General features: G+C 70.9%; 57 protein-coding genes, 2 tRNA genes and 1 other RNA gene (1 of these 60 running past the window's edge). 35 read left to right on the forward strand and 25 right to left on the reverse strand.

Annotation, left to right across the window (positions count from 1 at the left end; all coding sequences use genetic code 11):
- Positions 1-46 precede the first annotated feature (46 nt).
- Positions 47-805, reverse strand: coding sequence for a deoxyribonuclease IV (locus ABD841_RS00005; protein WP_344966388.1), 759 nt, complete (start codon positions 803-805; stop codon positions 47-49).
- Between the two features lie 116 nt (positions 806-921).
- On the opposite strand from ABD841_RS00005, the gene ABD841_RS00010 reads away from it, so the two are divergent.
- Positions 922-1,101 (forward strand): hypothetical protein, encoded by a 180-nt coding sequence (locus ABD841_RS00010; protein WP_344966390.1) that lies wholly within the window; start codon positions 922-924, stop codon positions 1,099-1,101.
- Positions 1,102-1,140: 39 nt separating this feature from the next.
- On the opposite strand, the gene ABD841_RS00015 is transcribed toward ABD841_RS00010, so the two are convergent.
- Positions 1,141-1,452 carry a hypothetical protein gene (locus ABD841_RS00015; protein ID WP_344967025.1) on the reverse strand — a complete coding sequence of 104 codons (312 nt, stop codon included), beginning with the start codon at positions 1,450-1,452 and terminating at the stop codon, positions 1,141-1,143.
- A 224-nt stretch (positions 1,453-1,676) separates the two neighbouring features.
- On the opposite strand from ABD841_RS00015, the gene rpsF reads away from it, so the two are divergent.
- From rpsF to ABD841_RS00050, 7 genes are all read left to right on the forward strand, one after another.
- Positions 1,677-1,967, forward strand: a complete 291-nt coding sequence (gene rpsF, locus ABD841_RS00020) for a 30S ribosomal protein S6 (RefSeq protein WP_344966392.1) — start codon at positions 1,677-1,679, stop codon at positions 1,965-1,967.
- Between the two features lie 77 nt (positions 1,968-2,044).
- Complete coding sequence (locus ABD841_RS00025) at positions 2,045-2,587, forward strand: single-stranded DNA-binding protein (RefSeq protein ID WP_344966394.1); 543 nt, start codon at positions 2,045-2,047, stop codon at positions 2,585-2,587.
- A 100-nt stretch (positions 2,588-2,687) separates the two neighbouring features.
- Positions 2,688-2,924, forward strand: coding sequence for a 30S ribosomal protein S18 (rpsR, locus tag ABD841_RS00030; RefSeq protein WP_012895699.1), 237 nt, complete (start codon positions 2,688-2,690; stop codon positions 2,922-2,924).
- A 14-nt stretch (positions 2,925-2,938) separates the two neighbouring features.
- Positions 2,939-3,385 (forward strand): 50S ribosomal protein L9, encoded by a 447-nt coding sequence (gene rplI, locus ABD841_RS00035; RefSeq protein WP_344966396.1) that lies wholly within the window; start codon positions 2,939-2,941, stop codon positions 3,383-3,385.
- A 254-nt stretch (positions 3,386-3,639) separates the two neighbouring features.
- Positions 3,640-4,524 carry an ABC transporter substrate-binding protein gene (locus ABD841_RS00040; RefSeq protein WP_344966398.1) on the forward strand — a complete coding sequence of 295 codons (885 nt, stop codon included), beginning with the start codon at positions 3,640-3,642 and terminating at the stop codon, positions 4,522-4,524.
- 91 nt (positions 4,525-4,615) lie between these two features.
- Complete coding sequence (locus ABD841_RS00045; RefSeq protein ID WP_344966400.1) at positions 4,616-5,482, forward strand: amino acid ABC transporter permease; 867 nt, start codon at positions 4,616-4,618, stop codon at positions 5,480-5,482.
- Positions 5,479-6,222, forward strand: a complete 744-nt coding sequence (locus ABD841_RS00050; protein ID WP_344966402.1) for an amino acid ABC transporter ATP-binding protein — start codon at positions 5,479-5,481, stop codon at positions 6,220-6,222. The genes ABD841_RS00045 and ABD841_RS00050 overlap by 4 nt, the downstream gene beginning before the upstream one ends.
- A 62-nt stretch (positions 6,223-6,284) precedes the next feature.
- On the opposite strand, the gene ABD841_RS00055 is transcribed toward ABD841_RS00050, so the two are convergent.
- Both ABD841_RS00055 and ABD841_RS00060 read right to left on the reverse strand, forming a co-directional pair.
- On the reverse strand, positions 6,285-8,021 hold the full coding sequence (locus ABD841_RS00055) for an APC family permease (RefSeq protein ID WP_344966404.1): 1,737 nt from the start codon (positions 8,019-8,021) through the stop codon (positions 6,285-6,287).
- A gap of 341 nt (positions 8,022-8,362) precedes the next feature.
- Positions 8,363-9,673, reverse strand: coding sequence for an MATE family efflux transporter (locus tag ABD841_RS00060; RefSeq protein WP_344966406.1), 1,311 nt, complete (start codon positions 9,671-9,673; stop codon positions 8,363-8,365).
- A gap of 339 nt (positions 9,674-10,012) precedes the next feature.
- On the opposite strand from ABD841_RS00060, the gene ABD841_RS00065 reads away from it, so the two are divergent.
- Together ABD841_RS00065 and ABD841_RS00070 are read left to right on the forward strand one after the other, a co-directional pair.
- A complete protein-coding gene (locus ABD841_RS00065) occupies positions 10,013-12,646 on the forward strand; it encodes a replicative DNA helicase (RefSeq protein ID WP_344966409.1) in 2,634 nt (877 codons plus the stop codon).
- Between the two features lie 272 nt (positions 12,647-12,918).
- Positions 12,919-13,713 carry an HAD family hydrolase gene (locus ABD841_RS00070; protein WP_344966411.1) on the forward strand — a complete coding sequence of 265 codons (795 nt, stop codon included), beginning with the start codon at positions 12,919-12,921 and terminating at the stop codon, positions 13,711-13,713.
- Positions 13,714-13,878: 165 nt separating this feature from the next.
- Here the strand turns inward: ABD841_RS00070 and ABD841_RS00075 are convergent, their stop codons facing one another.
- The 3 genes from ABD841_RS00075 to ABD841_RS00085 all read right to left on the reverse strand — a co-directional run bounded on the left by ABD841_RS00075 (position 13,879) and on the right by ABD841_RS00085 (position 16,552).
- Positions 13,879-14,601, reverse strand: a complete 723-nt coding sequence (locus ABD841_RS00075) for a metallophosphoesterase (protein ID WP_344966414.1) — start codon at positions 14,599-14,601, stop codon at positions 13,879-13,881.
- A 267-nt stretch (positions 14,602-14,868) separates the two neighbouring features.
- Positions 14,869-15,603: an ABC transporter permease gene (locus ABD841_RS00080; RefSeq protein ID WP_344966416.1), complete on the reverse strand. Its 735-nt coding sequence runs from the start codon at positions 15,601-15,603 to the stop codon at positions 14,869-14,871.
- 49 nt (positions 15,604-15,652) lie between these two features.
- Complete coding sequence (locus ABD841_RS00085) at positions 15,653-16,552, reverse strand: ABC transporter ATP-binding protein (protein ID WP_344966418.1); 900 nt, start codon at positions 16,550-16,552, stop codon at positions 15,653-15,655.
- Positions 16,553-16,708: 156 nt separating this feature from the next.
- Between ABD841_RS00085 and ABD841_RS00090 the strand changes: the two genes are divergently transcribed.
- The 3 genes from ABD841_RS00090 to dnaN all read left to right on the forward strand — a co-directional run bounded on the left by ABD841_RS00090 (position 16,709) and on the right by dnaN (position 20,245).
- Positions 16,709-18,211, forward strand: coding sequence for a sensor histidine kinase (locus ABD841_RS00090; protein ID WP_344966420.1), 1,503 nt, complete (start codon positions 16,709-16,711; stop codon positions 18,209-18,211).
- 2 nt (positions 18,212-18,213) lie between these two features.
- The gene (locus ABD841_RS00095) at positions 18,214-18,867 is read left to right on the forward strand and encodes a response regulator (RefSeq protein WP_344967027.1); all 654 of its coding nucleotides are present in this window, start codon (positions 18,214-18,216) and stop codon (positions 18,865-18,867) included.
- 280 nt (positions 18,868-19,147) lie between these two features.
- The gene (gene dnaN / locus ABD841_RS00100) at positions 19,148-20,245 is read left to right on the forward strand and encodes a DNA polymerase III subunit beta (RefSeq protein WP_344966423.1); all 1,098 of its coding nucleotides are present in this window, start codon (positions 19,148-19,150) and stop codon (positions 20,243-20,245) included.
- Between the two features lie 127 nt (positions 20,246-20,372).
- Here the strand turns inward: dnaN and ABD841_RS00105 are convergent, their stop codons facing one another.
- The 6 genes from ABD841_RS00105 to upp all read right to left on the reverse strand — a co-directional run bounded on the left by ABD841_RS00105 (position 20,373) and on the right by upp (position 24,635).
- On the reverse strand, positions 20,373-21,074 hold the full coding sequence (locus ABD841_RS00105) for a FadR/GntR family transcriptional regulator (RefSeq protein ID WP_344966425.1): 702 nt from the start codon (positions 21,072-21,074) through the stop codon (positions 20,373-20,375).
- A 109-nt stretch (positions 21,075-21,183) separates the two neighbouring features.
- Positions 21,184-22,542: a helix-turn-helix domain-containing protein gene (locus tag ABD841_RS00110; protein ID WP_344966427.1), complete on the reverse strand. Its 1,359-nt coding sequence runs from the start codon at positions 22,540-22,542 to the stop codon at positions 21,184-21,186.
- A gap of 133 nt (positions 22,543-22,675) precedes the next feature.
- Positions 22,676-23,200, reverse strand: a complete 525-nt coding sequence (locus tag ABD841_RS00115; RefSeq protein WP_344966429.1) for a PH domain-containing protein — start codon at positions 23,198-23,200, stop codon at positions 22,676-22,678.
- Positions 23,197-23,355, reverse strand: coding sequence for a hypothetical protein (locus ABD841_RS00120; RefSeq protein ID WP_344966431.1), 159 nt, complete (start codon positions 23,353-23,355; stop codon positions 23,197-23,199). The genes ABD841_RS00115 and ABD841_RS00120 overlap by 4 nt, the downstream gene beginning before the upstream one ends.
- Positions 23,356-23,525: 170 nt before the next feature.
- Positions 23,526-23,756 (reverse strand): hypothetical protein, encoded by a 231-nt coding sequence (locus ABD841_RS00125; RefSeq protein WP_344966433.1) that lies wholly within the window; start codon positions 23,754-23,756, stop codon positions 23,526-23,528.
- Positions 23,757-23,996: 240 nt separating this feature from the next.
- On the reverse strand, positions 23,997-24,635 hold the full coding sequence (gene upp, locus ABD841_RS00130; protein ID WP_344966435.1) for a uracil phosphoribosyltransferase: 639 nt from the start codon (positions 24,633-24,635) through the stop codon (positions 23,997-23,999).
- Between the two features lie 167 nt (positions 24,636-24,802).
- Between upp and ABD841_RS00135 the strand changes: the two genes are divergently transcribed.
- The 4 genes from ABD841_RS00135 (at position 24,803) to ABD841_RS00150 (ending at position 26,395) form a co-directional block, all read left to right on the forward strand.
- Positions 24,803-25,312: a tRNA adenosine deaminase-associated protein gene (locus ABD841_RS00135; RefSeq protein ID WP_344966437.1), complete on the forward strand. Its 510-nt coding sequence runs from the start codon at positions 24,803-24,805 to the stop codon at positions 25,310-25,312.
- Positions 25,313-25,355: 43 nt separating this feature from the next.
- Positions 25,356-25,820 carry a tRNA adenosine deaminase-associated protein gene (locus tag ABD841_RS00140; RefSeq protein WP_344966439.1) on the forward strand — a complete coding sequence of 155 codons (465 nt, stop codon included), beginning with the start codon at positions 25,356-25,358 and terminating at the stop codon, positions 25,818-25,820.
- 17 nt (positions 25,821-25,837) lie between these two features.
- On the forward strand, positions 25,838-26,281 hold the full coding sequence (tadA, locus tag ABD841_RS00145) for a tRNA adenosine(34) deaminase TadA (RefSeq protein ID WP_344967029.1): 444 nt from the start codon (positions 25,838-25,840) through the stop codon (positions 26,279-26,281).
- A 24-nt stretch (positions 26,282-26,305) separates the two neighbouring features.
- Positions 26,306-26,395, forward strand: a tRNA-Ser gene (locus ABD841_RS00150).
- Positions 26,396-26,670: 275 nt separating this feature from the next.
- On the opposite strand, the gene ABD841_RS00155 is transcribed toward ABD841_RS00150, so the two are convergent.
- On the reverse strand, positions 26,671-26,973 hold the full coding sequence (locus ABD841_RS00155) for a type II toxin-antitoxin system VapB family antitoxin (RefSeq protein WP_344966441.1): 303 nt from the start codon (positions 26,971-26,973) through the stop codon (positions 26,671-26,673).
- Between the two features lie 70 nt (positions 26,974-27,043).
- Positions 27,044-27,898 carry a KPN_02809 family neutral zinc metallopeptidase gene (gene ypfJ, locus ABD841_RS00160; RefSeq protein WP_344966443.1) on the reverse strand — a complete coding sequence of 285 codons (855 nt, stop codon included), beginning with the start codon at positions 27,896-27,898 and terminating at the stop codon, positions 27,044-27,046.
- Between the two features lie 238 nt (positions 27,899-28,136).
- Here ypfJ and ABD841_RS00165 point away from each other — a divergent pair, with 238 nt between their 5' ends.
- On the forward strand, positions 28,137-28,436 hold the full coding sequence (locus tag ABD841_RS00165) for a hypothetical protein (RefSeq protein WP_344966445.1): 300 nt from the start codon (positions 28,137-28,139) through the stop codon (positions 28,434-28,436).
- A 133-nt stretch (positions 28,437-28,569) separates the two neighbouring features.
- Here ABD841_RS00165 and ABD841_RS00170 read toward each other — a convergent pair.
- Positions 28,570-28,655 (reverse strand) — tRNA-Ser (locus ABD841_RS00170).
- Positions 28,656-28,738: 83 nt separating this feature from the next.
- On the opposite strand from ABD841_RS00170, the gene ffs reads away from it, so the two are divergent.
- Together ffs and ABD841_RS00180 are read left to right on the forward strand one after the other, a co-directional pair.
- Positions 28,739-28,834, forward strand: an RNA gene (gene ffs / locus ABD841_RS00175) — signal recognition particle sRNA small type.
- 31 nt (positions 28,835-28,865) lie between these two features.
- Positions 28,866-31,085 carry a DNA polymerase III subunit gamma and tau gene (locus tag ABD841_RS00180; RefSeq protein ID WP_344966447.1) on the forward strand — a complete coding sequence of 740 codons (2,220 nt, stop codon included), beginning with the start codon at positions 28,866-28,868 and terminating at the stop codon, positions 31,083-31,085.
- A 39-nt stretch (positions 31,086-31,124) separates the two neighbouring features.
- Here ABD841_RS00180 and ABD841_RS00185 read toward each other — a convergent pair whose 3' ends face one another.
- Positions 31,125-32,624 carry a helix-turn-helix domain-containing protein gene (locus ABD841_RS00185; protein ID WP_344966449.1) on the reverse strand — a complete coding sequence of 500 codons (1,500 nt, stop codon included), beginning with the start codon at positions 32,622-32,624 and terminating at the stop codon, positions 31,125-31,127.
- Between the two features lie 326 nt (positions 32,625-32,950).
- Here ABD841_RS00185 and ABD841_RS00190 point away from each other — a divergent pair, with 326 nt between their 5' ends.
- The 5 genes from ABD841_RS00190 (at position 32,951) to ABD841_RS00210 (ending at position 36,863) form a co-directional block, all read left to right on the forward strand.
- Entirely contained in the window at positions 32,951-33,304 is a 354-nt protein-coding gene (locus ABD841_RS00190; RefSeq protein WP_344966451.1) for a YbaB/EbfC family nucleoid-associated protein, read from the forward strand.
- Between the two features lie 3 nt (positions 33,305-33,307).
- The gene (gene recR, locus ABD841_RS00195; protein WP_344966453.1) at positions 33,308-33,907 is read left to right on the forward strand and encodes a recombination mediator RecR; all 600 of its coding nucleotides are present in this window, start codon (positions 33,308-33,310) and stop codon (positions 33,905-33,907) included.
- Positions 33,900-34,433, forward strand: a complete 534-nt coding sequence (locus ABD841_RS00200) for a DUF5063 domain-containing protein (RefSeq protein ID WP_344966456.1) — start codon at positions 33,900-33,902, stop codon at positions 34,431-34,433. Before recR ends, ABD841_RS00200 begins: the two co-directional genes overlap by 8 nt.
- A 91-nt stretch (positions 34,434-34,524) precedes the next feature.
- Positions 34,525-35,799, forward strand: coding sequence for an aspartate kinase (locus ABD841_RS00205; protein WP_344966458.1), 1,275 nt, complete (start codon positions 34,525-34,527; stop codon positions 35,797-35,799).
- Positions 35,796-36,863 (forward strand): aspartate-semialdehyde dehydrogenase, encoded by a 1,068-nt coding sequence (locus tag ABD841_RS00210; protein ID WP_344966461.1) that lies wholly within the window; start codon positions 35,796-35,798, stop codon positions 36,861-36,863. The genes ABD841_RS00205 and ABD841_RS00210 overlap by 4 nt, the downstream gene beginning before the upstream one ends.
- Positions 36,864-36,968: 105 nt before the next feature.
- Here the strand turns inward: ABD841_RS00210 and ABD841_RS00215 are convergent, their stop codons facing one another.
- On the reverse strand, positions 36,969-38,285 hold the full coding sequence (locus ABD841_RS00215; protein ID WP_344966463.1) for a hypothetical protein: 1,317 nt from the start codon (positions 38,283-38,285) through the stop codon (positions 36,969-36,971).
- A 155-nt stretch (positions 38,286-38,440) separates the two neighbouring features.
- Here ABD841_RS00215 and ABD841_RS00220 point away from each other — a divergent pair, with 155 nt between their 5' ends.
- Positions 38,441-39,115: a TetR family transcriptional regulator gene (locus tag ABD841_RS00220; RefSeq protein WP_344966465.1), complete on the forward strand. Its 675-nt coding sequence runs from the start codon at positions 38,441-38,443 to the stop codon at positions 39,113-39,115.
- A gap of 81 nt (positions 39,116-39,196) precedes the next feature.
- Positions 39,197-39,964 carry a bestrophin-like domain gene (locus tag ABD841_RS00225; protein WP_344966467.1) on the forward strand — a complete coding sequence of 256 codons (768 nt, stop codon included), beginning with the start codon at positions 39,197-39,199 and terminating at the stop codon, positions 39,962-39,964.
- 66 nt (positions 39,965-40,030) lie between these two features.
- On the opposite strand, the gene ABD841_RS00230 is transcribed toward ABD841_RS00225, so the two are convergent.
- Entirely contained in the window at positions 40,031-40,312 is a 282-nt protein-coding gene (locus ABD841_RS00230) for a hypothetical protein (RefSeq protein ID WP_344966469.1), read from the reverse strand.
- A gap of 832 nt (positions 40,313-41,144) precedes the next feature.
- Between ABD841_RS00230 and ABD841_RS00235 the strand changes: the two genes are divergently transcribed.
- From ABD841_RS00235 to ABD841_RS00245, 3 genes are all read left to right on the forward strand, one after another.
- A complete protein-coding gene (locus ABD841_RS00235) occupies positions 41,145-42,113 on the forward strand; it encodes an LLM class F420-dependent oxidoreductase (protein WP_344966471.1) in 969 nt (322 codons plus the stop codon).
- A 6-nt stretch (positions 42,114-42,119) separates the two neighbouring features.
- On the forward strand, positions 42,120-43,544 hold the full coding sequence (locus tag ABD841_RS00240) for an amidase (RefSeq protein WP_344966473.1): 1,425 nt from the start codon (positions 42,120-42,122) through the stop codon (positions 43,542-43,544).
- Between the two features lie 219 nt (positions 43,545-43,763).
- Entirely contained in the window at positions 43,764-44,102 is a 339-nt protein-coding gene (locus ABD841_RS00245) for a YkvA family protein (RefSeq protein ID WP_344966475.1), read from the forward strand.
- Here the strand turns inward: ABD841_RS00245 and ABD841_RS00250 are convergent.
- Positions 44,083-45,279, reverse strand: a complete 1,197-nt coding sequence (locus ABD841_RS00250; RefSeq protein WP_344966477.1) for an amidohydrolase family protein — start codon at positions 45,277-45,279, stop codon at positions 44,083-44,085. The genes ABD841_RS00245 and ABD841_RS00250 overlap by 20 nt on opposite strands.
- Before the next feature lie 188 nt (positions 45,280-45,467).
- Positions 45,468-46,208 (reverse strand): tyrosine-protein phosphatase, encoded by a 741-nt coding sequence (locus ABD841_RS00255; protein ID WP_344966479.1) that lies wholly within the window; start codon positions 46,206-46,208, stop codon positions 45,468-45,470.
- 95 nt (positions 46,209-46,303) lie between these two features.
- Between ABD841_RS00255 and ABD841_RS00260 the strand changes: the two genes are divergently transcribed.
- Complete coding sequence (locus ABD841_RS00260; protein ID WP_344966481.1) at positions 46,304-46,939, forward strand: hypothetical protein; 636 nt, start codon at positions 46,304-46,306, stop codon at positions 46,937-46,939.
- A 32-nt stretch (positions 46,940-46,971) separates the two neighbouring features.
- Here the strand turns inward: ABD841_RS00260 and ABD841_RS00265 are convergent, their stop codons facing one another.
- Entirely contained in the window at positions 46,972-47,826 is an 855-nt protein-coding gene (locus tag ABD841_RS00265; protein ID WP_344966483.1) for an SURF1 family cytochrome oxidase biogenesis protein, read from the reverse strand.
- A 189-nt stretch (positions 47,827-48,015) separates the two neighbouring features.
- On the opposite strand from ABD841_RS00265, the gene ABD841_RS00270 reads away from it, so the two are divergent.
- Positions 48,016-48,666: a VC0807 family protein gene (locus ABD841_RS00270; RefSeq protein ID WP_344966485.1), complete on the forward strand. Its 651-nt coding sequence runs from the start codon at positions 48,016-48,018 to the stop codon at positions 48,664-48,666.
- Here the strand turns inward: ABD841_RS00270 and ABD841_RS00275 are convergent.
- Entirely contained in the window at positions 48,617-49,138 is a 522-nt protein-coding gene (locus tag ABD841_RS00275; RefSeq protein WP_344966487.1) for a winged helix-turn-helix transcriptional regulator, read from the reverse strand. The genes ABD841_RS00270 and ABD841_RS00275 overlap by 50 nt on opposite strands.
- 86 nt (positions 49,139-49,224) lie before the next feature.
- Between ABD841_RS00275 and ABD841_RS00280 the strand changes: the two genes are divergently transcribed.
- Positions 49,225-49,764, forward strand: a complete 540-nt coding sequence (locus ABD841_RS00280) for a GNAT family N-acetyltransferase (RefSeq protein WP_344966489.1) — start codon at positions 49,225-49,227, stop codon at positions 49,762-49,764.
- A 252-nt stretch (positions 49,765-50,016) separates the two neighbouring features.
- On the forward strand, positions 50,017-50,613 hold the full coding sequence (locus tag ABD841_RS00285; RefSeq protein ID WP_344966491.1) for a TetR/AcrR family transcriptional regulator: 597 nt from the start codon (positions 50,017-50,019) through the stop codon (positions 50,611-50,613).
- A 293-nt stretch (positions 50,614-50,906) separates the two neighbouring features.
- On the opposite strand, the gene ABD841_RS00290 is transcribed toward ABD841_RS00285, so the two are convergent.
- Entirely contained in the window at positions 50,907-51,224 is a 318-nt protein-coding gene (locus ABD841_RS00290; RefSeq protein WP_344966493.1) for a hypothetical protein, read from the reverse strand.
- Between the two features lie 139 nt (positions 51,225-51,363).
- On the opposite strand from ABD841_RS00290, the gene ABD841_RS00295 reads away from it, so the two are divergent.
- Positions 51,364-52,815 carry a DUF7059 domain-containing protein gene (locus ABD841_RS00295; RefSeq protein WP_344966496.1) on the forward strand — a complete coding sequence of 484 codons (1,452 nt, stop codon included), beginning with the start codon at positions 51,364-51,366 and terminating at the stop codon, positions 52,813-52,815.
- A gap of 330 nt (positions 52,816-53,145) precedes the next feature.
- Here the strand turns inward: ABD841_RS00295 and ABD841_RS00300 are convergent, their stop codons facing one another.
- Positions 53,146-55,370, reverse strand: the 3' portion of a protein-coding gene (locus tag ABD841_RS00300) for an AfsR/SARP family transcriptional regulator (RefSeq protein WP_344966498.1). The gene runs 880 nt beyond the window's last position; 2,225 of the gene's 3,105 nt are visible here — the last part of the coding sequence; the start codon falls outside the window, past its right edge; its stop codon occupies positions 53,146-53,148.

Here is a 55,370-nt window from a genome sequence, read left to right on the forward strand (position 1 = left end):
CGCCGAGAGCCTCGGCGGGCGGCCCCGCGGTCCTCGGAGCCGCTTCCTAGAGCTGCTTCCTCAGGAAGGCGATGTCGTCGGCCTGCCCGTCGAGCGGGGTCTCGACCACGATCGGCGCGTTCGCGCTCCGGCACACGCCGAGGATCAGCTCGGGGTCGATCCGGCCCGCCCCGAGGTTCGCGTGCCGGTCGGCACCGGAGTCGAAGGCGTCACGTGAGTCGTTGCAGTGGATCAGATCGATCCTGCCGGTGACGGCCATGACCCGCTCGACCACGTCGGCCAGGTCCTCGCCGCCCGCGTGGGCGTGGCAGGTGTCGAGGCAGAAGCCCACGTCGAAGCCGTCGAGCGCCTCCCAGAGCCGGGCGATGCGCTCAAGCCTGCGCGCCATCGCGTTGCCGCCGCCCGCGGTGTTCTCGATGAGCACGGGGACCTCGTGCTCCTCCAGGCGCTCGAACACCTTGCGCCAGTTGTCGAAGCCCTTCTGCGGGTCGTCGCCGGCGTTGACGTGCCCGCCGTGCACGACCAGTCCTTTGGCGCCCAGCTCGGCCGCCGCAGCCAGGTGCGCGCTCAGCAGCTTGCGGCTGGGGATGCGGATCCGGTTGTTGGCGGTCGCCACGTTGATCACGTAAGGGGCGTGGATGTAGACCTCCACGTCCGAATCCTTGATCTCACGGGCCTTCTCGCCGATGACCGGCCCCTTCCAGCCCTGCGGATCGCCGAGGAAGAACTGGACGACCTCGGCGCCGCGTGCCCTGGCGTGGGCCAGCGGGTCGTCCTGGTCGACGTGAGCTCCGATAAGCGGCATGCCTTCGAGGGTAGCCCTTCCTGCCGTCCGCGGCCGTTTCGACGGCGGGGGCCGGGGCAGTCGCAGGGCGCGCCCCGACGCCCGCCCCCCGCGGGCCGAACCCCCAAGGAGTCGCCGTGGCCTACTACCGCAGAGGGATCAGTCTCATCGGCCTCATCTACATTCTGGTCGGCCTCTATGTCGCCTGGGTCCACGACTACATCACCCCCGGGCTCCTGAAGGATGTCGCCGAAGCACTGCTGGCGGTCTTCCTGTGGTTCCTCGTCCTGCTGGGCGTGGATCTCCACCTGGGCTGACCGCTCTCCCACGGCGCGGCCTCCGGCCGGTTCGGGGCTCTACGGGAGGAAACCTCCGTGGAAGATGCCGAGGGCCGCGCCGACGAACGACCCCACGATGCCCACGATGTTGAGCGAGCGTTCCGGCGTCGTCGCGGAGAGGTACTGCGAGAGAAGGCCTCCGACGAAGCCCACCGCTCCCGCCCACGACGCGACCACGTGCGAGTCCGGGACGAGCCCCGTGACGAAGGCGACCAGTCCGCAGACGAGCGTGCCGACGCTCATGACGTTCTGCATGGGGTGGGCCTGTCCGTCGCTGTTCAGTGTGAACCGGAACGGCCGGTTCTCGACGGGCCCCAGCGCATGCGGCATCTTCACCGCCCCCTCTTTCCACTCCCTTTGTGGTGAGGTTCCCCCCGGTCCGGCGGCCCAACCCTGGACGTGCTGGTAGGCTGGCACGGCTGCGTTGTATGGGTGTGTCATCGCCCGCCCCGCCTCGGGTGCCGAAATGGGCGCCCACGGTGAAGAACGTCAGCGTCCTCCTGTCACGGCACGGTGTCGTGACCGCAACAGTCCAGAGGAGGTTGGAAATCAGCATGCGCCGTTACGAAGTGATGGTCATCCTCGACCCTTCGCTCGATGAGCGTACGGTTGCTCCTTCCCTCGACCAGTTCCTCACGGTCGTCCGCAACGACGGCGGCACCGTGGAGAAGGTCGACGTGTGGGGCCGTCGCAGGCTCGCCTACGACATCGCCAAGAAGCCCGAGGGCATCTACGCCGTCATCGACCTGAGCGCCGAGCCCGCCACGGTCAAGGAGCTCGACCGGCAGCTGAACCTCAACGAGGGCATTCTGCGCACCAAGGTCCTGCGTCCGGACGTGCACTAACTCCCCGCATTTTGTCGGGCGTCAGCCGTACTCTGAGCCGATAACCAGCGAAGGCCGCAGGAAGGGCAACGCTAGCCATGGCAGCAGGCGACACCACGATCACCATCGTCGGCAACCTCGTCGACGATCCCGAGCTGCGCTTCACCCCGACGGGGCAAGCGGTGGCCCGGTTCCGCATCGCATCCACTCCGAGGTTCCTCGACAAGACGACCAACGAGTGGAAGGACGGCGAAGGCCTGTTCCTGACCTGCAACGTGTGGCGCCAGGCGGCGGAGAACGTCGCCGAGAGCCTCCAGCGCGGCATGCGGGTCATCGTTCAGGGACGTCTCCGCCAGCGGTCTTACGAGACCAAGGAAGGCGAGAAGCGCACCGTCTACGAGGTCGAGGTCGACGAGGTCGGCCCCTCCCTGAGGAATGCGACCGCCAAGGTCAACAAGACCTCCCGCCAGGGTGGCGGCGGCGGCTTCGGCGGCCCCGCCAACGACCCGTGGGCCTCTGCCACGCCCGCTCCGCCCCAGGGCGGCGGCGGTTACGGCGGCGGCGGTGGCGGTTACGGCGGCGGTAACCAGGGTGGCGGCGGCTTCGGCGGCGGCGACTTCAGCGACGAGCCTCCCTTCTAGGGAGGCCGCCGGGGACGGACGCGACCGCATCCCCGAAACCCAGTCCATATCCGCAGCGACCATTCCCGCCTGACGGCGGGGCTCTGAAAGGAGCACCACGATGGCCAAGCCGGCACTGCGCAAGCCTAAGAAGAAGGTTTGCCTGTTCTGCCACGACAAGATCTCTTACGTCGACTACAAGGACACGGCGCTGCTTCGGAAGTTCATCTCCGACCGCGGCAAGATCCGTGCCCGCCGGGTGACGGGCAACTGCACCCAGCACCAGCGTGACGTGGCGACCGCTATCAAGAACGCTCGTGAGATGGCGCTCCTGCCCTACATGAGCACCGCGCGCTAAGGAGGTCCGGACAAATGAAGCTCATTCTCACCAGTGAGGTCACCGGCCTCGGCGCCCCCGGCGACATCGTCGAGGTCAAGGACGGCTACGGCCGCAACTACCTGCTTCCCCGCGGCTTCGCGATCCAGTGGACGCGCGGCGGCGAGAAGCAGATCGCCTCGATCAAGAAGGCCCGCGACGCGCGCGAGATCCGCGACCTCGGCACCGCCAAGGCCGTCGCCGAGCAGCTCCGGGCCCTGAAGGTGGTCCTGAAGACGAAGGCCGGCGAGTCCGGCCGCCTCTTCGGCTCCATCACCACGGGTGACGTCGCCGAGGCCGTCAAGGCCGCCGGCGGCCCCGTCCTCGACCGCCGCCGCATCGAGATCGCCTCCGCGATCAAGAGCGTCGGCTCCCACCGGGTCAGCGTCAAGCTGCACCCGGAGGTCTCCGCGGCCCTCGACATCGAGGTCGTCGCGGCCTGACAGGCCCCGTGAGACAAGGGCTCCTCCCCGTCCGGGGAGGAGCCCTTGTCCGTTCCCGGGCCGCAGGCCGCTCCCCGTGGGACGATGTCCGGTACCGTCGCCGGGCGTCGGACACGCGGGTCATGGGGGTCGAAGCCGAACCGGCCGGTGGGGTCGTACCGGGGGAGATCACCTCAAGGGGAGGGCCTCATGACTCTGGGTCACCCCATATCCGTACAATTCGGTGGTCATCGCTTTACCCTGGAGGTCTCCTCATGGTCCGTTCTTCGACGCTGCTCGCGCTTGGCGCCCTCACGGCCGCCGCGGTGGCCTGCGCACCGGCTTCGGAGACGGTGACCCAGGCGAGCCCCGCCGCCTCGGGCACCTCCGGTGCCTCGGCCGCCGACGCCTGCGCCAAGGACAAGCTCGCGCTGAAGACGCCGGGCAAGCTGACCATCGGCACCGACAAGCCCGCCTACGAGCCGTGGTTCAAGGACGACGACCCGGCCAACGGCAAGGGCTTCGAGAGCGCGGTGGCCTACGCCGTCGCCGGCCGGCTCGGTTTCGCCCCCGCCGACGTCACCTGGGCCACGGTGAAGTTCGACTCCGCGTTCGCCCCCGGTGCCAAGCAGTTCGACTTCGACCTCAACCAGGTCTCGGTCACCCCCGACCGGGCGAAGGTCGTCGACTTCAGCAAGGGCTACTACACCGTCAAGCAGGCCGTGGTGGCGCTGGACGGCTCGAAGGTCGCCTCCGCGACCGACCTGGCGACCCTGAAGGACGCCAAGATCGGTGTGCAGGTCGGCACCACCTCGCTCCAGGCGGTCAAGGACGTCATCAAGCCCACCGCCGAGCCGAACGTCTACAACGAGCAGATCGACGCGATCAACGCGCTGAAGAACAAGCAGGTCGACGCCATCGTGGTCGACCTGCCCACCGCGTTCTACGTGACCGCCGCCCAGGTGGAGAACTCCAAGATCGTCGGCCAGTTCGGCACCGCCTCCGGTGAGCCCGAGGTCTTCGGCGCGGTCTTCGAGAAGGGCAGCCCGCTGGTCGGCTGCGTGAACAAGGCGATCGACGAGCTGACCGCCTCCGGTGAACTGGCGAAGATCGAGACCGAGTGGCTCGGCTCCGCGGCGGGCGCGCCGGAGCTGAAGTGACCGCACGTCCCGTGCCGCGTGCCCGCCCCCGGGCGCGCGGCGCCTCTCCCTTCCCCACGGGAACCTCCCGCCTCCGCCACGGCGGCGGCCGATGAGGAGCGACGCGAGCCCGCAGGCCGCCCCGGAATGGGTGAAGAGCAGCCGCCAGATCGAGCGTGAACGATTCCGCAGGAGGTCGGCGGTCCGCTCCGGGTCGATCGCGACGGCCTCGACGATCCTGGTGGTCGTCCTGCTCGCGTGGGTGTTCACCAACTCCCCGGGCTGGCCGCGGGTCCGGGAGACGTTCTTCAACCCCGAGTATTTCGTCGAGGCGATACCGGACGTGCTGAGCGGGTTCCTGCTCAACATCAAGATCTTCCTGATCGCCGAGCCGCTGATCCTGGTCGTCGGCCTGCTCGTCGCGCTGGCCCGTACCCTCACCGCTCCGGTCTTCTTCCCGCTGCGGGCCCTGGCGGTGGCCTACACCGACATCTTCCGCGGCGTGCCGACGATTATGGTGATCTACCTCGTCGGGTTCGGCCTGCCCGCGCTCGGCCTGCAGGGCACCCCGACGGACCTGGCGACGCTGGGGATCATCGCGCTCACGCTCTCCTACGGGGCGTACGTGGCGGAGGTCTTCCGGGCGGGCATCGACTCGATCCACCCCAGCCAGCGGGCCGCCGCCCGATCCCTCGGCCTGAGCCACGGCCAGACCATGCGGTACGTGGTGGTGCCCCAGGCCGTGCGCCGGGTGGTGCCGCCGCTGCTCAACGACTTCGTCTCGCTGCAGAAGGACACCGCTCTCGTCGCCACGATCGGCCCGCTGGAGGCGCTCCGGCAGGCGCAGATCCACGTCGCCGGCACCTTCAACTACACCCCCTACCTGGTGGCGGGGCTGCTGTTCATCCTGCTCACCATCCCCATGGCCCGCTTCACCGACTACCTGGCGGCCCGGTCGCAGAGGCGGCGAGGCCAGTGAGCCTGCTCACCATCGAAGGGCTGTGGAAGAACTACCACGGCCACAGCGTGCTGCGCGGCATCGACCTCGCGGTCGAGCCGCATGAGGTGGTCTGCCTGATCGGTGCCTCCGGATCGGGCAAGTCCACGCTGCTGCGTTGCGTGAACCTGTTGGAGACCGTCGACGACGGCACGATCCGTCTGGACGGCGAGGAGATCACCGACGTACGGACGGATCCCGACACCGTGCGCAAGCGCATGGGCATCGTGTTCCAGTCGTTCAACCTCTTCCCGCACATGAACGTGCTCGACAACATCACGCTGGCCCCGCGCAAGGTGCACGGGGTCGGCCGGCGCCAGGCCGAACAGCAGGCGCGTGACCTGCTGGCCAGGTTCGGCCTGGCGGACAAGGCGGCGGCCTACCCCGACCAGCTCTCCGGCGGCCAGCAGCAGCGCGCCGCCATCATCCGTGCCCTGGCCACCCAGCCCCGCCTGATGCTGCTGGACGAGGTCACCTCGGCACTCGACCCGGCGCTGGTCAAGGAGGTGCTGGAGATCATCAGGGAGCTCAAGGAGGGCGGGATGACCATGATCCTGACCACCCACGAGATGGGCTTCTGCCGTGAGATCGCCGACACGGTCTGCTTCCTCGACGGCGGCGTGCTGCTGGAGCGCGGCACCCCCGAGCAGATCTTCACCGATCCCCGTGAGCCCCGTACCAGGGAGTTCCTGCAGAGCGTGATCGACGCCCGGCGCCTGTGAGATGCGCGGCCCCGGCCGGGCCCGCCGGTGGGTCGGGGCCGGCCCGCACGGGTCTCCGTACCTCAGCGCCGGTGCCGGCCGCGCGGGCCCGGGCCGCCGGCGTCACCCGGGCCGGGAGGGCCGTAGCCGGGCCCCGCGGGGCCCGGTCCGTACCCGGGAGCCGCGTCCGGCCCAGGCCCGTACCCGGGATCACCCCCCGGCCCGGGCCCGTACCCGGGATACGGTCCCGGGCTCCGGCCGTACCCGGGAGCGGGCTCCCGGCCGTGGCCGGGCTGCCGGCCCGGACCGTAGCCGGGGGCGGGCCCATCGGCGGGGCTCCAGGCGGGGTACGGGGAGGGCTCCGGCAGCGGCCGCAGCATGTCGGCGAGCACGCTGTTGCGCCTGCCGTACGCCAGGTAGACCAGCACGCCCACGGCCATCCAGGCGATGAAGTACAGCCAGGTCACCAGCTGCAGGTTCACCATGAGCCACAGGGAGGCGACGATCGAGGCGATCGGCACGCCCGGGAAGAGCGGGACGCGGAAGCCCCGCGGCAGGTCGGGCATCGTCCGGCGCATCCTGATCACCCCGCAGGCCACCGCGACGAACACGAACAGGGTGCCGATCACGACCAGCGGTTCGAGGGTCAGCACCGGGACGAACTCGGCCAGCACGATCGCCAGGCCGCCGATCAGCAGAGTGGCCCGCGTCGGGCTGTGATAGCTACGGTTGATCTTGGAGAGCGGGCGGGGGATCAACCCGTCGCGGGCCATGGAGAACACCACCCGGGTCAGGCCCACCATCAGCACCAGGACGACCGTGGTGAGGCCGAGCACCGCCCCGATGTTGATGACGTGCACCATGAAACCCTCGCCGGCCTGCCGGAAGGCGTTGGCGAGCGGCGCGTCGACGTCGATCTTGTCATATGGCGTCATGCCGACCATCACCACGCCGACCGCGATGTAGACGACCGTGGTGATCACCAGGCCGCGGATGATGCCCTTCGGGATCGACCGCGGGGCGTCCTTCGCCTCCTCGGCGGCGGTGGCGACGACGTCGAAGCCGATGTAGGCGAACGTGATGGCCGCCGAGGCGGCGAAGATGCCGAACCAGCCGAAGGCGCCCGTCTGGCCGAAGACGATGCCCAGCAACGGGGAGTGCAGGGTGTCCTCGGCCTTGCCGGCGGGCACCGCGGGCACCGGGATGGCGGCCAGGTTGCGCTGGTCGAAGTGGAGGGCACCGACCACGATGACCGCACCGATGGCCACCAGCTTGGCCACCACGATGATCCACAGGGCGCGCAGGCCGACCCGGGCGCCCAGCGCCACCACGCCCGTCAGAAGCAGCAGGATGAACAGCGTGAAGAGGTCGAAGCCCGTGTCCTGGCCGACCACGCCGGAGACCGGCTCGGGGATGAGCACACCGAGGTCGCTGAGCATCTGGGCGGCGTAGAGCGACCAGGCGCGCGCCACCACCGCCGTGGCCAGCAGGAGCTCCATCACCAGCGCCCAGCCGACGATCCAGGCCCAGACCTCGCCGAAGATGACGTAAGTGAAGGTGTAGGCGCTTCCCGATGTCGGCATGGCGGACGACAGCTCCGCGAAGCAGAAGGCCACGAGCAGGCTGGTGATGCCCGCGATCATGAAGGAGAGGATCACGCCCGGTCCGGCCATGGTCGCCGCCTGGCGGCCGGCGATGCTGAAGATACCCGCACCGATCATCACACCGAGGCCGAGCACGATGAGAGCCGCCGGGCTGTAGGCGGTGGGCAGACCGTGCCGCGCACCGGTCCACCGGTCGGTGGCATGACTCGGCGGCATACGGCGCACGATCGACGAGGGGGGACCTTCGGGCACGGCGCGACCAATCGTGGTGGATGAATGACCCGTATTGTCGGACTCTTCACAGTGCCGCAGGGGGGTTCCGCCCGACAAGGGGTAACCGGTCACGTGGTGGACACCACCGGGTCACGCACGGATCACCCGCCCGGCGGGCGCTGTCCGTCACGGTCGGGGCGCCCGTCGCTCCACACCGTTCCCTGCCGGGTGCCGGGCATGTCATTCCCGGTCGGGCGCCGGGCGTCGGGTGTCGGGTGCCGGTCGTGTCGTTCCCTGCCGGGTGCCGGGCGTCGGGTGCCGGGTGCCGGGCGTGTCGTTCCCGGTCAGGCCCCGACCACCAGCCACGCCGTGCCACGCGCACGTGTCGTCAGGGTGGCCATCCGGGCCGCCATCCACACCCCCAGCGCCAGCCAGAGCATGACCAGCCCGCCGCCCGAGGCGGTCACCAGGAGCACCGCGGGAAGGTAGGCGAGTGTCGTCCACACCCCCGCCCAGGCCAGGTAGCGCTGGTCGCCGGCGCCGATCAGCACCCCGTCCAGTACGAACACCACCCCGGCGATCGGCTGCAGGGCCGCCACCACCCAGAGCGCGTCGAGCAGCTCCGCGGCCACGGCCGGGCCCGCGTCGAACAGCGCGGGAACGAACGGCCTGGCCACGACCACGAGCAGCCCGAGCACCAGGCCCGAGCCGACCCCCCACATCACCATCCTCCGGGTCGCCCCGCGGACCTCCGCCACGTCACCGGCACCCAGGGCGCGGCCGGTGATGGCCTGCCCGGCGATCGCTATCGCGTCCAGGGCGAACGCCAGCAGGGTCCAGATCCTGACGGCGACGGTGTGCGCCTCGATCTGCTCCTCTCCCATCCGGGTGGCCGCGGCGGTCGCGACGCCCAGGACCACCTGCAGGCAGGCCGTCCGGATGACCAGGGCGATTCCGGCCGACCCCGCCGCCCGGACGCCCGCCAGGTCGGGCCGGAACGGCGCGCCGTGCCGGACGAAGATCAGGAAAAGGTAGACGGCGGCGGCGACCGACTGGGCCAGCACCGTCCCCCAGGCCGAGCCCGCGATCCCCCACCCGAAGCCCAGGACGAACGTCACGTTGAGCACCGCGTTGAGCGTGAAGGCGCCCACCGACACCGCCAGCGGGGTTCTGGTGTCCTGCATGCCGCGCAGCACACCGGTGCCCGCGAGCACCAGCAGCATGGCCGGGACGCCCAGCAGACTGATCCGCAGGTAGGTCACGGCCTGCCGGGCGAGCTCACCCTCGGCGCCGATCAGCGCGGTCAGGGAGGGCGCGAGCGGCCAGACCACCACGATGATCACCAGCCCGATCCCGGCGGCCAGCCAGAGACCGTCCACCGCCTGGCGCAGCGCCCGTCGATGATCACCTGCGCCGATCTGCCGGGCGACCGCCGCCGTTGTCCCGTACGCCAGGAACACGCACAGCCCCACCACGGCGCTCAGCACCGTGCTCGCCACGCCCAGGGCTCCGAGCGCGGGGGCGGGCAGGCGGCTGACCACGAGGGTGTCGGTCAGCAGAAAGATCGGCTCCGCGATCAGAGCGCCGAAGGCAGGGATCGCCAGTCGCAGGATCTGCCCGTCGTAGTTGCGACCGGAGCGGGGAGTAAGAGGCACTTCTCCATTTTGCCCATTACGCCTTGGTAGATCTTCCGGGGGGTGAGCCGGACGGGACGGGCCGTCCGGGGTGCTTGTCGGCGTGTCACCCCAACTTTCTTTCCTCCACAGGCAGTGGATGAAGTTTTCGCTGGTCAGAGGAGTTTCCACAGCTGTGGACGGTGGTTATCCACAAGGCTGTCCCCAGGGTGCCCACACCTTGGGGGGAGAACTGCACAACTTATCCACACCTCTGTCGACAGGCCGCGTTGCCACCCACCCCGCGGAGCCGGGAAACTTTGTCAGCCCGGTCGACTACAAATGGGATAGCGTAACTGTGTTCGAAAGAGGGGGTGGGCGGTGAGTATCGCGGAGCCACCGGTCTTCGAGCCGGGTTTCGAGCGCACCCCACCGAACAACATCGAGGCCGAGCAGTCCGTCCTGGGCGGCATGCTCCTGTCCAAAGACGCCATCGCCGACGTCGTCGAGATCATCCGGGCCGACGACTTCTACCGCCCGGCCCACCAGATCATCTACGACATCATCACCGACCTCTACGGGCGCGGCGACCCCGCGGACGCCGTCACCGTCTTCGACGAGCTCCAGAAGCGCGGCGAGGTCGCCCGGGTCGGCGGCGGCGCCTACCTGCACACGCTGACCGCCGTCGTGCCCACCGCGGCCAACGCCGGCTACTACGCCAGGATCGTCCGCGAGCAGGCCATCCTGCGACGCCTCATCGAGGCCGGCACGCGCATCGTCTCCTACGGCTACGGCGGCCAGGACGAGGAGGTCGACGACCTCGTCGACCGCGCCCAGGCCGAGATCTACAAGGTCACCGAGCGGCGCACCTCCGAGGACTACGTCCCGCTGTCCGAGATCATGCCGGGCGCCCTCGACGAGCTGGAGGCCATCGGCGGCCGGGGCGGCCAGATGGTCGGCGTCCCCACCGGCTTCCAGGATCTCGACGCCCTCACCAACGGCCTGCACCCCGGCCAGATGATCGTCGTGGCCGCCCGCCCGGCCATCGGCAAATCAACCCTGGGGCTGGATTTCGCCAGATCTGCCGCTATCAAGCACGGTATGACGACTGTGGTGTTCTCGCTGGAGATGTCCCGTAACGAGATCACCATGCGCCTGCTCTCGGCCGAGGCCAGGGTGGCGCTGCACGCCATGCGTTCGGGCACGATGACCGACGACGACTGGGCCAAGCTTGCCCGCCGGATGGGGGAGGTGGCCGAGGCGCCGCTGTTCATCGACGACTCGCCCAACATGTCGATGATGGAGATCCGGGCCAAGTGCCGCCGGCTCAAGCAGCGCAACGACCTGCGGTTCGTCATCATCGACTACCTGCAGCTGATGTCCTCGCCGAAGAAGACCGAGAGCCGCCAGAACGAGGTCTCCGAGATCTCCCGGTCCATCAAGCTTCTGGCCAAGGAGCTTGAGGTCCCGGTCATCGCGATCTCCCAGCTCAACCGTGGCCCCGAGCAGCGAACGGACAAACGCCCCATGGTGAGCGACCTTCGCGAGTCGGGATGTCTCACGGCGGACACCCGTGTTCTCCGGGCCGACACCGGAGCGGAGGTGTCGCTGGGTGAGCTGCTGGAGAGTGGAGAGCGTGACATTCCCGTGTGGTCGCTCGACGAGCGGCTGCGGCTTGTCCCGAGAACCATGACCCACGTCTTCCCGAGTGGAGTCAAGGAGGTCTTCAAGCTCCGGCTGAAGTCCGGGAGAGAGATCAAGGCGACGGCGAACCACCCGTTCATGACCTACGACGGGTGGCGACCGCTTGGCGAGATCCGGTCAGGCACCCGTCTGGCCGTGCCGCGTCACGTGCCGGCTCCCCAGCACCTCCGGGACTGGCCGGATGACGAGGTCATCCTGTTGGCTCACATGATCGGTGACGGTTCCTTCGTGAAGGGCCGGCCGGTACGTCATGCGGGCAAGGACGAGGCATGCCTGCGAGCGATGACCGACGCGGCGAGGCACTTCGGCATCACCGCGGTCCGTGATGACTACGAGGCAGCCGGGGTGACTACCTTGCGGCTTCCCGCCCCCCATCGCCTGACCCAGGGCAGGAGAAACCCGATTGCCGCCCGGCTCGACTCGCTGGGGCTCTTCGGGCTGGGAAGCCACGAGAAATTCGTCCCCGACGGGGTCTTCTCGCTTTCCAAGCGCCAGATCGCGCTCTTTCTACGCCATCTCTGGGCGACCGACGGCTGCATCTGGTGGGACGCGAAGACCGGCCAGGCGCGGGTGTACTACGCCTCCACAAGCCGGCGTCTGATCGACGACGTCGCTCGGCTTCTCCTGCGCTTCAACGTGATGACCGGGGTGAAGGAGGTCAGGAAGGACGGCTACCGGCCGGGATACCACTTGTATGTCCACGGTGCGGAGAACCAGCTCCGCTTCCTGGACGACATCGGTGCTCACGGAGCGCGGTCGGTCCAGGCCGAGCGGTGTGTCGCCGCGTTGCGCGGGATCACGTCCGACACGAACCTCGACACCGTTCCCGGTGAGGTCTGGGACAAAGTACGGAGTGTTCTGACGGAGAAGGGTATGACCCGTCGCGAGTTCTCCGCCGAACCCGGTACTCGGTTCTGCGGGAGCACCTTGTGGGAGCACGCCCCCGGCAGGCAACGGCTGGGGCAGGTGGCGGCCATTCTCGATGATGCCCAGATGGAGATGCTCGCCACCAATGACGTCTTCTGGGATGAGGTCGTCTCCATCGACAGCCTGGGAGAGCAGCCCGTCTTCGACGCCACCGTCCTGGGAACTCACAACTTTGTGGCGAACGGCATCAGCACTCACAACTCGATCGAGCAGGATGCGGACATGGTCATCCTGCTCCACCGGGAAGACGCCTACGAGCGCGAGTCGCCCAGGGCGGGTGAGGCCGACCTGATCGTGGCCAAGCACCGTAACGGCCCCACCGCCACGGTGACCGTGGCGTTCCAGGGTCACTACAGCCGCTTCGTCGACATGGCCACCCACTGAACCGGCATGGCCCGCTGAACCGACAAGGCCACTGAACCGACAAGGCCACTGAACCGGCATGGCTCATCGAACCGGCATGGCCCCACCTGCCGACCCCGGGCCGCGCTCCGGCCGGTGGCTCGGGATCGGCGGCTCGGGATCGGCGGCTCGGGCTCTCCGGTTTCGACAGGCCGGGAGGACCGGGAAGTGCCGTCGGTTCTCTCCGGATCCCGGCAGGCCGTGAGACCCCGCAGGCGGATGCGGGGGCTTCCCGATCCTGGCAGGGTGAGGGCGTGACGATCCGCGGGGTGTTGTTCGACGTCGATGACACGATCCTCGACTATTCGGGCTCGGAGCGAGCCGGCGTGCTCAGGCATCTGGCGGCCGAGGGATTGCTGGAGCTGTTCCCGTCACCGGCCGACGCGGTGACGGTCTGGCGGGAGATCATGGAGGAGGAGTACACCCGGTTCCTCGTCGGCGAGTTGACGTTCGCCGAGCACCAGCTCACGCGGACCAGGCGGTTCCTGGCACATGCCGGGCGCCTGCCGGCCGGCGGTCTCTCCGACGATGAAGCGTCCGTCTGGTTCGCGAGATACGACGGGTTCCGTATCGCCGCGCTGGCCGCTTTCCCCGACGCCGATCCCGCTCTCACGGCGCTCGCGCCGGAGTTCCGGCTCGGCATCGTCTCCAACTCGTCGCTGGCGTACCAGCGGAGCAAGCTGCACATGATCGGACTGCTCGGCCACTTCGGCGACGCGATCGTCTGTTCCATCGAGCACGGCGCGCCCAAGCCGGACCCGGGCATCTTCCTGGCGGGGTGCGCGCTCCTCGGCCTCCCGGCTCACCAGGTCGCGTACGTCGGCGACAAGTACGAAGTCGACGCTCTCGGGGCTCGCGACGCGGGTCTCCACGCGTACTGGCTCGACAGGGCGGCCACCGGAGCCGCACCCGGGGCCGGGATCACGGTGATCCGGTCGCTGGATGAGCTGGTGACCGCCCTGGCCGGCCAGGATCCGCCGCGCGAGGCGCCGCAACCCGGGGAGCGGAGATTCCCGGGCCCGCCGCCGTCGCCTCAACCGTGTCCGTGACGTCCCCATGGTGGCGCCTTCTGCCGCGTGACGCGCTGGACGCCTCCCCGGCACGCGCGACGGCGCCGATCACGAACGTGCCCCGGCGGGCCCGCCGGTCGGCCGCCTTCCCTCGCCGCAGCGGGTCCTCCATCCGGTCGGGCATCGTCCGCCGGAGCGGTGGGGTCAGAAGAGGATCGGGCGGACGTGGGTGACGAGCCGGACGCCGTCGAAGACGTGCAGGGCGATCTGCGGCGGCAGGTCGTAGTCGATCGGGACCTGCACGTCGAGCTCCTGGTTGAGCCGGAGCGTGGACACCACGCCCGGGGCGATCGAGAGGGGCAGCCCCGCGAAGGTGGTGCTCGCCGCGGTGTGGGCGTGACCGACCAGGACGGCCGCCACCCGGGGGTGCCGCCGCAAGACCGCCTCCAGCCGCCCGGGGGCGCGCAACCCGATCGCGTCCACGTACGGGATGCCCAGCGCCACGGGCGGGTGGTGCATGCCGACCATGGCCGGGGTGTCCGGGTCCTCGGCGAGGACGGCCTCCAGCCAGGCGAGCGTCTCGTCGTCCAGGAAGCCCTCCGGCCGGCCGGGGACGCTGGAGTCGCACAGCGCGACGGTGAGTCCGTCGAGCCGGAGGACCCGGTTGATCGGACCGTCACCGTCCTCGTCGAGCATGACCTTGCGGAACGCCGCGCGGACGTCGTGGTTGCCGGGGCAGACGATCGTCGGATGGCGCGTGGCCAGCAGGTCGCGCGCGATCTCGTACTCCTCGATGAGGCCGTTGTCGGCGATGTCACCGGTCACCACGACGGCGTCCAGGGGGCCGGGCAGGTTCTCCAGATGCCGCATGACCGCCCGGGCCCTGTCGATGCTGCGAGGAGAGCCGTCGATGTGGATGTCGCTCACATGCGCCAGGATCTGCATTGTTCAAGAGTGGCATATCTGGCTTTACCTCCATGTGAACACATGGGGGATCACGCCTCGGTACGGCGGATGCGCGAGGTCGGACGGGGTCAGGGCACCGGCGCCAGGCGCCCGCGCAGGCCCCCTCGGCCAGGCGCCCGTGGGCCGCCGCGGCCTCGGCAAGCGGGAGCGTTCCGGCCACTCGTACCGGAAGGAAGGACAGCGACGCGGACGGTCGCCCAGCGGCGCGACGAGTCCCCTGCGGCCGGGTCACTCCCACCGGAACAGCCGCGCCGCCAGCACCCCGGTGACCAGCACGGTCAGCGCCATCACCACCAGGTGCAGCATCTGGGGCGCGTTCCCCGCCCAGGTGGCGCGAAGCGCGTCGGCGAAGGGCGCCATCGGCAGGAAGTCGCCGATCCGCCGCACCAGCTCGGGCATGACCTCCCGGGGGACCCACATTCCGGCCATGAAGAGCAGCGGGAACATCAGCAGCGAGCCGATGCCCTGCGCGGTCTGAGCCTTGGACGTCACGGCGGCGACCAGCAGCCCCAGGCCGAACATCGAAGCGGTGCCGAGCACGAACACCCCCGCGAAGGCCAGGGGGCTCTTCGGCGGGACCGAGCCCAGCACCAGGAATCCCAGGCCGACGAGCAGGGCGGTGGCCGTGACCGCCACCGCGAGGTTGTTGACGACCTGGGCGACGAGCAGCCGGACCGGGCTGACCGGGGTGGTGGACATCCGGCGCAGTACGCCCTTCTCCCGGTAGCCCACCAGCGTGCCGGGCAGTACGGTCAGCGCCATCGTCACCACCGACAGGATCACCATCATCCCCGGAAGCTGGGTGTCGATGGGCCGTTCCCCGCCCAACTCGGGGGAGGGCTCCTGGAAGCCGGGGATGCTGCCCAGCCCGAGCAGCAGCGTCAGCGGGAGCAGCACGGCGAAGATCGTGCCCGCCGGATCCCGGAGGAAGAGCTTGGCCTCGGTCAGGATCATCTTGTTCATCGAACGCCTCCGGCGTGAAATGCCCCGGCCTCCGGCAGGGGGAGGGGAGTCAGGAAGGGATCTTCTTTCCGGTGAGGGTGAGGAAGGCGTCGTCGAGGGTGGCTCCCTCCACGCGCAGGCCGGCCGGGGTGACACCGGCGGCGGCGAGAGCGGTGGTGACCGCCAGGAGCAGGTCGCCGGTGCCGGTGACCACCAGCTGCTCGCCGCTGCGCCGCACCTCGGCGACCTCGGGCAGGGCCTCGAGAACCGCGTCGGCGACCGGGCGGGACGGCCGGAACCTGACGGTCTGCCGGCCGCCGACCCTGGTGATCAGCCCCGCCGGGCTGTCCACCGCGACGACCCGGCCCGAGTCGATCACCGCGATCCGGTCGCAGAGCCGCTCCGCCTCCTCCATGAAGTGGGTGACCAGCAGGATCGTCACGCCGTCCTGACGGACCTGTTCGATGAGCTCCCAGGTGTCCCTGCGCGCCTGCGGGTCCAGGCCGGTGGTCAGCTCGTCCAGGATCGCCACCTCGGGGTTGCCGACCAGGGCGAGCGCGATGGACAGCCGCTGCTGCTGGCCGCCGGAGAGCTTGCCGTAGGGCGTGTCGCGTTTGTCGGCGAGGCCGAGGCGCTCCATCAGCGCCACCCAGTCCGCGGGCGCCCGGTAGAAGGAGGAGTACAGGTCGAGCGCCTCCCAGACCTTGATCTTCTCCGGGAGCGTCGAGTTCTGCAGCTGGACGCCGAGCCGCTCCTTCAACGCGGTGCCGGTAAGGCCGCCGAGCACGCTGACCGTGCCGGAATCGGGGGTGCGCAGGCCTGCGACGCATTCCACGGTCGTCGTCTTGCCGGCGCCGTTGGGGCCGAGAACGCCGAATATCTCACCTCTCTCGACGGTGAACGAGACGTCGTCCACCGCGAGCCGGTCGCGGTACTGCTTGCGGAGGTTGCCGACCTCGATGACTTCCATGCCCTCGACGCTAGGAACCGCGCCCTCGTCGCGGAATCCGCCTGGGCACCCGGCACGGGTCGGCCTGGGCACCCGGCGGGGGTGGAGTTACCTCCACCCCTGGACGGCGTCCGCCACCATTGGGCGCACCCGGCCGGATCGCCGAGACTGTGGGTCATGAGGACGTACGTGACGGCGGTCGGCAAGGCACTGGCCCTGGGGGCGCTGGGCGTGGCCGACGTCGCCCTCGTGGCACTGGTCCTGGTCACGGTCGTGCCGATGTTCGGGACGGGGATGATCTTCCTGTTCCCTCCGATCGTCTGGCTCATCAGAAGCCGTACACGCCTGGCGAGGAAGCTGGCCGGTACGTGGCTCGGGACCGAGGTGCCGGTGCCCTACCTGCCGCCGCCGCCACCGGCCCGCCCCCAGCCCGACGGCTGGTACCGCCATGAGCGCCAGCTCTACAAGACGCCGCGCTGGCCCGACTGGCACAACCGCTGGAAATGGATGTTCAGCGACCCGGCCACCTGGCGGGACACGCTCTGGCTGTGCCTGAACCCGCTGGCCGCCGGGGTGCTCCTGCTGCCGCTCGCCGCCCCCGTCGGCTTCCTGACGGCCCCCTGGCACCCGATCACGCTCTTCGCGGTCGCCGCCGCCGTCGCGCTGCCCTGGTCGCTCCGCGGGTACGCGTGGTGGACCCGGCTGCTGCTGTCCCCCACGGCCAAGTCCGTGCTGGCCGGGCGAATCCAGCGGCTCGACCGGATCAGGCTGGAGGCGGCCGACTTCCAGGCGGCCGAGCTGCGGCGGATCGAACGCGACCTGCACGACGGCGCGCAGGCGAGGCTCGTCGCGATGGGCATGACCCTCGGCGCGATCGAGGAACTGGTGGACCGGGATCCGGCGGCGGCCAAAGCCCTGCTGAGCAAGGTCAGGGAGGCGTCCTCCGCGGCGCTCACCGAACTGCGCGACCTGGTCAGGGGCATCCACCCGCCGGTCCTGGCCGAGCGCGGCCTCGGTGACGCCGTGCGGGCCCTCGCTCTGGACAGTCCCCTGAAGGCCACGGTCACCGTCGACCTCACAACGCGCCCGGAGTCACCCGTCGAGTCGGCCGCCTATTTCTCGATCAGCGAGCTGTTGACCAACGCCGCCCGTCACGGCGGCGCGAACCACGTGTGGATCGACATCAGCACCCACGACCGGGCGCTGCGCGTGACCGTCACCGACGACGGCTGCGGCGGCGCCGACCCCTCGCGGGGCAGCGGCCTGCGCGGCATCGAGCGGAGACTGGCCGCCTTCGGCGGGGTGCTCGCGATCAGCAGCCCTCCGGGAGGTCCGACCACGGTCACGTTCGACCTGCCGGACGCGCTGCGCGAGGCCGACCTGGTCCGCCCGCCCCTGCCTCGCCGGAAGGCCGTGGTCGTCGCGCTCGGCTGGGGTCTCGGCTGGCTTCCGCTCTTCCCGCAGGGCCTGGTCGTGATGGTCATGAAGATCAACGGCGTCAAGGAGGGCTTCAGCTGGTTCCTCGCGCTCTACCTGCCCGAGCCGTGGCAGTGGCCGCTGATCATCTTCAACATCGCCCTGGGCGTCTGCCTGTACGTCGCGGCCATGGGCATCCCGATCCAGCACTCCTACCGCTGTATGGCGCAGACCGCCTGGGCCCACCTAGAGTTGGGCCGATGAGTCTGCGCGTCGTCATCGCCGAGGACCTGCACCTGCTCAGGGAGGGCCTGGTTCACCTCCTCGAGGCTCACGGCCTGCACGTGGCGTCCGCCGTCGAGTCCGGCCCGGAGCTGCTGAAGGCGCTCGTCGAGCTCCGGCCCGACGTGGCGGTGGTCGACGTCCGGCTCCCGCCCACGTTCACCGACGAGGGGCTCCAGGCCGCGCTGGCGGCGCGCCGGGCCGTCCCCGGCCTGCCGGTGCTCGTCCTGTCCCAGCACGTCGAGCAGCTGTACGCGCGTGAGCTCCTGGCCGACGGCACCGGGGCGGTCGGCTATCTCCTCAAGGACCGCGTCTTCAACGCGGAGCAGTTCGTCGACGCGGTCCGCCGGGTCGCCGCAGGCGGCACCGCGATGGACCCCGAGGTGATCGCCAAGCTCCTGGCGAGCACCGCCCGCCACCAGCCGCTCGCCGCGCTGACCCCGCGTGAGCGCGAGGTCCTGGAGCTGATGGCCGAGGGCCGCTCCAACTCGGCCATCTCCCAGCGCCTGTTCCTCAGCGAGAGCGCGGTCGGCAAGCACACGGCCGGCATCTTCGCCAAGCTCGGCCTCGCCCCCTCCGACGACGACAACCGCCGCGTGCTCGCGGTTCTCGCCTACCTCAACGCCGCCCGCGGGTAGGGGCGCCGCCGGGCTCCCGGCACCGCCCGTGGGTGTGTTTCGCCGGGCTCCCGGCACCGCCCGCGGGTGTGTTTCGCTGGGGTCTGTGTGCCTTCCCCGGGTGTGTTTCGCTGGGTTCCGCGTGTCCTCCGCGGGTGGGTTTCACCGGTCCCGCGTGCCCTCCGCGGGTAGGCTCCGCCGAGTGCGATGCTCTGACGTTCTGTCGGTGCGAGCGGATAACGTGCTGTCGGAGTACGGCTCCCGCAGCGGGGCGGTGCCGTCGGGACGAAGGGATGATCAGGTGAAGTTCCGGGTTAACCGTGATGTCCTGGCCGACGCCGTGGCCTGGGTGGCCCGGGCGTTGCCGAACCGGCCGGCCGTCCCCGTCCTGTCCGGCCTGCTCCTGGAGGCCGACGACGACCTCGTGCTGTCGGTCTTCGACTACGACGTCTCCGCCCGAGCCTCGATCGAGGCCGACGTGGTCGAGCCCGGACGGGTGCTGATCCCGGGCCGGATCCTCGCCGAGATCACCCGGAGCCTGCCCGGCGAGGTCGTCGAGGTGGTCACCAGCGGGGTCGAGGCGGTGCTGACCTGCGGTAGCGCCGAGTTCGGCCTGCTCACCATGCCGGTGGAAGACTTCCCCGCGCTGCCCGAGATGCCGCCCAAGATCGGTGCGATCGGCGGCGGGGTCTTCGCGGCCGCTGTCGGCCAGGTCGCCCCGGCGGCCAGCCGTGACGAGACGCTTCCCATGCTGACCGGCATCCGGGTCGACATCGCCGGCGAGGGCGTGACCATGGCCACCACCGACCGCTACCGCATCGCGGCCAGGGAGTTCACCTGGCGCCCCGAGGGCCCCGACACCACGGCCGCCGCCATGGTGCCCGCGCGGGTGCTCGTCGACGTGGCGAAGTCGCTGCGTGGCGGCGAGGTGTCGGTGTCGCTGGGCGACGGCGTCGCGGGCTTCGAGAGCGTCGGCCGCAGCACCACGGTCCGGCTGCTCGACGAGCAGTTCATCGACTACCGGTCGCGGCTGACCGGTGACTGGTCGATCCGGGCCGACGTGCGGGTGGCCCCGTTCATCGACGCGATCAAGCGCGTCGCACTGGTCGCCGAGCCCAACACCGCGATCCGGCTCTCCTTCAGCCCGGGGCAGGTCCTCATCCAGGCCGGCGGCGGCGACGTCGGCCGCGGCACCGAGATCGTCGACGCCGAGCTGTCCGGCGGTGACATCCAGATCGCCTTCCAGGCGCAGTTCCTGCTCGACGGCCTCAACGGCGTCGAGACCGAGTTCGTCCGGCTCAACATGGAGTCGCCGAGCCGCCCGGCCCTCATCACGGAGGTCCCCGGCGACGCCGACCCCGCCTTCCGCTACCTGGTGATGTCCCTGCGCCTCGGGTAGCCCGTGACCGGCTGTCGCGGCGGCCGGCCAGAGCCCCGCGACCGGCTTCACGACGACCGAAGGCCCCGTTCCCGCCCCCTGTTTTCCAGGGGCGGGAACGGGGCCTTCGGCGAGGCGAGATGAGAGGTCAGACGGAGAGTTCCTGCTCCTCGGTCAGGGCGATCAGGATGTGCTCCATGCACGCGTGGCCGGCGCGCTCGGCAGCGGCGGCGTCACCGGCCGCGATGGCGCGGGCGATGGCGTCGTGCGGGATGTAGGTGCTGTTGAGGGTGGTGTGCAACGAGGTGCCCGCGGCGGTGATACTGGCGCGCAGCGCCATGGAGAAGTCCTCGTAGAGGTCGATCAGCACCCGGTTGTGGGTGGCGTGGACGACCGCCATGTGGAAGGCGAGATCGGCTTCGACGAAGGCGTCGGGCTCGCCACGCCCCCAGGCCTGCTCCCGCTCGGCCAGCGCGGCCTCGATCGAGACGATGTCGCTGTCGCTGCGCCTGGTGGCGGCCAGCCGGGCCGCCTCCACCTCCAGAGCCCGCCGCACCTCCAGGATCTCCAGCTGCTCGGCCGTGCGCAGCCGCCGCAGCATGGCCCCGGAGAGCTCGCTTGTGGCACGGACGTACGTTCCGTCGCCCTGACGGCACTCCAGCAGGCCGGCATGGGTGAGCGCCCGCACCGCCTCGCGCACGGTGTTACGGCCGACCCCGAGCTGCTCGGCGAGCACGGTCTCGGTAGGAATCTTCGCGTGCATCTGCCAGGAGTTCGAAGTGATCTGCTCTTTGAGCTGATCGATCACTTGGTCGACGAGGGATGCTCGCTGCGCCGTACGCAGACTCACCGTCCGCCTCCTCCGGAGAAACCAATCATCCTATGAATCAATGACTGGTAGACCCTAATTATTCCGGAGGCACGAAAACAAATCTGGAACTCCAGAAGGCGGGCCGTCTTTAACGCACGAGAGCGGAATCGACGGTCACGCCCACCATCGCATCGCGCACTCCGGCAGCTTCGAGAGCCCTACGATACGCGTCGGCCTGCTCCTCGCCCGCGCCGACCCCGCCGTAGAGGTCACCGAGTTCGCGCCAGACCTGCGCGGCCTCCCGATCGGGACCGGAGGACTCGCTCCGCACGGCGGCCAACAGTTCCTCGGCGGTGTTCAGCATCTCCAGGACGTCGCCCCGGGCGCGAGCGAGCGCCACCCGGGCGAGGACGAGCTGCGCGGTCGCCGCGATGATGGGCCCCTGGCCGTTCAGCACGGTGAGGGCGGCCTCGGCCTGACCGGCCGCGTTCTCCAGGTCGCCGACGCCGAGCTGGACGTGGGCGAGCACCACGAGGCTCCTGGCGTGTTCCAGAGCGCGTTCGGGGAATGCGGCGAAGACCCCGCTCGCTGCGGTCGCGAGCTCGCGGGCCTCGTCGAGCGGCCCACCGCCCTGCGCGACGGCCAGGCGCGCCCAGTCCATCGCGACGAGGGCGAGGCGGCACGCCACCCGGGCCGGGCGGCCGGTGGCGATCGCGTCGTCGGCGAGGTGGATGGCCAGCGCGGAATCCTCGCCGTCGGCGGCGAGGACGCTGGCCTGCCAGAGCGCATGGATCTCGGCGGTGCGGTTGATCGCGGTGGGGATCCCGTTGACCGCGAGGACGGTGCGGACGTAGGCCGTGCTCGGCGAGCCGGGCTCGCGGGCGGCCCCGGTCTGCATGAGGGTCACGGCGAGGTCGATGGCGATCTCGCCCTGGGTGAGAGCGAGCCGGTCTGTCTGGGTGAGGGCGTAGGCGGCCAGGTCGTGGGCGCGCCGGGTGTCTCCGGCTCGCTGGTAGCACCGGCTCAGAGCCACCGCCAGCGGCAGGTCGGCGAGGCGCTCGGGGTGGGCGACGGCCTCGCGGCGCAGCCGCTCGAACGCCTCCACCGCCGGGCCGATCCTGCCCTGCGCCTCCAGGGCGCGGGCCCGGCCGAACCGCGCCTGCGCGGCCAGCATGGCGTTCTCCTCGCCGGCCACCTTGACGATCTCCCCGAACCGGTCCGCGGCGGCCGAGGGGTCACCGTGGAGTAGCTCCAGTTCCGCGTGACGCAGGCCGAGTTCCGTGTCGATCCGCTGGCGAGGTTCGATTCCGTGTAGCAGGAACTCGGTGGTGCAGCCCAGGCGCTCGGCGAGGAGGCGCGCGACCACGGGGGTCGGCGTACGCTTGCCGGACTCGATGAGCGAGACATAGCTGTCGGAGAGGTCCGGCCCGGCCAACTGGGCCTGAGACATGCGCCTACTCAACCGCAGTCCGCGGACGCGGTCACCGATGGTTCCCTGACTCGGCATCTGATCTCTCAGGGCGGGGGATGGTCAATGTTCTCGCCATGATGGCATGAAGCGGTCCAATTCGGTAACCCCAAGTGAAGAATCCTCACCCTGAAGTGTTAGGAGCCCCTATGCCGTTTACGACATAGGGGGACTAATCATCGTCGCCACCAGGGAAGAGCATCTGGCAGACCTCCAAGTAGAGGGTCTCCGGGTAGGGAATGTAGTTGACCCTCGACAGAGCCTGATCCTGGCCGGCCGACTCCAGGACGAATTCGCCGTATCCCAGCATGCGGCCGAGGAGCGAGCGCTCGAAGCGCATGTCCGTGACCTTGCCGAGGGGCATCATGTCGACCTTACGGGTGATCAGCCCTGTGGTGAGCAGCATGCGCTTGGAAGTGACCACGAAGTAGTCGACCGACCACTCCGCGACCTTCCAGACGAAGCGGATCAGGAGCAGAAGCCAGGCCCACCAGACGACGACGAGCAGGCCGCCGCCGCCCTGGTCGCCGAACCACTTGCTCAGCAGTCCGGCGAGGATCAGGCCGCCGAGGACCTCGGCGACCGCGCGAAGCAGCACGGCCGGGTGACGCCGCACCATGATGACCTGGTGTTCGTGGGGGAGAAGGTAGCGGTTGACCGACGAGGGAGCTGAGTCCCCGTGGGTCACCAGTCTCATGACAGATGTGAAACGAACTGGGCCAGAGAATCGGCCGCTGTGTAAACCGTATCCATAGCACCCCTCACGGCGTTGGCGGCGTCACCTGGTCGGGTGAACAGGAAGAACGCGACGAAACCGATACCGCTGTACGAAAGAACCTTCTTGACCTGCACTTTGGCCTCCTACTACCACTCACCCACTGCACCCGCCGTATACATTACCCAGGCCCATGCCGAGGTAAAGCGCATCGGCTCATTCGGTCTCACGCCCGTCGCGAAGGCCTTTGTAAGGCCTCCCGGGGACGTGCTCCGGCCACCGCGCTTCCCGCCACCTGACGATCCCGTCACCCGCGTTCGCTCGCGACCAGCGCGAGGACCTCGAGGTGCTTGCGGGCGATCCGCTCGACCAGTGCCGGATGGGCGTGGCCGGTGACCTCCAGCGCGCCGTAGTGCGCCGCCTCGATGCAGCGGGTCACCGTGGCCGCCGGGTGGACGTCGGAGAACTCATCCCTGAGCGCGGCACTGAAGTCCGCGTAGGGGTCCGGTTCCGCGTCCGGGATGATTCGCTCGCTCATGGTTCTCCCTGGTGTGCGCCCGCCGTCGTGGCGGATCGGGAACACAGAAGAGATGCTTTCGCAACTCTCTGTACCCACGCAAGCACATTATGTAACTGAGAACCGGCGAGAGAACCCCCTTTTCGGCAAAAAGGAAGGCACGCGCCGCTCGTTGCCCGAGCCGGGGCAGTAGGGTCGGGCGGCGCGTCGGCGCCGGAGGGGTCAGGCGGCGCGCGCCGGGGGCAGGGAGCGGCGGCCCGGTCAGACGACGCCGTAGAGACGGTCTCCCGCGTCGCCCAGGCCGGGGACGATGTAGCCGTGCTCGTTCAGACGCTCGTCGAGGGCCGCCGTCACCAGCCGGATCGGCCTGCCGCTGCCGACGAAGACCTTGTCCATGTACGCGATTCCCTCGGGAGCAGCCAGCAGGCACAGCGCGGTCACGTCGTCGGCCCCCCGGTCGAAGAGGAACTGGATCGCCGCGGCCAACGTGCCGCCGGTGGCGAGCATCGGGTCGACCACGTAGACCTGGCGGCCCGACAGGTCCTCCGGCAGGCGGGTGGCGTACGTCTCGGCCTGCAGGGTCGACTCGTTGCGGACCATCCCGAGGAAGCCGACCTCGGCCGTCGGCAGCAGCCGGGTCATTCCGTCCAGCATGCCCAGGCCGGCCCGCAGGATCGGGACCACCAGCGGGTACGGCTGCGCCAGCCGCACGCCCCTGGCCGGGGCGACGGGGGTCTCGACCGTCAGCTCGGTGACGCGGACCTGCCGGGTGGCCTCGTAGGCGAGCAGGGTCACCAGTTCGTCGGCGAGCCGCCGGAAGGTGGGCGAGTCCGTGTTCACGTCCCGCAGGACGGTCAGCTTGTGCGCCACCAGCGGGTGGTCGACGACCAGGGTCTCCATAACGGTCAAAGGTATCCGGTACGGCCGTCGGGGGAACACCGGGCGGCACCTGCTCGACATTGCCCGCTCACTGGGATTTGATCACAATTTGGTCGGAGGGGCCCACGTGGGCGCCTCGCTTCTGAAAGCATTGACCTCCGTAGAGAAAGCATTCGGTGGGGATGGCCATGTCAGACGAAGACTCGCTGGACTTTGCCATCGTGATCTACCGCGAGGACGACCGCTGGGAAGCGGAGATGCTCCCCGTGGCGCTCACATCCGATCTCGAGGGCCTCATCCAGGCCCTCCGCCAGCAGCCGAGCATCAACGGCACGATTGGCCTGGTCGCCGTTGGGGATGAGTTCTTCGTGGCGCTACGCGTGTTCGGTGAGAGGGTCGAGGTGTTCCTCTCCGACATCGCCGCGTCCTGGGACTTCCCGCTCGCCCGGCAGGCGCTGGAATACCTGGACGTGCCGATCCCCGACGAGGACGAGCTGGAGGCGATCCTCCAGGACGAGGAGACGGCGCTCCCCGCAGGGGACCTGTCGATCTTCGCCGACCTCGGGCTCGACGAGATGGAACTCGGCATCCTCTCCGGTGACATCGACCTCCTGCCCGAGGACGTGCTGTCCAGCATCGCGGCACGGCTGGGGTTCTCCGAGCCGTTCGAACGCGCCATCGACTCCGTGTTCGGCTGACCTCGGGAGATCGGCCATGCCCTCCAGATCATCAGGAAACAGTGTGTTCTCCGCCGCCTTCGTCCGCACCGCGGACGGTTGGAACGGTGCGGAGGTCGACCTCAGCGAGGCGGAGATCGTCGACGACCTCGGCGACGCCGTCCAGGAGCACCTCGGCCTCAGCGGCGACGAGCTCGCCCTGCTGTGCGTGGAGGTGGAGGACGAATGGTTCGCGATCGTCCGCTACCAGGGAGACCAGGAGCCGCGCGCGTTTCTGTCCGACGCCCAGGCGGGCGCGTCCGACGCGCTGGGCGAGCTCTTCACCGAGCTCGCCGGGGTCGCGGTCGACAAGGACACCCCCGATCTCGGCGTACGGCCGGCGGGTGACTTCGAGCTGCTGAGCGACCTCGGGCTGAGTCCAGAGGAACTCGTCGAGCTCAGCATGGAAGAGGGCGCGCTCCCGGGGGACACGCTCTCAGTGATCGCCGAGCGGCTGGCCTTCGCGGACGAGCTCGACCGGTTGCGGTGACGGACTACGTCCGGGAGATGCGGCTCGCCCTGGAGCAGGCCGCGTGCGCGGGCGCGCGCGGCGAGGTGCCGGTCGGCGCGGTCGTGCTCGGCCCGGACGGATCGGTGCTGGGCCGGGCCGGAAACGACCGGGAGGCCTCGGTCGATCCCACCGCGCACGCCGAGATCCTCGCCCTGCGGGAGGCGGCGCGGGCACGCGGTGAGTGGCGGCTGACCGGCTGTACCCTGGTGGTCACGCTGGAACCCTGCACGATGTGCGCCGGGGCCGCCGTGCTGGCCAGGGTCGACCGCGTCGTCTACGGCGCGCGGGACGCCAAGGGGGGTGCCGTGGGCTCCCTCTGGGACGTCGTCAGGGACCGCCGGATCAACCATCGCCCCGAGGTTCTCATGGGGGTGCTCGCCGACGAGTGCGCGGCGGTTCTCACCGACTTCTTCGCCGCTCGCCGGATGCGCGAGCAATAGCGGTTATCCGGTAAGCTGCTCCGCGGTGGAGTCGCCTAGTGGCCGAGGGCGCACGCCTCGAAAGCGTGTGATGGGGCAACCTATCCGTGGGTTCAAATCCCACCTCCACCGCCACAGCAGAAGGGCTCCCGCGCTCGCGGGAGCCCTTCTCGCGTTTCCCGCCGGATCCTCCGCCCGGCCTGCTCCCGACTCGCTGTGCCCCGGCGCCCCGGGAGCCTCTCCCGCTCCCGGTCCGTGCGAAGGCGCTCGGTTCCCGGCCCGTGCGAAGGTGCTCCGCTCCTGGTACGTGGGAAGGCGCTCGGCTCCTGGTCTTGGCTCGGGTGAAGGTGCTCGGTTCCCGGTCCGTGCGAAGGTGCTCTCGGCCTCCGTGCCCGGTCCGCCGAGAGCGCTCAGCTTCCCGGCGGCAGGTCCAGCACCCGGGCGTGCAGGACGGAACGCTGGTGCAGGGCCGAGCGCAGTGCCCGGTGCAGGCCGTCTTCCAGGTAGAGCTCGCCGCGCCACTGGACCACGTGCGGGAACAGGTCACCGTAGAACGTGGAATCCTTGGCGAGCAGGGAGTGCAGGTCGAGCACCGCTTTCGTGGTGATCAGCGAGTCGAGCCGGACCTGTCTCGGAGGTATCTGTGCCCACTCGCGATGCGAGAGGCCGTGCTCGGGGTAGGGCCGCCCATCACCGATCGACTTGAAGATCACAGTACGTAGTTTAGAAGAGGATTCGACCCTTCGCCTGACCGCCCTCCGTTATCCCAGATCGGAGCCCCTGTCAGAGGGAGCCCGAGAACGTGTCGCACTGGTTGGGGTCGCCGCTCTCATAACCTGTGGTGAACCACTTCACCCGCTGTGCCGACGTGCCATGGGTGAAGCCCTCGGGATCCACCCGGCCCTGGGTGCGCTCCTGGATCCGGTCGTCGCCCACCGCGGCCGCGGCGCTCAGCGCCTCCTCGATCTCCGTCCTGGTGAACGGCTTCTCGAACAGGCCGGTCTCGTAGGCGTTCTTCGCCCACGCTCCCGCGTAGCAGTCGGCCTGTAGCTCCAACCGGACCGACCCGCTCTCCGGACCCTGCCGGTCGCCCTCGGCCCTGGCACTGGTGCCGAGCAGATTCTGCACGTGGTGGCCGTACTCATGCCCGATGACGTACGCCTGGGCGAACGGCCCGCCCTTGGCCCCGAACCTGCTCTCCAGCTCCTTGAAGAAGCTCAGGTCCAGATAGACCTTGCGGTCGGCCGGGCAGTAGAACGGGCCGACGGAGGAGTCGGCCGCCCCGCAGGCGGTGCTCACCTGCTGCTGGAACAGGACCGTCTGGGCCGGTTCGTAGCGTTGCACGATCTTCGGCCAGTAGTCCTGGATGCTGTTGACCACGCCGACCACGCGGCATTCCTCGTTCTGGTCGGCGTCCTGCCCCGTCCGGCACTGCGCGGACAGATCGGATGTCGGGCCCACCGGCGCGGGGTCGCCGCCGGCGAGGTTTCCGGGGTTGATCCCGAATATCAGCGCCACGATGAGCGCGATGATCCCGGCGGCGCCGCCACCGACCGCGAGGCCGCCGCCCGGGATCCTTCCCCGGCCGCGACTCTCGACCTGCGAGCTGTCCAGCCGGGCATCGTCCCTGAAATCCATCGTCGACGTCCCTTCGATCCGTTCGGGGTGCCCCTTCCCCGAGAAGGGCCCGGCATGCCCGGCGTTCTTCCGCGCTCCTGGCCGCCGGGCGTCGCCGTGGTGGCGGTCAGCCGCCGGTTCGGGGCGGACGGCCACCCGGGCTGAGGTTTCGGGACCCCGCCGCGCCGGCCCGGCCGCAAGTCATGACCAAGTGAGCGTGCTCAGGTTCCGCCTCGCGAATCCCCGCATGGTGTCCTCCATGTCCTGGGCCGTTTTCGTCATCGGTGTGCTCTCCGTCCTCCTTCGTTTCGGCGTGACCCGGAGGGAGCGGATCGGGGAGGTCGCCATCTGCGATCACGTCGGCTTCGTCGGGATCGGGCTGGGCGGTCTGGCGGTGCTGCTCGCCCCGGGAGCCGGCCGGGACGTCGTCACCGGCCTCATCGCCTACAGGCCCCGGGAGGGCAAGGGCACCGCCCTGGCCGTGGTGGCCGTCGGGCTTGCGCTCGGCGTGGTCGGTCTGCTCAAGGGCCTCGGCCTCATCATGAGCCCCTGCGGCTGAGGCTCCCCGGCCTCCGGGCCGCCGTGTCACTCTGCCGGGTCTCTCTCGGCCGGAGCGAATACGGCGACGAGAACGCGAAAGGGGCCGGTTTGGATGGGACCGGCCCCTCTGCGTTTACTGCCTCAACCAGGCGCGGAGGATAGGAGATTCGAACTCCTGAGGGGTTGCCCCCAACACGCTTTCCAAGCGTGCGCCCTAGGCCAACTAGGCGAATCCTCCGTCGAGAAGCTTACCGAACTTTCAGGAGTGCCCGGACCATTAATTCGCGACCCACACCACTCGGATGTGCGGCTAGACTGTGGGCGGACCCCTCGCGCGGCGTCATCCTGTGAACCTCCCCAGGGCCGGAAGGCAGCAAGGATAAGCAGGCTCTGGCGGGTGTGCGAGGGGTCTCTTCGTTTCAGGACCCCTCGCAGGTGGGATCGTCGCATGAGTCTTGCGCTGTACCGCAAGTACCGGCCCGGGACCTTCGCCGAGGTCAAGGGGCAGGAGCACGTCACCGAGCCGCTGCGCCAGGCGCTCCGCAGCGGACGGATCAACCACGCGTACCTCTTCAGCGGGCCCCGGGGGTGCGGCAAGACGTCCAGCGCCCGGATCCTCGCCCGCTCGCTGAACTGTGAGAAGGGCCCCACCCCCGACCCGTGCGGGGAGTGCGAGTCCTGTGTGGCGCTGGCGCCCACCGGCCCCGGTCACCTCGACGTCATCGAGATCGACGCGGCCTCGCACGGCGGTGTGGACGACGCCCGCGACCTGAGGGAACGGGCCTTCTTCGCGCCCGTGTCGTCGCGCTTCAAGATCTACATCATCGACGAGGCGCACATGGTGACCCGCGAGGGTTTCAACGCGCTGCTCAAGCTCGTCGAGGAGCCGCCGCCCCACCTGAAGTTCGTCTTCGCGACCACCGAGCCCGAGAAGGTCATCGGGACGATCAAGTCCCGGACCCATCACTACCCCTTCCGGCTGATCCCGCCCGCCGCGCTGCGCACGCTCATGGAGGAGATCCTCACCTCCGAGAACGTCCCGTTCGAGCCCGCCGCGCTTCCCCTGGTGGTCCGGGCGGGCGCGGGCTCGGCCCGCGACTCGCTCTCGATCCTCGACCAGCTGTTCGCCGGGTCGGACGAGGCGGGGATCACGTACGCCCGCGCGGTCTCCCTGCTCGGCTACACCGACGGCGACCTGATCGACGAGATGGTCACCGCCTTCGCCGGCCGTGACGGCGCGCGGGTGTTCCAGGCGGTGAACCGGGTCATCGAGGGCGGCCACGACCCCCGCCGGTTCGCCATGGACCTGCTGGAGCGCTTCCGAGACCTGGTGATCCTGGCCAACGTGCCGGAGGCGGCCACCAGCGGGTTGCTCGACCGGCCGGGCGACGAACTGGAGCGGCTGCAGGCCCAGGCCGCCTCGATGGGCCCGGCCGAGCTGACCCGCGCCGCCGAGATCTTCAACGCGGGCCTCACCGAGATGCGCGGCGCGGCCTCGCCCCGGCTGCTGCTGGAGCTGATGTGCGCCAGGACGCTGCTTCCCGGTGCGGCGCAGGGCGAGGCGGCGCTGCTCGCCCGCCTGGAGCGGCTGGAGAAGGGCGGTCTCGCGGCGGCCCCCGCGGTCCCCGTGGGCTACGCCGTCCCGGCCCCCAGCGCCCCTGTCCCCGTCCCCGCGCAGAGCGCGCCGGCCGCCGCTGCGGCGTCCCCCGCACCGGTGGTCCACGCGGCGCCGCCGCCTCCGGCGGAGCCCGCGGCGCCGCCCGTGGCCGGCGAGGTCTCCGCCGATCGGCCCGCCGCGCGGGACGACGACTGGCCGACCCCGGTCAGGCCCGGAGCCCCGGCCGCGCAGCCGCAGCCGCAGGCAACGGCAGGCCCTGCTTCGCCCCCGCCCGCGGCGGGCGCCGCGCCGGCCCCCGGGTCGGCGATCGCGTTCGTGCAGCAGGCCTGGCCCCAGGTGCTCGTCGCGCTGAAGCAGCGCAGCATCGTCGTGTGGGCCAACGTCAACACCAACGCCCAGGTGGTCGGGGTCGAGGGCAACATCGTGACCCTGGGGTTCGGCCAGGTCGGCGCGATGAAGAACTTCACCGGCGGCGGCAAGGACGTGGTGGTGGCGGCGGTGCTCCAGGACGTCCTGGGCGGCACCTGGAAGGTCGAGGCCGTCGTCGGCAGCGGGCCCGCCCCGTCGGGCGGCGGTCGCACCCCGGCCCGGCCCGGCCCGTCCCCCCAGCACCCCGCGCCGCAGCGCCAGAGCCCGCCACCGCAGCAGGCGGCGCCGCAGCACCAGAGTCCGCCACCGCAGCAGGCGGCGCCGCAGGGGCCGGCCGCGCCCTCGCCGTCCCCGGCGCGGCCGGTCCCGCCGGCCACGGACGAGTCCTGGCCGGACGCCCCGCTGCCGGACGACCCCGGATCGCCTCCTTCGCCGAACCCGGGCCTGGCCGCCGCCCGCTCGGCCGCCAAGGCCGCGGCCCAGGCGGGCCCCAGGGCGACCGCCAAGACCGGCGTCAAGCCCGCCTGGCCCGACGCGGTGCCCGGCCGCGGTCCCGTCCCCGAGGCGGACGAGGTCGACCCGCTGAACGACGCGGACGCCGACGTCGACGCGCTCACCGGCATGGCTCTCATCCAGCGCGAGCTCGGCGGCCAGATCATCGGCGAGATCGACCACACCTGACCGCAGGGCCGCCCGCGGGCGATCCCGGTGACGGTCGGTCTACGCCTGGCTGATCCCGGCGAGGCGGATGCGGGCGGCCACGGCCCGGTGGTCGTGGCGGGGCAGGGTGGCGACGAGGCGTTCGAGGATCTGGATGTCGTTCTTGCCGTGCTCGGTCTCGGCGTAGGACCACAGGTCGTCCGGGCTGCCCCGGAGCAGGAGCCGGGCCCGGACCTGGCCCTCCAGTTCCTCCCGCTCGCGGCGCAGCGCGGGCGCCTCGGAGCGGGGCAGCAGGGGGCCGCCGTAGGCACGGGCGACAGGCTCGGCGTCATCGGCGGCGAGCAGGCGCTTGAGCTCCAGGAAGTCGGCCTTCACCGTGCAGGCCAGGCGGTACGGCTTGGCGGCGATGGTGGGGCCCAGCTGGGTGCGGAGGCGGTGGATCTCGGCGCGGATGGTCACCGGGTTGCCGGCGTCGCCGTACAGGTGGAAGGAGAGCTGGTCGGCGGTCATCCCCTGGGGGGTGAGCGCCAGCAGCGCGAGGATCTCGGCGTGGCGCAGGGAAAGCGTCAGGCGGACCCCGTCGAGGTGGGCCGAGGGGTGCTCGGCGCCGAGGAAGGACAGCGAGAGGACGGGCGCGGGCTCCGGCGCGGGGAGAGGGCCGTGCTCCGGCCGGGAGAGGCGGAGCAGGAAGCCGTCGCCGAGCGCGTCCAGGAAGGCGGTGCGCCCGTCGGGCAGGAGCACCCGGTCGCCCGTTTCCGGCAGGCGGACGCGGTGACCCCACTGCCGTACGTCGCCGGCGATGACCCGTCCGGTGGGGGTGACCAGCGCCCCCGGCTCCCCGCGCAGCGCTCTCAGCTGCCTCTCGTGGCGGTTCCTGAGCCGCTCGTCGCGTTCGAGCATGCGCAGGGTGAGGTGGCCCTCGGCCAGCCGGGCGGTGGTCTTGACGAGGGCGACGGTCGCCGGGTGCAGGGCCCGTGCGGTGCCGCTGACGTCGACGCAGCCCAGCAGGTCGCCGCTGTCGGGATCGATGATCGGCGCCGCGGAGCAGGACCAGACGTGGAGCACCCTGACCAGGTGCTCGGCGGAGAAGACGTGCACGGGGCGGCGGGTCGCGAGCGCGGTGCCCATGCCGTTGGTCCCGATGGCCTCCTCGCTCCACAGGAAGCCGTCGGCCAGGCCCACCCGGTCGGCCCGCTCCATCACCCGGTGGCTGCCGTCGCGCCAGAGCACCCTGCCCTGCGCGTCGGTGACCATCAGGATCTGGTCGCTCTGGGCGGCGGCCTCCAGAAGCGTGCCGGTGATGAGCGGCAGCAGCGCGCTCATCGGGTGGGCCGCGCGGGTCTCGCGGATCTCGTCCCATCCGGAGACGGGCGGGGCCGATCCGGCCTCGGGGTCGACCCCGGCGTCCAGCGAGCGCCGCCAGGAGGCGGAGATGAGGCTCCTCAGGATCTCGCTCCTCGGGCGTTCCCCGTTGACCGCGGCCTCGTGCAGGCGGCGCAGCCGCACCGAGTACGCCTCCAGATCGGGGACCTGGAGGGTGCTCAGGTGACTGTTGCGCACATACCCCCCTGAAAACGAGCCGATGGCCGAAGCATCGTGCTCGGGGCACCCGGCTCGCAACCCGTTCGACCAAAGAGGGTGTGCGAAGGGTGAGTGAACGATCGCAACGTGTGTGCAACGTGCGCTCGGTTACTTTCTGCTCACACGCCGCCGTGTGCGGCCGCTCCGGTGCGTGTGATGTCGGGTCCCGGACGTCTGGAGGGGGGCCGGGACCCGACGAGGTTTAATCCCCGTCCCCGGGGAACACGTGCCCGGTCCAGTACAACACCCGGCCCGGACCCCGTAGGCTCGTGACGACTGATGTCGCGGACGAGGAGCACACGACGGTGAACCCAGGGGATGTCAACCTGCAGCAGCTGCTGGAGCAGGCACAGCTCATGCAGCAGCAGCTTGTCAGCGCCCAGCAGGAGCTGAACGACGCGGAGGTCCAGGGGTCGGCCGGTGGCGGCCTCGTGGTGGCCACGGTCAACGGCGGAGGCGAGCTGCTCGAACTCAAGATCAGTCCCGAGGCCGTCGACCCCGGTGACCCCCAGGAGACGGCCGACACCATCGCGGATCTGGTCATCGCCGCCATCCGCGACGCCGTGCGCGCCGCCTCCGACCTCCAGCAGGAGAAACTCGGGCCGCTCGCCCAGGGGCTGGGCGGCGGGGGCGGCCTCGGTCAGCTGCCCGGGTTCTAGGCCATGTACGAAGGGGTCGTCCAGAACCTGATCGACGAGCTGGGGATGCTCCCGGGCGTCGGTCCGAAGAGCGCCCAGCGCATCGCGTTCCATCTGCTGGCCGCGGAGCCGGGTGACGTGAAGCGGCTGGCGCACGCTCTTCTGGAGGTCAAGGAGAAGGTTCGCTTCTGCCGGGTCTGCGGCAACGTGGCCGCCGAGGAGGAGTGCCGGATCTGCCGTGACACCCGGCGCGATCCCCACGTGATCTGCGTCGTCGAGGAGTCCAAGGACGTCGTCGCGATCGAGAAGACCCGGGAGTTCCGCGGCCGTTACCACGTGCTCGGTGGGGCGATCAGCCCGATCGACGGCGTCGGCCCCGACGACCTGCGCATCCGCGAGCTCATGACCCGCCTGGCGGACGGCCAGGTGACCGAGTTGATCCTCGCCACCGACCCCAATCTGGAGGGGGAGGCGACGGCGACCTATCTCGCCCGTCTGGTGAAGCCGATGGGTCTGAAAGTCACACGACTGGCCAGCGGTCTGCCGGTAGGCGGTGACCTCGAATACGCGGACGAGGTCACCCTGGGCCGCGCGTTCGAAGGAAGGAGGCTCCTCGATGTCTGACGACGCGTGGGACGCCCTCGCGGAACGGGTAGCGGAGCACGCCGAGAACTACATCGACGGCCTGACCCGCCTGGCGGGCGGCGAGGGCGGCGACGCCATCCTGCCGCTGCTGCTGGTGGAGGTCGCGCAGGTCAGCTCGGCCGGTGCGCAGCTGGGCGCCAGTCAGGACGTGATCCTGTCCGGCAACTGGGAGCCGCACCTGGGCGAGGACCCCGACGTCGACATCGTCCGCACGGCTCTCGCCGAGCGGCTGGGGCCGGTCGACGACTATGCCGAGGTCTTCGACCCGTACAAGGACACCGGCGTCACGCCCTACCGGCTCTCGGACGACCTGACGGCCGTGGCCGCCGACCTGCTGCACGGTCTGCGGCACTACAAGGCGGGCCGCCCGCTGGAGGCGCTGTGGTGGTGGCAGTACTCGTACTTCAACACCTGGGGCAACCATGCCGGGGCGGCGATGCGGGCGCTTCAGGCGCTTGTCGCCCATACGCGTCTGGACGTGGCCGAGGAGCGCACAACCGTGTGATTGTCCACATGCTGGGCTAAAGCACAAGAGCCCAGCTAGGGCGCCAGTAGACTGAGAGCTCCACAGCCCTAGATTGCTTCGGAGACATCTCGTGGCGCTCGTTGTTCAGAAGTATGGTGGTTCGTCCGTCGCCGACGCGTCCTGCATCAAGCGGGTCGCGCAGCGGATCGTCGCGACGAAAAAAGCCGGCAACGACGTCGTGGTGATCGTCTCGGCGATGGGCGACACCACCGACGAGCTGCTGGACCTGGCCAAGCAGGTCTCGCCGCTCCCGCCGGGCCGCGAGCTCGACATGCTGCTCACCTCGGGTGAGCGCATCTCGATGGCGCTGCTGGCGATGGCGATCGCCAACCTGGGGCAGGAGGCGCGCTCGTTCACCGGTTCCCAGGCCGGCGTGATCACCGACTCCTCGCACGGCCGTGCCCGCATCATCGACGTGACGCCCGGCCGGATCCGCGAGGCCATCGACGGCGGTCAGATCGCGATCGTGGCCGGTTTCCAGGGCGTCTCCCAGGACACCAAGGACATCACCACGCTCGGCCGGGGTGGTTCCGACACGACGGCCGTGGCGCTCGCCGCCGCGCTGAACGCCGACGTGTGCGAGATCTACACCGACGTGGACGGCGTCTTCACCGCCGACCCCCGCATCGTCCCGGCCGCCCGCAAGATCCCCAGGATCTCGTACGACGAGATGATGGAGATGGCGGCGTGCGGTGCGAAGATCCTGCACCTGCGGTGCGTCGAGTACGCTCGCCGTTTCGACCTGCCGATCCACGTCAGAAGCTCGTTCAGTACCAAGGAAGGCACGTGGGTCACCTCCGACCCCGACAGTGAAGGAACAGAGATGGAGCAGCCGATCATCTCCGGCGTCGCGCACGACCGGAGCGAGGCCAAGATCACCGTTGTCGGGGTCCCCGACAAGGTCGGCGAGGCTGCGACGATCTTCAAAACGCTGGCCGACGCCGAGATCAACATCGACATGATCGTGCAGAACGTGTCGGCGGCGGCGACCGGCCGGACGGACATCTCCTTCACGCTGCCCACGAGCGACGGCTCCACGGCACTCAGCGCGCTGAAGAAGATCCAGGAGCGCATCGGCTTCGAGTCGCTGCTCTTCGACGACCAGATCGGCAAGGTCTCGCTGATCGGCGCCGGCATGCGCTCGCACCCCGGCGTCACCGCGACGTTCTTCGCCGCCCTCGCCGACGCGGGGGTGAACATCGAGATGATCTCCACCTCGGAGATCCGCATCTCGGTGATCGTCGGGCAGGACGAGGTGGACACGGCGGTCAGCGCCGCCCACCGCGCGTTCGACCTCGACGCCGACCAGGTTGAAGCTGTGATCTACGGAGGTACCGGGCGATGAGCCGCAAGCCCACCCTTGCCCTGATCGGCGCGACCGGTGCCGTCGGCACCGTCATGCGCGACATCATCTCCACCCGCGAGAACGTCTACGGCGAGATCAAGCTCGTCGCCTCCGCCCGTTCCGCGGGCAAGGTGCTGCAGGTCCGCGGCGAGGACGTGGTCGTCCAGGAGCTGACCCCCGAGGTCTTCGACGGCGTCGACATCGCGATCTTCGACGTGCCGGACGAGGTCTCCGCGACCTGGGTGCCGATCGCCGCCGAGCGCGGCGCGGTCGTCATCGACAAGTCGGGCACCTTCCGGATGAACCCCGAGGTCCCGCTGGTCGTCCCGGAGGTCAACCCCGAGGCCGCCCGCAACCGGCCGCTGGGCATCATCTCGACGCCCAACTGCACCACCCTGTCGATGATGGCCGCGATGGGCGCGCTCCATGAGGAGTACGGCCTGCGCGAGCTGGTGGTCGCCTCCTACCAGGCGGTCTCCGGCGCGGGCGTGGCCGGTTCGGCCCGCCTGTACGACGAGATCGAGGCCCTGGCCGGCGACCGGACGATCGGGCAGACCGCCGGCGACGTGCGCAAGGCCCTGCAGAACAAGCTCGGTGACGGGGAGTCGCCCTTCCCGGCGCCGGTGGCGTTCAACGTCGTGCCGTGGGCGGGCTCGCTCAAGGACGGCGGCTGGGCATCGGAGGAGATCAAGCTCCGCAACGAGTCGCGGAAGATCCTCGGGATCGACGACCTGAAGGTCTCCGCGACCTGCGTCCGGGTTCCGGTGATCACCACCCACTCGCTGGCCGTGCACGCCACCTTCGAGCGTGAGATCACCGTCGCCGACGCCCACCGGATCCTGGAGGCCGCCCCGACCGTGGTCGTCATGGACGACCCGGCCAACGGCGTCTTCCCGACTCCGGCCGACGTCGTGGGCACCGACCCGACCTACGTGGGCCGGATCCGTCAGGCGCTCGACTTCCCGAACACCCTCGACCTGTTCGTGTGCGGCGACAACCTCCGCAAGGGCGCGGCCCTGAACGCGGCGGAGATCGCCGAGCTGGTCGCGGCCGAGTTCGCGTAGCCACCCGCATTCACCCGGCCCGTACGGCGGTCTCTCGCGCCGCCGTACGGGCTTTCGCGGTCCGGGGGGCTTCCCCGGGCGGTGGCGGCCGGGGAGGGGCGTGCCTCAGCGGAAGAGGATGTCCCAGTGGTCCGGCTCGCGGGCGTAGACGGTCCCGGAAGCGGCCCCCGAGGAGCCGTAGAGACGGGCTCCGTCGCCGCGTACGCCCTGCAGCGAGTTGTGCCGCCTGATGTAGCGGTTGATGCACCGGTTGGGCTTGATGTCGAGCTTGTAGCCCGCGTAGTGGCTGTAGGGCCCCGGAGCGTGTCCCACCTCGGTCCCGCCGGTGACGACGATCGGGCAGTCGCTCCGGCGCCTCAGTGCGATGACGCTGGTGACGGTGGCGTTCCGCACGGCCTGCAGCGAGGTGCAGGTCCGCACGTGGCGGTTGACGCAGCCGCCGGACGAGGTCCAGCGCAGCCCCGCCCTGCGCAGCCGTTCCGCCGCCTGCGAGTGCTGGAGCCTCACGGGCATGCCGCTCTTGGCCCGCCGGGCCTTGTGGGGCGCGGCCTCGATCGGCGCCGCGGGCCGGTGCCGCTCCCCGGCCGCGCCGCCGCTCCCCGGCGCGCTCCGCCGCGGTGGCAGGGCCCGTACGGCTCCCCGGGCCTGTACGGTCCCGTGGATGTTCATGGCCTCATGGGTGTGCCGGGTATGCCCGGCCGGTGCGGCCTGCCGGATCTGGGCGGACTCCCGCGCCGGTGCGGCCTGCTGGGTGAGTGCGGTTCCCTGGGCGGGGGCGGCCTGCTGGGTCTGCGTGGCGTCCTGCCGGGCCTGTGCGCCCGTCTCCCGCGCCTGCGCCGCGGTCTCCCGGACCGGGGCGGCCTGTCCGGCGGCTGCGGTCTCCTGGGACGGGGTGGCCTGATCGACGGCTTCGATGTCGTGGGGGTGCGCGGGCTGCCGGGTGAGCGCGGCGGCTTGAGTCTGCGCGGCGGTTCGAGTCTGCGCGGTGCTGTGCGCTTGTGCGGTGCTGTGGGCTTGTGCGGTTCCCAGGGCCGGATCGGCCTCCTGGGCGTCCCGGGGGCCCCGGGTTCGCGGGATTCCCCGGTCGGGCGGGGCATGTCGGGCCAGTGCGGCTTCCCGGGCCGGTAAGGCTTCGTGGGCCGGGGAGACGGCCACGTGGTGATAGAGCTGCCGGACGTAGCGCCGGGCGGCGTCCAGGACGGTGACGTCGTAGGCCCGGACGGGCGCGGAGCGCCAGGCCCGTGCCGGGCTCGGCGCCGTCGGGCGGCTCGCCGTCTCGGCGGCCTGTGCCGTACGTCGGTCTCCGGCGGATGCGACGGCCGTGGTGCCGTGCGGGGCCGATGCGATGAAAGATATCTGCAGAGCGAGCAGTGCTCCGGCCGTGAACCGGGCAGCCCGCCGTCTACAGGGACGTGTCCCCATTCATGTATCCCTTGTCGCGGGAGCCCTTCCGCCAGATGGATCAATCCCACCCCGGAACCCGGATGATCCCTCCCTAAGCGGGGATTTTGCCCGGTAGTGGTGATCATCGTGCGGCTCGATGACCTAACGGGGCCGGGCGCCGTACAGTGACCAACGTGGCCGAGGCGACCCCGAGAACCCGTGGATCAGACAGAACCCGTGAGGTCATCGCGGAGACCGCCCTGCGGCTGTTCCGCGAGCGGGGGTACGAGGCGACCACGATGCGCGCCATCGCGGCCGAGGCCGGGGTGTCCGTGGGCAACGCCTACTACTACTTCGCCTCCAAGGAGGTCCTCGTCCAGGCGTACTACGACAGGGCCCAGAGCGAGCATGAGGCCGCCTGCGAGAGGCTGCTGGCCACCGAGCATCGTTTCGCGGCGCGGCTGGGCGGGGTGCTGCGGGAGTGGGTGCGCGTCTCCGAGCCGTACCACGGGTTCGCGGTGAAGTTCTTCAAGCACGCGGCCGAGCCGAGCAACCCGCTCAACCCGTTCAGCGCCGAGTCGTCGTCCGCGCGGGACGCGTCGATCGATCTCTACCGGCGGGTGGTGGAGGGGTCCGCCGACCGCATCGACGCCGAGCTCAAAGCCGAGCTGCCCGAACTGCTGTGGCTGATGTCGATGGGCGTGGTCCTGTTCTGGGTGCACGACACCTCGGAGGGCTGCCGGCGGACCTACCGGCTCATCGAGCTAACCGTGCCGCTGGTCGACCGGCTGGTCGGGCTCTCCCACCTGCCGGGGCTGCGCGGCGTCGCCCGTGACTTCATCGCGGGGATCCACGAACTTCGTGAATGAATCCATGGCGAACACCGGGAATCAGCGTGTCGAACTGATTACTGTAAGTAGTTGATTCGATGACGGATTCAAGGGAGTCCCATGGGTTGGGTAACCGTGCTGGTGGTGCTGTCCGTCGCGATCCTGTTGATCGCGTTCCGGGTGCTCAGGAGGAAGGGGCGCGAGGACGAGGAGCACGGCTCGTCCTCCGTCGATTTCTCCGTCAACCTGGCCCTCGCCGTCTACCTGCTCGTCCTCGCCTACGCCGCGGTGCTGTGCCGGGACGGGCTCTCGGTCGCGGAGACCGACGTCCAGGCGGAGGCGGAGAGCCTCACCGAGATGTACTGGGCGGTGGCGCCCATCCCCGAGGCCGCCTCGGTCCGCACGCAGATCCGGCAGTACACCGCGCAGAGCGTCAACCTCGACTGGCCACTGATGGCCAGGAGCAACATGTCCCCGATCCCGGCCGACACCCTCGAAGACATGCGGGCCTCGGTGATCCGGCTCCGTCCGGCCGACGAACAGGGTAAGAACCTCCAGCAGGACGCCCTCACCCGGGTCGCCGAAATCTCCCACGCACGCGCCGTCCGCGCCGATGACGCGCGCGCCGGACTGGAGAGCATCTTCGTTATCTCGATGATCATATCGGGTCTGGTGGTGATCGTGCTGCCCTGGACGCTCGGCGTCCGGCCCACCCGCTCGTCGATCATCGCCGACATGGTCCGGGTGAGCGTGGTCGTAATCGGGGTGTGCTTCATCATGCTGATCAGTCACCCCTTCAACGGGATCGGCGCGATCCCGCCGGACGCGCTCAAGACCGCGCAGCACCAGTACGACCAGATCGACGCCCAGTTCCCCGCGCAGCCGTAGCGGGGGTTCTCCCGTCGCCCACGGGCCCGCCGGTTCTCCGGCGGGCCCTTTCCACGTCCGCCCCCGTTACCGGCGGGCTTTGCCGCCCAGTGCCCCGACGACGGTGACCGAGATCACGCCGGTGAACATCACGACGAGAACCAGCGTGCGGTCGGTCCCGCGGCGCCGGTCGGCGTAGCGGTCGAGCACCAGGCGCTGCCGCGCCGGCGAGGGCGCCCCGGAGGGGGTGACCGGCTCCGGCCGCGGGGTGCGGGTCCGGGTCGGCGTCGGCGTGGGGGTGGCCTCGGGGACGTGCGTGAGCCGGGTGGGTGGCGGGGGGACGGGCCTCGGCCGAGGCGAGGTCGGCACGGGAGCCGGGGAGGTCGGGGCGGGCGACGGGGAGGTCGGGGCGGCTGACGGCGACGGTGACGGCCACTCCGGCTTCGGCTCCGGTTTCCAGGTCGGTTCCGGACTCCGGTCTGGTTTCCATTCCGGTTTCCAGCTTGGTTCCCCGTCCGGGTTCGGGTTCGGGTCCGGTTTCCAGCTCGGCTCCCCGTCCGGGGCCGGTTTCCGGGTCGGTTCCGGACCTGTATCGGGTTCCCGGCTCGGGTCCAGAGCGGGTTTCCCGCGCGGGCTCGGGGCCGGATCCGGATTCCGAGTCGGGTCGGAATCGGGGCTCCGACCGGGGTCCGGTTTCCGGGTGGGGTCCGGCCCCGGACGCCGGTCCGGCTCGGAGGCCGGCCTTCCCCGCGGCGTGAGGCCCGCTCCCCGGTCCGGGCCGGGATCGGGAGACGGACCGGGTTCCGGCGGGAGGGAGCGGCCGAGGGCCGAACTCGGGGACACGGACAGTTTCCTGGCGTGTTGCACGGTCCGCGTGGTGGGCGGCTCGGCACCACCGGTCATGAAGGCGTGCGCCGCGACCGGTACGGACGCCGCCAGGCACGTGGCGAGCGCTGCCGTACTCAGCAGGCCCCGCCGTCGATTCCTCCGCCGATTCATCGTCACGTAAAGTTTCTAACATCATACGTACGGTGATGAGGCGGTAAGTGGAGTGGGTGGCGTAGATACTTTTCCCTTAACGTACCGTCCGGTTGGTATGGTCGCCCTATTGACGGCCCGGGGAGCGGGTGCGGCACGCTACATCAGAATGTCGTTCTAGAAAGAGATCCCGGACGGCGACCATCGACACGGAGGCGGCACGATGGCTACGGCCCCACGCTGGGGGATGACGATCCCCTTCTACGACCGTTCACTGGCCGATTCCAAGGACCTGATCGCCGAGCTCCCCGAGCTCGGCTACACCGACGCCTGGTCCGCCGAGGTCAACGGCGTCGACGGCTTCACGCCGCTGGCGCTGACCGCCGGCTGGGCGCCCGGGCTCCGGCTCGGCAGCGCGATCGTCCCGGTCTCCACCCGGGGCCCCGGCCTGCTGGCCATGTCCGCCGCGACGCTCGCCGACCTCGCCCCCGGGCGCTTCGTCCTGGGCATCGGCGCCTCCTCACCGGCCATCGTCGAGCACTGGAACGCCGGGGAGTTCGTCAAGCCGTTCGCCAGGACCAGAGACACCCTGCGCTTCCTGCGAAAGGCCCTCGCGGGGGAGAAGGTCACCGAGAAGTACGAGACGTTCGAGGTGCGGGGCTTCAGGCTGGAGCGCGCCCCGCGCACCCCGCCGAAGATCGTGCTCGCCGCGCTGCGTCCCCGCATGCTGCGCCTGGCCGCCGAGGAGGCCGACGGCGCGATCACCAACTGGCTCTCGCCGCAGGACGTCCGGAAGGTCAGGGCCGAGATCCGCCCGGAGACCGAGCTGATCGCCAGGCTCTTCGTGTGCGTGAGCGAGGACGCGGAGAGGGTGCGCGAGCTCGGCAGGCGGATGCTCGCCGGCTACCTGACCGTTCCCGTCTACGCGGCCTTCCACGACTGGCTGGGGCGTGGCGAGGTGCTGCGGCCGATGCACGAGGCCTGGGCGGCCGGCGACCGGCGGGCGGCGCTCAAGGCCATCCCCGACGAGGTGGTGGACGAGCTGATCGTGCATGGCGACGCCGCGACGTGCCGGGCCAGGATCCGGGAGTATGTGGCAGGCGGGCTGGACACCCCGATCCTCGCCCCCATCCCCGGGGGTGAGGTGCCGATCGCCCAGGCCGTCCGAGACCTGGCCCCCACCGAGGAGTAGTGACCGTTGGACGACCTGCTGAGACTGGACGCGCTCGGGCAGGCGCAGGCCGTGCGGAAGGGCGAGGTCTCCCCGAGAGAGCTCGCCGAGGCGGCGATCGCGCGGATCGAGGCGCACGACGGGGAACTCAACGCGGTCGTCCACCGCAGGTTCGAGCGGGCGCTGGCCGAACTCCCGGGGTCCGGCGGCGTCCCGCCCGACGCACCCTTCGCGGGCGTGCCGACGCTGCTGAAGGACCTGGGCTGGGCCATGGCCGGGGAGCCGTACCGGGCGGGGTCGCGCACGCTCGACGGGATGTCGCCGGAGCGCGACGGTTACGCCGTGACCAAGCTGCGCCGGGCGGGGTTCACGATTCTGGGCCGGACCAACACCTCCGAGTTCGGTACCGCGATCACCACCGAGCCGGTGGCGTCCGGCCCGACCCGCAATCCGTACGACCCCGGCTACAGCAGTGGCGGGTCGAGCGGGGGGTCCGCCGCGGCGGTGGCGGCCGGTATGGTCGCGGTGGCGACGGCCAGCGACGGCGGCGGGTCGATCCGCATCCCGGCGAGCATGTGCGGGCTGGTGGGGCTGAAGCCGAGCCGGGGCCGGGTCAGCTCGGGGCCGTCCGCGGGCGAGCCCTGGGCCGGGTTCTCGGCCTCCGGCCTGCTCTGCCGCACGGTCAGGGACGCCGCGGCGACCCTCGACGTGATCGCCGGGACGATGCCGGGCGATCCGTACGGGGCGCCTGCCTGGGAGCGTCCGCTGGCCGACGAGGTCGGCGCCGACCCCGGCCGGTTGCGGATCGGTTTCCTCGCCGAGCACCCGGGCGGCAGGTTCGCGGTCGACCCGGATCCGGTGGCGGCCGTCACCGCGGCCGCCGGGCTGCTGGCGGGGCTGGGGCACCACGTCGAACCCGGGGGCCCGGCCGCGCTCGCCGAGGACGACTTCGCCCGGCACTTCGGCGCGGTCGTGGCCGCCCACGTGGCCGCCGACCTGGAGGAGGTCGGGCGCTGGCGCGGCCGGCCGGTGGAGTTCGGAGAGGTCGAGACGCGCAACCGCATCCTGGCCGAGGCGGGCCGCGGGCTGGGCGCGGTCGGCTACGTGACCGCGCGCGGCTGGATCGACGGTTTCCGGCGGCGGATGGCCACCTGGTGGGACTCCCACGACCTGCTGCTGACCCCGTCCCTGGGTGTCGCGCCGTTCCGTCTCGGCTGGCTGCCCCCCGACGACGTCAGCCTCTCCCGGGGCCGCACCGACCGGGCGGTCTCGTTCACCTCGCCGGTCAACGCCACCGGCCAGCCCGCGATCTCCCTCCCGCTGCACCGGACGGCGGGCGGCATGCCGGTGGGGGTACAGCTGGTGGCCGCCGCCGGGCGTGAGGACCTCCTCATCCGGGTGGCCGCCCAGATCGAGACGGCGCAGCCGTTCACGCATCCGGCGATGCGCTGAGCGGACTCTCCGGCGGGCCGACGCCGGGTGCGCCGCCCGGCCACCCGGTGCCGGGCGGGCTCCTTCTGTCGGCCGGCGCCGGATGGATCCGGCGGTGGGGAGATCAGGATCCGGCGTGTCCGGCGCCGCCGGGGAACCGGGGCGGGGAGCCACGCGTTATATCGTGAGGCGGCGGGGTAGTACGCCGCCAGGCGAACGTGCTCCCAAGGAGGATCCCCCATGGCGAAGGCGGCACGCGCGGCACAGGCTTGGCGGACGTACCGGGATGTGACCAGGCCGGGTTCGCCCGGGCTCGGCGCCCGGATTCGTGCGCTCCCCCGGATGATCGGCGCGGCGATGCGCGGGCGTTACCCCGGCCTGGGCAAGGGCAGGCTGGCCCTGCTCGGCCTCGGCGTGCTCTACATCGTCTCGCCGGTGGACGTCGTCCCCGACTTCCTGGCGCTCATCGGGGTGGCCGACGACTTCGGTGTCTTCCTCTGGCTGACCGGCTCCCTGCTCGGCGAGAGCGGGCGCTACGTCGAATGGGAGCGCGAGCGGATCAGAGCTGTTCCATCCTGAGCCAGGCGCGCGAGGGCAGCGGGTGGCCGAACAGCCGGGCGGCGTTGCCGTAGGCCACCCGCGCGATGTCGGCGGGCGGGAGGTTGCCCAGGTTCGCCGCGACGGCCAGCTGGGTGTCCGGCCAGGTGGAGTCGGAGTGCGGGTAGCCGCTCTCCAGCAGCACGTGGTCCAGCCCGACGGCTAGGCGCACCCCCGACAGGGCGTGGTCGTTGAGCGTGCCGAAGAAGAAGTTGCGGCGCAGCACCTCGCTGGGCTTCAGGCCGCCCTCCCAGGAGGCCTCGCCGGCGACGGGGTGGTCGAGCGCGTAGTCGGCCCGCTCGGCCAGCATCGGCAGCCAGCCCACGCCCCCCTCCACGATCAGGATCCGCAGCGCGGGGAAGCGCAGCGGGACGCCCGACCAGAGCCAGTCGGCGCAGGCGAACATGGCGCTCGCCGGCATCAGCGTGGTGATCGCCTCGATCGGCGTGTCCGGCGATGGGACCGGTGTCCAGGAGGCGGCGCCCGCGTGCAGGCACACGACGGTGCCGGTCTCCTCGCAGGCCTGGAAGAACGGGTCCCAGTGGTCGCTGTGGACGGACGGCAGGCGCAGCCGGGTCGGGAACTCGGGGAAGAGGACCGCCTTGAAACCGCGTGCCGCGTTGTCGCGGATCTCCTTGGCGGCGATCTCGGGGTCGGTCAGCCAGGGGAGCTGGAGCGCGATGATCCGCTCTGGGTAGGTGCCCGCCCAGACGTCCACGTGCCAGTCGTTCCAGGCGCGCAGCACCGCCAGGCCGAGCTCCTGGTCGCGGGTCTTGGCGAAGACCATGCCCGACTGCCCGGCCAGCATGCCGGGGAAGCACAGTGCCGCCCAGATCCCGGCGCGGTCCATGTCGTCGATCCGGGCCTCGATGTCGTGGCAGCCGGGGCGCATGTGCTCGAACCGCACCGGGTCGAGCGTCCACTGCTCGCGGGGCAGGCCGGCGCCCACGTCGAGCCCGGCGCACGGGTAGGTGGCGCCGTTGTAGCGCCACACCTGGTGGCCCGAGTCGGTCTCGACGACCTTGGGGGCGAGGTCCGCGTACTTCTCGGGCAGCCGGCCCTCGAACATGTCGGGCGGCTCGATGAGGTGGTCGTCGACCGAAATGATCACATAATCCCGCCGCCTGGGCTCGGGGTCGGGGAGCAGCGGCGTCGTCACATGGTCAACGGTATGACGCTGGAATAACGCTCATCAAGCCGCAAGGTCTCCGCTTGGTATCTGTGTTCCCCGCGGCTCTCCGCCGTCGCCCGTTTCGCGGGCCCCGGGACCGCCCAAGGGGGAAAAGCGCGGCCCCGGGGTGGACCCGCCGGGAGGGTGCTGCTCATGACGGGTCCTGACCGTGTGCTTTACCCGGAGATCGGCTGAATATCGGGTTCCTGTAAAAGATGATCCTTGAGGGCGTTTATGGTCTGTTCATTAATCCCGACGGTTCGCAGGCAGTAATCCCGTACCGGGCCGAGCTCGGTCAGGAAGAGCCGCATCGCCTCGGCGGGCGCCTGGCCGAAGCCCGGCCAGGGCAGCGGCTCACCGGGATTCTCCCGCTCCCAGTACGCGATCAGCCGGGGCGTCGCCAGCCCGGTCAGCGCGTAGTCGGCGACCACGTCCTCCTCGGCCACCTCCAGCAGCCGCAGGACCAGCGCGGCGAGCACCCCGGTGCGGTCCTTGCCCGCCGCACAGTGGATCACCACGGGCGCGTTCCCGGCCTCGGCGATCACCTCCAGCGCGCTCCTGATCTCGCCCCGGCCGTCCTGGGACACCTCGTGGTAGCGGTCGGCGAAGAACCGGGCGATCCCCGCCTCGGGCCGGTAGTCGTCCTTGACGTTCCAGCGCCGGTGCTCGACCGAGAGGTTGTGGTAGCTCGGCCCGTGCGGCGCCCGGCCCCGGCGCTCGATCTCCTCGGGATGGCGCAGGTCGATGACCGTGCGGACGCCGAGGGCGTGGAAACGGTCGAGGTCGTCGTCGGCGAGCCAGTGCAGCGAGTCGGCGCGGTAGAGCCGCCGCCACCGCACCTGCCTGCCGTCACCGGTGCGGTACCCACCCACGTCGCGGAAGTTGTGCAGCCGCGCGAACTCGATATGCCGCGTCACGCCCCTAACCTATCTAGCGTGTGTCTCGTGTGATGGGGGCGGGGATGCGAGTCGTGGTTCCGGAGAGGGCGGACATTCCGTATGGGGTCCGTCTGGTGTTGCTGTTCGTGCTCGCCCTGTCGACCGTCGTCGTCCACTTCAACCAGAATCCGACCCTGCGCCCCGCCGAGGACCTCATCGCGGACCTGCGGGCGGGCGGCGTGACCGAGGTCGTCTACGACCGCAACTGGCCCGCCTACGGCACCCTGACGTGGTCGCACGGGCCGCTCTCGTGGAGCCAGGCCCGCTTCGACCAGCCCGACGACGTCTGGGACCCGGAGACCACCCGGCTGGTCCCGGAGGCCCTGGAGCGCCGCCAGGAGGCATTCATGGCCCGGGTGCGCGCCGCCGCCGACCCCTCGGTGGAGATCGTGCGCACCGAGGGCTTCCGGGGCGCCGTGGGCTCGCCCGCCTACGCGCGGTGGTGGGAGCCGTTCGCCCCGGTGGCGATGGCGGCCGAGGTGCTGGCCTGGCTGCTGATGCTGACCCGGCCGAACCCCCGCTACGGCACCCGCTGGGCGTGGTTCTGGATGTTCCTCACCGGCGGTTCTCTGGTCTACGTGCTGCTGGAGCCCCACCCCCTGTGGCGCGGGCCCTACGAGGTGCTGCCCGCCCCGGCCAGGCTCGACGGGACCCGCGGGTTCACGATCGCCGTGGCGGTCCTCTTCGGCATGGCGATGGTCAACACCTGACCGCGAGGCGGCCCGTCCCGGTCAGGTCCCGGTCAGGCCCCGGCCCGCTCGGTGCCCCGCGAGGTCCCGGCGGGCTCCGCGCCGGCTTCCGGGGACTCCGGGGTCCCGGACCCGGCGGACTCCGCCGAGCCGGCGGCCGCGGCCCTGAGGTCGGCGGCCTCGCGGCGGATCAGCATGAACCAGCCGCCGACCGCGATCCCGATGAACAGCCACCACTGCACGCCGTACGCCAGGTTGAGCCCGCCGCCACCGCCGACGTCCGGTGCGGGGACGGGGGCGGGCGCGGCGGCGGCCGCGGGCGACTGGGATGTCAGCTCCACATATCCGCCGAGGAGCTTGTACGGCAGGTTCCGCCCGATCGCCTCGGTGTTGATCAGCAGGACCTGGCCCGCGGGCAGGCCCGTCCGGTCGCGGATGCCCGAGCTCTCCTCGGTCTCGCTGGGACGTAGCCTTCCGGTGACAGTGACCTCACCCGAGGTCGGCGGCGGGACCTCGGGAAGGGCGTCGGCCGTGGCGCCCGCCTTGACCCAGCCCCGATTCACCAGCACGCCGGTGCCGTCCGCCGTCTTCAGCGGGGTGAGCACGTAGAAGCCGACCGCCCTGTCCTGGGTGCGGCGGCGGACCAGAAGCTGGGCGCCCGCGTCGAACGTGCCGGTCACCGTGACGGTGCGGTATTTGTCCTGCTCGCGGACGGTGCCGCCGGGTGAGGTGAGGGCCTGGGCGGGGACCGGGGCGGCGGCCAGGTTGGCGGTGGTCTGGTTGCTGCTGGTGGACCGTTCCTCGTAACGCCCGAACTGCCACTGCCCCAGCAGCACGAAGGCGGGGATGACCAGCAGCACCACCACGTGGAGAGCCAGCCATCGGGGAGTCAGCAAGAACCGGTACACGTACTCCAGGGTAGGCACCGGGGGCACCGCCCCGTCCGCCGAGTGCGCCTTCCGGCGTAGTAGGGTGCCCGGAATCCCCTGTCGCCGGTGCCGAAGTCACGGAAAGGTCTCCCGGACACTCCGGACATCACGTACCGTCTGATGGGGTCCTCCCCCGGAATGTTCCACCACCTCCGGAGCCCGCGCCTGATGACTGTGCTCGTGTCCGCCCCCCCGGCTCCGGTCGATCTCCCCCCTCTCGGGGTCCTGCTGCGCCACGCGGTTCCCCGGGTGCTGGAGAGCATGTTCCTTCCGGTCGCCGTCTTCTACGTCGCGCTCGTCTTCACCGGCGAGATCGGCGCGGTGGCCGTGACGGTGGCCTGGGTCTACGCGGGCGTCGCCTGGCGGCTGGTCCGGCGCAGGGAGGTGCCCGGCACGATGATCCTGGCGGCGGTGATGGTCACCGTCAGGGTGGCGCTGGTCGTGGTGACGGAGAACCCGATCTTCTTCTTCCTCCAGCCCTGCCTCGGGGTGTTCTGCGCGAGCATGAGTTTCCTGCTCACCGCGCCGCTGCGGCGCCCGCTGGCCCAGCGGGTGGCGGTCGACCTCGTGCCGCTCCCCGACCACGTGCAGAAGCATCCGCAGATGCGCCGTTTCTTCATGTGGCAGTCGGTGCTGTGGGGGTGCGCGCAGTTGCTGAACGCGGGGCTGAGCCTCTGGCTGCTGTTCACCCAGACCCTGGAGACCTTCCTCCTCGTGCGGACCTCGGCCGTCGCGGTGCTGCTCGGCGGGACCGCGCTGGTCTCGGTGCTCAGCTTCCGGCGGTGTCTGCGTCGGCTGCAGGTCGCGCCGCGGGGCTGAGGCGCAGCCCGGGGCCGGGGATCGGGGTGACCTCCCGGGGGCTGGGCACCTCGTGCCCGTCGGCGCAGCGGAAGTGCTGCTCGATCAGGGCGCCGCAGCCTCGGTGGGTGAGGCGCATCGGCGGTCCCTCGCGGTCGCTGAGGTAGCGGTCACCCCACTGCATCAGGGCCACCAGGGTCGGGTAGAGGTCGAGGCCCATCTGTGTCAGCCGATACTCGTCGCGTTGCCGCTGGCCGGGCTCGCGGTAGGGGACCTTGCGCAGCAGGCCCTCCTCCACCAGCCGGGTCAGGCGGGCGCTGAGCACCTGCCGGGGAGCGCCGGTGGCCGCCTGCATGTCGGCGAAGCGGCGCACCCCGTTGAACGCCTCGCGCAGCACGAGGAACGTCCACTTCTCGCCGACGATGCCGAGGGCGCGCTCGATGGAGCAGTTCTCCGCCCGCAGGGGCAGGGTGCCGCGGGACGCCTCACTCATATGCGCATCGTAGGTCGCCATCGCACCACCTCCAACGCATCTGAGTCTAGTTGACATACTCAGCTCTCTCGCGAGACTCTGGGTTCATGATGCGAACTCAGCTCGTGCTGCCGAACCGCGACCCGGTGCCGGCCACTCCCGCCGGCCTTCCGGGGGTGCGGGCGGACGCCGTGGAGATCCGTCCCGCCCGGACGGACGACGAGGAGCGGATCCGGCGCTTCCTCGGCGGCCTCTCGGCGCGCAGTCAGGTGCAGCGCTTCTTCACCGGGCTGGGCCGCCCCGGCGCGAGTATGGTCAGAGCCCTTCTCGCGGTGGACGAGCGCCGCGACGCCCTGCTCGCCGTGCACGGCGAACTGATCGTGGGACACGCGATGAGCTGTCCGGGCCAGGAGGCCGACATCGAGATCGCCGTGGTGGTGGGCGACGAGTGGCAGGGCATGGGGCTCGGCTCCCGGCTGGTCCGCGCGCTGATGCGCCGGGCGGCGGCCCGGGGTGCCGAGACCGTGGGGATGGACGTGCTCGGGGACAACCGCAGGGTGCTGGCGATGATCCGCAAGGTATGGCCCGACGCGGTCACGCGGATCTCCGCGGGGACGGTCGAGGTGACGGCGGCCGTCATCCCCTGATCCATCCCCTGACCGGCCCCGCGGTCTCCCCGCCGGGTGGTCGCGCCTCATCGGGTTCCCGCGGCTCTTCCCGCCGGGTGGTCGCGTCTCATCGGTCCCGCGTCCTCCTCGCCGGTCGGGGGTGCGATGCGCGCCTCCCGGCGGTTCCGGGGGCGGTGCGCGGTACCGTGATCAAGGCGGTACGATGGACGTGGCCCGAGCTGTTCCCGCGACAGTTTGCGGAATAAGGTTCTGGTACCTCACCATGGAACCGTGAAGACCGCCAAGAACGGACGCGACGGCCGCACCCGGATCGTCGAGGGTGCCCTGCGCCGATTCAGTCAGGACGGTGTGTCGGCCACCACGCTGGCCAGCCTCCGCGAGGAGAGCGGCGTCAGCGTCGGCAGTTTCTACCACCATTTCGCCAGCAAGGAACACGTCTTCGGGGTGCTCTACGCCGAGACCCTGAGCATGTACCAGGAGGCCTTCCTCGCCGAACTGCGGCGCCACGAGGGAGCCAGGGAGGGCATCGAGGCCATCGTCGCCCTGCACATGTCCTGGTGCGGCGAGCACCGCGAGCGGGCCCACCTGCTCATCAGCGAGCGGCCGCCGAGGCGCGACGAGCCGGGCGGCACCGAGGTCTCCGAGTCGCGCAGGGCGTTCTTCCGGCAGGTCTCCGAGTGGTGGCGGCCGCACATGAAGAACGGCCTGCTCCAGCCCGTCCACCCCACGATGTGCTATGTCCTCTGGCTGGGGCCGGCCAACGAGATGTGCCGTCTGTGGTTCGCCGGGGCGCACCAGCCCACCCCCGAGGAGATCGCCGGTCTCTGCCAGGCGGCCTGGCACAGCCTGCGCCAGCAGAACGGCTGACCGGTCCCGGGGAGAAGCGCTCCGGCCCGGGGGCGGGGGCTCCTTCCGGGCCGGAGCGGTCTCGGTGCGCCTCCCGCGGCCGCCCGGGCCGGGCTCTCCACGCGCCCCGGCCGCCGAGGCCGAGTCGCCGCGGGCCCTGCCGCGATCCGTTCGGCGAGAGACGTCTGCCGTGGACGGTCAGGCGGGTGCCACGGGGAGACGCGAAGCGCTCGGCGTGCGGTGTGGCGCCCGGACCCCCACCACGTCGGAGGCCCTCACCGCCGATCGAGCCCCGCCGCCGGCGACGTTCGCGGTCAGTACGGCCGGCGGGCCCCCACCAGCCGCCGCCGGGTGGACACCCGCCAGATCTCCTTGTCCAGCGAGATGTCCAGCCGCAGGTCCTGGCGCTGACGCCGCAGGCCGGGCACGCGCACCCGGTCGCAGATGTCGAACCTCCCGCACCGGGGATAGCCGAAGCCCAGCTCGCCCGGAAGGACCCGTAACTCGTCCTGGTTGCCGCACCGCGGGCAGGTCCACGCGACCAGGTCCTTGCCCCGGTGGTAGTCGTGGCAGGCGCGGAAATACTCATCAGGGTGGAAACGGGACTCGCAGGCGAAGCAGGGGATCAGCATCACGGATCCTTCAAGCGGATGGTGCGGCCCCACAGAACTACCGCTTTCTGCTTGTTCTCCGCTTGCAGAACACTTTCCCTGATCTATACCAGTCTCATCACCTGGGGCGGCGGGCGGAGCCCGGTGCGAGGATTGCCCGGTGAACAATCTGCTGGACCGGCTCAGAGGACTCCTGCTCGACACCGGCTACACCATCGACGGCGTCCGCGAACGCCTCGGCGACATCGCCGCCGCCGCGCTCTCCCGTGAGGAGACGGTGCCCGCCCTGCGTGCCACCGCCGGGGACGACCCGCTCGGCGTGCTGATCCGGCTGTGGTGGCTCGGCACTCCCGTGCCGGAACGTACGGCGCCCGCCGGTCTGCCGGTGGCGGAGCTGGCCGCGGCGGGCCTGGTGACCGTCGAGGACGGCCTGGTCACCTCCGCGGTCCACCTGCAACCCTGGGAGACCGGCGGATACGTCGTCTCCGACCGCAAGGTCAGACCCGGCGACCCGGCGCTCCGCCCGGACCACGTCGTCGGCGCGGGCGGCGCCTCGGCGAACCTGGCCCAGCTGGCCTCGCGCCGCCCGGTCGAGCGCGCCCTCGACCTCGGAACCGGGTGCGGGGTCCAGGTCCTGCACCTGGCCGGCCGGGCGGCGGAGATCACGGCCACCGACGTCAACCCCCGAGCCCTGGAACTGGCCCGCGTCAGCTGGGCGCTGTCCGGGATCGAGGGGGTCGACGCGCGCGAGGGCTCGCTGTTCGACCCCGTCCGGGGTGAGCGCTTCGACCTGGTCGTCTCCAACCCGCCGTTCGTGATCTCCCCCGCGGGCCGCTTCACCTACCGCGAGTCCGGCTTCCCGGCCGACGGCTTCTGCCGGGACCTGGTCCGCCTGGCCCCCCGCCACCTGGCCCCGGAGGGCACCTGCCACCTGCTGGCCAACTGGCTGCACGTCCGCGGCGAGGACTGGCGCGACCGCGTGGGCGGGTGGCTGACCGGGACCGGGCTCGACGGCTGGGCGGTCCAGCGCGACGTGCAGGACCCGGCCGAGTACGTCGAGCTCTGGCTGCGGGACGCCGCCGAGCAGGGCACCCCGCGCTACCGCGAGCTCTACGACGAGTGGCTGACCTGGTTCGAGTCCGAGGACGTCACCGGGATCGGCTTCGGCTGGATCACCCTGCACGACTCCGGGAGCCTCGACCCCGTCGTGCGGGTGGAGGAGTACGGCGGGCAGGTGGAGCTCCCGGTCGGTGGATATGTGGACGAGGTGCTTGCGGGGATCACCACGGCGCACCGGCTGACCGATGCGGCGCTGCTGGACGCCCGGCTCTGCCTCGCGGCCGGGGTGCTGGAGGAACGGATCGGCCCGCCGGGCGCGGAGGATCCGGCGCGGATCGTGCTGCGGCAGACGAGAGGCCTGCGCCGCAGCGCGCGGGTGGGAACCGTGGAAGCCGCCCTGGCCGGGGTCTGCGACGGGGATTATCCCCTGGGTCCGCTGCTCGACGCGATCGCCGAACTCACCGGCGAAGACCCTGCCGACCTGCGGGAGAAGGCACCGCAGGCACTCCGTCCGCTGCTCGCCGAAGGGTTTTTCCACATATCCACAGGGTGATCCTCCACAGGCTGTGGATATCGCCGCTATCGCTTGTCAATCCGATGACAAGCGGGCGGAGGGAAGCTTCGGGTGTGGGGCACGCTCCCGGGGGGGTGGAGGGATCGTGCCGAGTCCGGCCGGCCGTCACAGTGAGGCGGCCGACCACGGGTGACGTACCGGATGACCGGGCCCCCTACACGTCGCCCGGGGTCAGACGGTCGGCCGGGCGTCCACAGCCACCTTCAGTTTCCGGGCCGGTCGGGCTCCGGACCGGCGGAGACAGGGATCCGGGTGATCAACCACGTTTGGATGACGCGCCTCGACGACGACCTGTACGACGGGCTGGAATCAGCTGTCGACCTGGTCCCGATCGAGCAGGGCCCGCAGGTCGTCGGCCTCGGGGGCTCCGAGCGTGCGGAAGATGTCGTGAGCCCGCTCCAGGCAGTTCCGGCTGCGCCCGGCGCTGCCGAGGCCGGCGAGCGCCTTGCCTAGCACCGCCAGTGCCTGCGCCTCGCCGTACGGGTGACCGATCTCGCGGCTCACGGTCAGCGCCTGCTCCGCGTGGCGGGTCGCGTCCACGAGGCGGCCCGCGTGGATGAACGTCTCGGCCAGCCGGGAGCACACCCGCTGCTCCCACACCCGCTGGTTGCTGGCCCGGAAGAAGGCCAGGCACTCGGCATGGTGGTGGACGGCCTCGTTGAGCCGGCCGACCCGTGACAGGATCATCCCCAGGTGGTAGCGGGCCCGGGCGGTGCCCGCGCTGGAGCCCATCTCGATGAACAGGGCCAGCCCCTGTTCGGCGGCGGCGATCGCCTCCGCGGGCTGGTCCAGGAACAGGTGGTCACGGGCGGAGTAGCTGAGTGTCAACGCCTCACCGCCCCGCGCCCCGGTCTCCCGGAACACCTGACGCGCCGCGTCGAACCACGCCAGGGCCTCCACGTGGCGGCGCCTGCGCCCGGACACGACGGCCAGCGCGTTGAGCACCTCACCGGCGACGATGCGGTCGCCGAGCGCGGACAGGTCCAGCGCGGCCCGGAACTCCTCCTCGGCCTCGGCCAGCCGGTTGGCGCCGAACAGCACCCGGCCCAGCACGTAGCGGCAGCGCAACTCGCTGGAGGTGGCGTCGAGCCGCCGGGCCACGGCCAGCGTCTCCCGCGTCCGGTTCTCGAACTCACGGGCGTGGCTGCCCGACTCCAGCAGCGGCTCCATGGCGAGGAGCAGGTCGGCCCCGGGTAGCAGCGCGCCGGGATCGTCGGCCGCGGTCGCCTGGACGACCGAGGCGAACAGCGACTCGGCCTCCACCGACAGCCAGGCCACGGCCTCGTCGGCGGAGGCGAAGGCAAGTCCGGTCGCGGTGACCTCGATCTGGTCGGCGATCGTGCTGCCCTCGTAGGCGAGCCGGTGGGCCGAACGCGCGGACGCCAGGTAGAAGTCGAGCAGCCGGCGCAGCGCCGCCGTCCCCTCGTCACCGGCTGCGTCCCCGGGTCTCCCGGTCCCGGCGACGGCCCCGCCTGCGCCCTGGGCGCGCTCCGCGGTGCGGCGGGCGAAGAGCTTGAGCAGGTCGTGGAAGCGGTAGCGGCCGGGTGCCGGGGCCTCCAGCAGGCTGGCGTCGACCAGCGACTCCAGGATGTCCTCGGTCTCCAGGGGGTCCAGCGCGAGCAGCGCGGCGGCGGCCCCGATCGAGATGTCCGGGCCGCCCGGCAGCGACAGCAGCCGGAACGCGCGAGCCTGGGCCGGGCCGAGCTGGCCGTATCCGAGGGCGAAGGTCGCCTCCACCGCGAGGTCGCCCACGCGCAACTCGTCCAGGCGGCGGCGCTCGTCGGCCAACCTGGGCACCAGCGAGGCGACCGTCCACGACGGCCGCGCGGCCAGCCGCGCGGCCACGATCCGCACCGCGAGCGGCAGGAAGCCGCAGGCGGCGACCACATCCATGGCGGCGGCGCGCTCCGCGGAGACCCGCTCGGCCCCGGCGACCGTGCCGAACAGGGCCAGGGCCTCCTCCGGCTCCATGACATCGAGGTCGAACAGCCGGGCCGCGGCCAGATCGGCCAGCTTGCCGCGGCTGGTCACGATGGCCGCGCATCCCGCGGAGCCGGGCAGCAGGTGGCTCACCTGGGCGGCGTCGCGGGCGTTGTCGAGCAGCACGAGCATGCGCCGGTCGGCCAGGAGCGAGCGGAACAGCGCCGACCGCTCGGCCGGGCCGTCCGGTATGGCGTCGGGGGGCAGGCCCAGGCCCCGCAGGAAGGCGGCCAGCACCGACTCGGAGGAGGTCGGCTCCTCACCGTAGCCACGCAGGTCGGCGTAGAGCTGACCGTCGGGGAACAGGTCCTGCATGGTGTGGGCGACGTGCACCGCCAGGGCGGTCTTGCCCACCCCGCCGATGCCGGAGATGGCGGCGACCGGCACCCCCTCGGAACCGCTCTCGCCCGACAGCAGGGTGCGCAGCCGCGCGACGATCTGACGGCGGCCGGTGAAGTCGTTCACCGCGGCCGGGAGCTGGGCGGGGCGCGGGAGCTCGGGTGTCGCGGCGGGCGCGGGCCCCCCGGCTGCGGGTCCGGCGCTCTCCGTCGCGT

It is taken from the genome of Streptosporangium fragile (assembly GCF_039534445.1).
In the GTDB taxonomy this organism is placed as follows: domain Bacteria; phylum Actinomycetota; class Actinomycetes; order Streptosporangiales; family Streptosporangiaceae; genus Streptosporangium; species Streptosporangium fragile.

Coding starts and splice junctions, on each gene's coding strand:
- ABD841_RS00005 (WP_344966388.1), bottom strand. CDS start 805: ATGCCGCTTATCGGAGCTCACGTCGACCAGGACGACCCGCTGGCCCAC.
- ABD841_RS00015 (WP_344967025.1), bottom strand. CDS start 1,452: ATGCCGCATGCGCTGGGGCCCGTCGAGAACCGGCCGTTCCGGTTCACA.
- rpsF (WP_344966392.1), top strand. CDS start 1,677: ATGCGCCGTTACGAAGTGATGGTCATCCTCGACCCTTCGCTCGATGAG.
- ABD841_RS00025 (WP_344966394.1), top strand. CDS start 2,045: ATGGCAGCAGGCGACACCACGATCACCATCGTCGGCAACCTCGTCGAC.
- rpsR (WP_012895699.1), top strand. CDS start 2,688: ATGGCCAAGCCGGCACTGCGCAAGCCTAAGAAGAAGGTTTGCCTGTTC.
- rplI (WP_344966396.1), top strand. CDS start 2,939: ATGAAGCTCATTCTCACCAGTGAGGTCACCGGCCTCGGCGCCCCCGGC.
- ABD841_RS00040 (WP_344966398.1), top strand. CDS start 3,640: ATGGTCCGTTCTTCGACGCTGCTCGCGCTTGGCGCCCTCACGGCCGCC.
- ABD841_RS00045 (WP_344966400.1), top strand. CDS start 4,616: ATGAGGAGCGACGCGAGCCCGCAGGCCGCCCCGGAATGGGTGAAGAGC.
- ABD841_RS00055 (WP_344966404.1), bottom strand. CDS start 8,021: ATGCCGCCGAGTCATGCCACCGACCGGTGGACCGGTGCGCGGCACGGT.
- ABD841_RS00080 (WP_344966416.1), bottom strand. CDS start 15,603: ATGAACAAGATGATCCTGACCGAGGCCAAGCTCTTCCTCCGGGATCCG.
- ABD841_RS00085 (WP_344966418.1), bottom strand. CDS start 16,552: ATGGAAGTCATCGAGGTCGGCAACCTCCGCAAGCAGTACCGCGACCGG.
- ABD841_RS00090 (WP_344966420.1), top strand. CDS start 16,709: ATGAGGACGTACGTGACGGCGGTCGGCAAGGCACTGGCCCTGGGGGCG.
- ABD841_RS00110 (WP_344966427.1), bottom strand. CDS start 22,542: ATGCCGAGTCAGGGAACCATCGGTGACCGCGTCCGCGGACTGCGGTTG.
- ABD841_RS00115 (WP_344966429.1), bottom strand. CDS start 23,200: ATGAGACTGGTGACCCACGGGGACTCAGCTCCCTCGTCGGTCAACCGC.
- ABD841_RS00125 (WP_344966433.1), bottom strand. CDS start 23,756: ATGAGCGAGCGAATCATCCCGGACGCGGAACCGGACCCCTACGCGGAC.
- upp (WP_344966435.1), bottom strand. CDS start 24,635: ATGGAGACCCTGGTCGTCGACCACCCGCTGGTGGCGCACAAGCTGACC.
- ABD841_RS00135 (WP_344966437.1), top strand. CDS start 24,803: ATGTCAGACGAAGACTCGCTGGACTTTGCCATCGTGATCTACCGCGAG.
- tadA (WP_344967029.1), top strand. CDS start 25,838: ATGCGGCTCGCCCTGGAGCAGGCCGCGTGCGCGGGCGCGCGCGGCGAG.
- ypfJ (WP_344966443.1), bottom strand. CDS start 27,898: ATGGATTTCAGGGACGATGCCCGGCTGGACAGCTCGCAGGTCGAGAGT.
- ABD841_RS00165 (WP_344966445.1), top strand. CDS start 28,137: ATGTCCTGGGCCGTTTTCGTCATCGGTGTGCTCTCCGTCCTCCTTCGT.
- ABD841_RS00180 (WP_344966447.1), top strand. CDS start 28,866: ATGAGTCTTGCGCTGTACCGCAAGTACCGGCCCGGGACCTTCGCCGAG.
- recR (WP_344966453.1), top strand. CDS start 33,308: ATGTACGAAGGGGTCGTCCAGAACCTGATCGACGAGCTGGGGATGCTC.
- ABD841_RS00200 (WP_344966456.1), top strand. CDS start 33,900: ATGTCTGACGACGCGTGGGACGCCCTCGCGGAACGGGTAGCGGAGCAC.
- ABD841_RS00210 (WP_344966461.1), top strand. CDS start 35,796: ATGAGCCGCAAGCCCACCCTTGCCCTGATCGGCGCGACCGGTGCCGTC.
- ABD841_RS00215 (WP_344966463.1), bottom strand. CDS start 38,285: ATGGGGACACGTCCCTGTAGACGGCGGGCTGCCCGGTTCACGGCCGGA.
- ABD841_RS00225 (WP_344966467.1), top strand. CDS start 39,197: ATGGGTTGGGTAACCGTGCTGGTGGTGCTGTCCGTCGCGATCCTGTTG.
- ABD841_RS00235 (WP_344966471.1), top strand. CDS start 41,145: ATGGCTACGGCCCCACGCTGGGGGATGACGATCCCCTTCTACGACCGT.
- ABD841_RS00245 (WP_344966475.1), top strand. CDS start 43,764: ATGGCGAAGGCGGCACGCGCGGCACAGGCTTGGCGGACGTACCGGGAT.
- ABD841_RS00270 (WP_344966485.1), top strand. CDS start 48,016: ATGACTGTGCTCGTGTCCGCCCCCCCGGCTCCGGTCGATCTCCCCCCT.
- ABD841_RS00275 (WP_344966487.1), bottom strand. CDS start 49,138: ATGAGTGAGGCGTCCCGCGGCACCCTGCCCCTGCGGGCGGAGAACTGC.
- ABD841_RS00280 (WP_344966489.1), top strand. CDS start 49,225: ATGATGCGAACTCAGCTCGTGCTGCCGAACCGCGACCCGGTGCCGGCC.
- ABD841_RS00290 (WP_344966493.1), bottom strand. CDS start 51,224: ATGCTGATCCCCTGCTTCGCCTGCGAGTCCCGTTTCCACCCTGATGAG.